Raw genomic sequence first — 57,671 nt, 5'->3', positions numbered from 1 at the left:
GAAAACATCAAGTAAAATTTCGGCTGCGCGGGCGGATGTGAGACGACCAGCTGCAACCTCCGTTTCCAGCTCTGGAAGCTTTTTCGCGATGCGTGGGTCCGCTCGGAAGTGATCCAGCAAGCCCTGCTCGATTGTCTCCTGCATCCAGTTGCGGACCTGCGTGCGACGGCGGATCTCGAAGTAGCCGTTCGCGCGAGTTGTGCGCTGATGCTCGAGGACCGTATCCCAAATTTCGGCTATACCTGATCCGCTCAGCGCCGAGCAGGTGACAACCTTTGGCGTCCAGCCGCTGGGTTGCGCTGCGAACAAGTGCAGCGCAGTTTCGTATTCACAGCGTGCGAGCCGGGCGCGTGCAGTGTTTTCGCCATCTGCCTTGTTGATGGCGATGAGATCGCTCATCTCCATGATGCCACGCTTGATTCCCTGTAGCTCGTCTCCTGCGCCGGCCAGCATGAGCAGGAGAAAGAAGTCAACCATGTCGTTGACCGCAGTCTCCGATTGACCTACGCCAACGGTCTCGATGAAGACGGTACGAAAACCAGCGGCTTCGCAGAGCAGCATGGTTTCGCGGGTTCGGCGCGCGACTCCACCGAGAGAACCGGCGGAGGGGGAAGGCCGTATGAATGCACTATCGCTGGAGGCAAGGCGCTCCATGCGCGTCTTGTCGCCCAAGATGCTGCCGCGAGAGAGTTGGCTGCTGGGATCAATGGCGAGCACGGCCACTCTTTCGCCTCGGCCGATCAACTCCATCCCAAGCGCTTCGATGAATGTGCTCTTGCCGGCGCCGGGGACACCGGTGATGCCGACGCGAATGGAGCGTCCGGTGTGTGGCAGGCAAAGTTGCAGGAGGTCTTGCGCGAGTTGGTGATCTTGCGGGCGACTGCTTTCAACGAGCGTGATGGCGCGGCCGAGCACAGCGCGGTCGCCTCGCAGGATACCCTCGAGGTATTCCGGGGCGCTGAGCCTGCGTGCGCGCTTGATGTTCTTCACGCTGAGCGACGAGGGCTGTTCAACGCCAGGTTGCACGATGAGAAAGTCGCCGTCGCCGCTCACGATGCGCTCCTTACGCGTGCTCCGCTGCGGCATGGTGCGCCAGCACAGAAATTATCTGCTGCGCCGCCAGCGGAATCACCGTGCCCGGACCGAAGACTCCGGCCGCGCCGCTCTCGTACAGGAAGTCATAATCCTGCGCCGGGATGACGCCACCAACGATGACAATGATGTCCTCCCGCCCAAGCTTCTTCAGTTCTTCCACGACTTGCGGGACAAGCGTTTTGTGTCCGCCGGCGAGAGTGGAAACGCCGAGCACGTGCACATCGTTCTCCGTGGCGTGGCGCGCGACTTCGGCAGGAGTCTGGAAGAGCGGGCCTATGTCAACGTCGAAGCCGAGATCGGCAAAGGCCGTCGAGATAACCTTGGCTCCGCGATCGTGCCCGTCCTGCCCCATTTTGGCGACGAGGATGCGGGGACGACGGCCTTCCGCCTCAGCGAACTCATCGGCCATTTTGCGAGCTTTCTGGAAGTTTTCGTCAGACATGCTTTCGGCTGCGTAGACGCCGCTGATTGAGCGTACTACGGCCTGGTAGCGTCCGTATACGGTTTCGAGCGCGGAGGAAATTTCGCCCAGGGTCGCACGCTTGCGTGCGGCATCGACGGCGAGGGCGAGTAGATTTCCCTCTCCGGTCTTCGCGGACTCGGTAAGTGCCTTCAGTGCGGCTTCGACTTCTGCGCTGCTGCGTCCGGCCTTCAAGTTCGCCAATCCGCTCAACTGCGCTTCGCGTACGGCGGCGTTATTGACTTCGAGCACGTCTAGCGGAGCTTCCTTTTCGAGTACGAACGCGTTTACGCCAACGATGACGTCCGAGCCGGAATCGATGCGCGCCTGCTTGCGCGCAGCCGCTTCTTCGATGCGCATCTTCGGCAAGCCGGCTTCGATAGCCTTAACCATGCCGCCCACTTGCTCGACTTCCTGAATGAGTCCCCACGCGCGGTGCATGAGTTCGTGCGTGAGGTGTTCGACGTAGTAGGAACCGGCCCAGGGATCGACGGCACGGGTGATGTCGGTTTCTTCCTGGAGGTATATCTGTGTGTTTCGCGCAATGCGCGCGGAGAAGTCCGTGGGCAGCGCGATTGCTTCATCAAGCGCGTTCGTGTGCAGCGACTGTGTGTGACCAAGCGCGGCAGCCAACGCCTCGGTGCAGGTCCGAATGATGTTGTTGAACGGATCCTGCGCGGTGAGGCTCCAGCCGGAAGTTTGCGAATGTGTGCGCAGGGCGAGCGATTTCGGGTTCTTGGGATTGAACTGCTTCACGAGCTTGGCCCAGAGCACGCGTGCGGCGCGCATCTTCGCGATCTCCATGAAGTGATTCATGCCGATGTCCCAGAAGAACGAAATGCGCGGCGCGAAGCTGTCAACATCCAGTCCGGCGCGAATGCCGGTCCGCAGATATTCAAGACCATCGGCAAGCGTGTAGGCCAACTCGATATCGGCTGTGGCCCCGGCTTCCTGCATGTGATAGCCGCTTACGCTGATGAAGTTGAACTTGGGCATGCGCTCGGAGCAGAAACGGAAGATGTCGCCGATGATGCGCATGGAAGGCGTGGGCGGATAGATGTACGTGTTGCGGACCATGAACTCTTTAAGAATGTCGTTCTGTATGGTTCCGCTGAGCTTCTCGGCCGGGACTCCCTGCTCTTCCGCTGCGACGATGTAGAACGCCATGATGGGCAACACCGCACCGTTCATGGTCATGGACACCGACATCTGGTCGAGTGGGATCTGGTCGAACAATACCTTCATGTCGAGCACCGAGTCGATCGCGACACCGGCCTTGCCTACGTCGCCCACAACGCGCTCGTGATCGGAATCGTATCCGCGATGCGTCGCGAGATCGAACGCCACGGAAAGACCTTTCTGACCCGCGGCAAGATTGCGCCGATAGAACGCGTTGGACTCTTCGGCCGTGGAGTAACCAGCGTACTGGCGGACAGTCCACGGCTGAAGCGCATACATCATGGAGTAAGGGCCGCGTAGAAACGGCGCGACTCCCGCGGCATAGTCGAGGTGCTCCATCTTCTCGAGCGCCTCTCGCGTGAAGTAGGCGGGTACGTCAATGTGTTCAGGCGTCGTCCATGGCTCGGAGGCGCGCCTTGATGCCGGGCTGCCGGTTTGCGATGGGCACTCGTAATCGATGTGACTGAAATCTGGCCGCATGACTTTACTCTCCAACTCCCAGCTTGCGCTGCCATGCGCTGAGAACCTCCAGCGCATTGCTGCGAACGTGTATGAAGTCGACCACGCCATCGGCGCGCAATTGCTCGATGGCCTCACTGGGATAACCGGCTATGAGAACCGGAACCGGCTTCTCTGCGTTCTTAACCTGTTCACAGATTGGTTTTGCGATCTGCAAGTATTCTGCGTCCGAGCTGCACAGGACGATCGTGTCCGCATGCGCGTCTATAGCGGCGCGCACGGAGGCGTCCAGCGTTTCGCCCGTGCCGGTCACAACGTTGAAGCCGCCGCAGCCGAAGAAGTTTGCGGCGAAGCCCGAGCGGGCCTTGCGCATCTTGAGATCGCCGAACTCGAGCAGATAAACGCATGGAACGCGTCCACCAGCGGCCGTGTAGCGCTCCATCCCCAGGCGCAACGATTCATATGGCTGGGCAGCGCGGTACGGTTGCAGGGCTTCGACTTCAACGACGAAGGGCGCTGCAGAGACAAAGTCGCCGACGACGAGCCCTTGCGCAAACTGCTTCATCGCTTTCGCGGATTCCGTGTCGACAGCGATTCCCGTGCGCTTCAACGGCGTTACGTTCTCGCCTGGCTTGTTGGCTGCGAGTGCGCTCTCTCCAGAATTCGGATAATGATTGGTCCCCAGAAGCGTGCGGCGACGCGACGCAACAGCGTCATTCTTGACCTTGCGTGATGCCCGCACCTGCTGCTGTATGAGACCGCCTTGAATTGCCTTGACCACTCCACCCGCGGCTTCGATCTTTTGGAACAGTGTCCAAGCTGCGCGAGCAATGGAGTCGGTCAGAGTTTCGATGTAGTAGGAGCCGGCTGCGGCGTCGACACAGCGCCCCAGAGATGCTTCGCGCTTGAGGATCGTTTGCGTGTTGCGCGAGAGGCGTCGCGACAGGTCTGTGCCAGGCCCGGAAGGCCGATCAAACGGCACAACCGTTACTGCTTCCGAACCGCCAACGGCGGCAGACATGGCTTCGGTGGTGGCGCGGAGCACATTGACGTGCGGATCGTAAATCGTGGCGCTCCACTCTGAAGTGCGGGTGTGCACGACCGGCTTGAGCGCTTCCTTCGTAGACGGCTTGAATTCAGCAATCGCGCGCGCCCACAGCAAACGGAATGCGCGCAGCTTGGCAATCTCGAAGAAGTAGCTCGTACCCGCAGTGAGCGAGAAGCCGAGAGATGAAGCCGCGTCATCCACAGAGAGACCGCGCGCGCTAAGCTCGGCGAGGTATTCCACCCCTGTCCCGAGAGCGAAGGCGACTTCCTGCACGACGGTGCCACCGCACTCGCGATAGTCGCCGGCTCGGACGGTCAACGGACGGAAGGCCTGCGCCCGGGTGCGGCACAGACGAACGACATCCGCTACTTCGTCGAACATGCGCTTGCGATCCTGTGACGATCCACCGGCTAAAACAAGATCCGTGATCGGATCGTAGTCAACGCTGCCCTGCAAGCGCGGTAAGTCTCCGCGCATTTCAACTGCTTCCAGTAGCAGCAGGAGCATGGGGAGCGCGAGCCGGCCGGAGCGGAAATGGAGCGGAACGCGTTCGAGAGAAATTTCGTCCAGCAACTGCTTCATATCTTGAAGCGTCTGGACAGAGACTCCGCGCAGTCCTCCGACGCATGGCTCTGCAGCAAAGCAGACCTCGTCGGCGCCACCGCGCAGGGCTTCACGCGCGTATTGATTGGCCTTGCGCACGTCAAGTTCATCGATCTCCTGCCGAACGGCCCAACCGGGGGTGGAGCGAGTGCCGCGTACGAATGGAAAATCACCGGGCGCTGCCGCCAGTTGACGGTCAAGTCCATCGAGATCTTGCCTGCGATAGTAGGGCTTTACAGCGATCTGCTCGTCGGAGCGCCACACAAGCTTCTTGTCATAGTCGGCGCCCTTCAAGTCCTTGCGGATTACTTCTTCCCATTGTTCGGTTGTGACTGGTGAAAATTGCTGCAACAACTCGAGCCCATCATCCTCTTTCATTCTTAGCCTCTGGGGTCTTCGACGACTTCGATAAGGAATCCGAAGGGAACATCTGCGCGCGATTTCGGGTGAACGAAGAATACAGTTGTGCCCCGGGATCCAGGACGCGGCGCTTTGTCGATGAGATTGAATCCCTCGCTCTTCATGTAATCGAACGCGGCCTGCGCGCTGCGCACGCGGAAGGCAATGTGCGCGAATCCGCCGCGGCCACCGTTCTTGTCGAGCAGCTTCTGTACGGGCGATTCGGGACTGAGCGGCTCAAGCAACTGAATGAGATTGGGGCCGTCGCCGACTTGCAGAAGCGCCTCGCGGACCTGATCGCCGCCGTAGACTTCCTCGCGATGAATTTCGCGAAAGCCCAGCGCTGCATAAGCCTTCACCTGGGGGTCAAGCTCGCCATGCTTCACGGCTATTGCCAGGTGGTCGAAGAACAAAATGCCTGGGACCTTCAATAGGTCTTCATTGAACGACGTAGCAGGTACATTCATCTGAAATCCTCTGTTGCCAGTAAGCCTATTCGAACTCGACCAGCACCTGGTTAACTTGAACGCCATCTCCGGGCTGCACGTTGATGGTCTTGATTTTTCCACCGACCGGAGCAGTCACATTGGTTTCCATCTTCATTGCTTCGAGTACCAACAGCAAATCGTTGGGCTGAAGTTGCTGGCCGATCTGCGCATTAAGGCGAATCACGATGCCCGCGATCGGACTGCGGCACACCTTGTCTTCATCAACGTTGGCGTCCGAGGGTGCTGCTTTGGGTGCTGCCGCGGCGGGTGCCGCTGACGGCACAAACGTTGGGGCCGGCGCATAGGATGGACGGTAACTGGCATACGAATGCCCCGCCGACTCCTCCTCGGGCATCTCGATGTCAACTTCGTAGGTCTTGCCTTCAATTCCGATTTGTAGCTTCAAGCAGAACTCCTCGTTGGAACTTGTGCATAGCCTGGCGAATCAGTGCGACAGGCTGAGATTGTGCGAAGCCTGCACGTAAACGCGTCCTTGCTGCGCCCACGCGCTAGTGCCTGCGGGCTGAATGAGCTTGGCCTGACGCACGCGAACACGCTTGCCCAGGAAAGCGGCAACAGCTGCGGCGATCACCACCAGCGTCTCTTCGGTAACTTCGTTCGTTCCGGCCGTGTTGTTTCCGGCCGGCTGCGATGACGCGGCCGGGGTTTCGGACTTCGCAACCGGCACGGTGGCAGCCGGAGGCTCCACCGCTATCGCCTGTTGCGGAGCGGCCACGGGCGCAGACTCCTGCGCCCGTGCGGATTGCGCTCCCAGCGCGCTCCTGCGCTCGAACTCGCGCAGCATCATGCTGCGGGTGCCGTAATATGTGACGATCCACCCGATGACAACGAGCAGCAGCAAGAACGGCTCGAAGCCGACGATCTGGGTTGTTACAGCTTCCATCAATAGCAATGTCATATGCGCCTCGCGGTCCCCTTCGGTTTAGAGCGGAATGAGACCGTGCTTCTTCGGCGGACGCAGTTCGCGTTTCGCGTGCAGGGCCTCAATCGCCAGGCAGAGATAGCGCCGGGTTGCAGAAGGCTCGATGATGTCGTCAACGAGACGGCGTCCAGCGGAGACGTATGGATTTGCGAAGGTGTCGCGATACAAATCGATCAGCTCCTTACGCTTCGCATTCTTGTCGTCGGCTGCTTCGATCTCGCGGCGGAAAACGATCCCTGCCGCACCTTCAGCACCCATGACCGCGATCTCCGCCGTCGGCCATCCAACCACTCTGTCCGCGCCGAGGTCCTTGCCACACATGGCGAGATAAGCCCCGCCGTAAGCTTTGCGTAGCACGACCGTGATTTTTGGAACCGTGGTGGCCGAGTAGGCGAAGAGCATCTTCGCGCCGTGGCGAATAATGCCACCGTATTCCTGCTGAACGCCGGGCAGGAAGCCGGGCACATCGACAAAGGTGATGAGCGGGATGTTGAACGCGTTGCAGAAGCGGATAAAGCGCGACGCTTTGTCGCTGGCGTTGATATCGAGCGCTCCGGCGAGATAGTTCGGCTGGTTGGCAACGATACCAACCGAGCGGCCCTGAATGCGTCCGAAACCGATAACGATGTTAGGCGCGAAGCCGGGCTGAATTTCCAGGAAGTCGTGGAAGTCGAGCACCCGGGCGACAACGTTGCGAACGTCGTAGCCGACCTTCGTTTCCGCGGGAACGAGGTGGTTCATCTCCGGATCGTCATCCGGCGTATTCTCGTACGGCAACCGCGGCGGATCTTCCAGGTTGTTCGAAGGCAGGAAGCTGAGAAGCCGCTTGCAGGTGTAGAGCGCTTCTTCATCGTTCTCGGCGATGAAGTGGACGACGCCGGAGTTGTTCATTTGCGCAACGGGTCCGCCGAGGTCTTCAGCCGTAACGACCTCGCCGGTCACCTGCTTGATGACCGAGGGGCCGGTAATGAACATCTGTGCCGCCTTGGTCTGAATGATGAAGTCGGTAAGCGCGGGACTGTATGCGGCACCGCCGGCGCAGGGTCCGCAAATCAGCGAGATCTGCGGCACGGTTCCGCTGAGCATAACGTTGTTGTAGAAGACGCGGCCGTAACCGGAGAGGCTGTCGATGCCCTCCTGCACGCGCGCTCCACCGGAGTCATTGACGAAGATGAACGGGGACCCGGTCTTGAGCGAGCAGTGCATCATCTCGCTGATCTTGTCGCTATGGACTTCACCTGCAGCTCCGCCAGCGACCGTGAAGTCCTGGCTGGCGAGGTGAACGAGACGGCCGTCGATGGTGGCGCAACCGGTGACCACACCTTCAGAAGGCATGGGCTTATCGGCCATTCCAAAAAGAGTGCAGCGATGCTCGGCGAAGAGGCCGATTTCCTGGAAACTTCCAGGATCGGTTAGCTTCTCTACGCGCTCACGCGCTGTGAGTTTTCCACCCTTGTGCTGTTTCTCGATTTTGTCGAGACCGCCTCCGAGCTGGACTTCGGCGCGCTTGGCGCGCAGTTGCTCGATCTTTTCATCGATGGTTTTTGCGATCTTCGGTTGTTCTAGCGTTGGTGTTGCCATTACGAAACTCCTGTCGTGCAGCGAATCAGGCAAGCTGACTCAGCGTTTGTGCGCCGCTCGGATAGCTCTTCGGCGCCTTGGACTACTTTGCCGGAGCCACGGACACCTTGTGCGACTTGCCATTGAGCGTGACGACGTAGTTAGCTGCGTTTTCCTGTTGCGCCGGTGAGGGCGTTGTGCCGCCGGCGGCGGGCTTGGCAGCCGCGGGTGCCGGAGTAGCCGCCTTCGGCGGTAGCTTCGACAGGTTCTTCGGACCCTCGTGACGCGAGGCAAAGAACTTGGGCGCGACTTGAGGAAACATCGCAGCGGTAAGAACGTCTTCATCACTGCCGTTGCAGCCCTTCAGCGCAAGCGCGTCGGAGCGCAGATGCTCCCACTCCGGCTTAAGCAGGTCAGCGGGACGGCAGGTGATCGCTTCCTTTTTGGCATGTTCGCAGGCGCGCTTGAGAACATCGGGATCCTTCTCGCCGAGGGTGCTGCCGTAATAGCCCAGCATGAGATCGGCAAATTCTCCGGTCAGTACTTTGTAGTCGCCCATGATCACGTTGAACACAGCCTGCGTGCCGACGATCTGGCTGGAGGGCGTAACCAGCGGAGGGTAGCCACTGGCCTTGCGAACGTTAGGGACTTCGGCAAGTACCTGTCCGAGCTTGTCACCTGCGCCCTGCCCCTTTAGCTGGCTCTCCATGTTGGAGATCATGCCACCGGGAATCTGGCTCTTGAATATTTCCGTGTCAACGCCGGTGATGTCGCTGAGGAATTCCTTGTAGCGCGGTCGCACCTTGGCGAAGTACCTGTTCACGTTAAGGATGCGAGCTTTGTCGAGACGCGTCTCCATCCCCGTGCCCTCTAGCATTTCAATGAAGCTCTCGGTGGGATTGTGGCCCGGCCCAAGGCTCATGGAGCTGATGGAGGTATCGACGATATCGCATCCGGCTTCGACGGCCTTCATCAGGCTGACGAGCGTAACACCGGAAGTTGCGTGACAGTGCAGGTGGACGAGCGTCTTCGCGCCGCATCTCTGCTTGATTCCCTTCACGATGTCGTAGGCAGGCTGAGGCTTCAGCAACCCCGCCATGTCCTTGATGCAGATGGAATCGCAGCCCATGTCTACTAACTGCTGTGCCATTTCGACAAAAGCATTGATGGTATGCACGGGGCTGACGGTGTACGAGATCGTGCCCTGGGCGTGCTTCCCGGCCTTCTTTACGGCGCGTATGGATGTCTGGAGATTGCGGATATCGTTGAGTGCGTCAAAGACACGAAATACGTCCATGCCGTTTTCGGCGGCTTTGGCAACGAACCGCTCCACAACTCCGTCTTCGTAATGGCGATAGCCGAGCAGGTTCTGGCCCCGCAGCAGCATCTGCAGGCGCGTCTTCGGCAACAACTTGCGGAACATGCGGAGACGTTCCCAGGGATCTTCATTGAGGAATCGAATACAGGCGTCAAAAGTTGCGCCGCCCCAGCACTCCAGTGACCAGAACCCGGCATTGTCAAGATCCTCGCAGGCGGGGATCATGTCCTCGATCGCCATGCGCGTGGCCATTAGGCTCTGGTGGGCATCCCGGAGGATGAGATCGGTCACTTCGATTGTGCGTGCCATTGCAACCTTCCCTTCACAACTGCGAACCTTCTTACATCTCCTAAGATGCGCGAAGAGAGGACACTCGGTCTGTGAGACGAGTCACGTTCGGGGGTGATCGAAGTGCGTTTTGGCCTGTGTTTACGCTGTCACGAGCGAATGTGTCGTGAATGCGAAGCTGGGTGACGCGCCGCACAATGTCAGGTGAGCAGGACGTTCGTCACAGGAATTTGTGATGCCTCAAAAGGGGGGAGCGCGGCGTGCAGTGCGACGGCGATTCTCCGAGACGCACCCATCGTCAACGCGTGTGGTTCCTGCGAGCTAGCTCACCTGGTGCGCGCAGGCGCCGGCGAGCACGCAGCCGGGGTTCGTGCATTGGGAAAGCCTGGTACGGGCGTTGTTCGCCTCTGAGAGTTCCTGGCTCATCATCTGCACGACAACCAGGCAGAGGTCGGGACGTGTGCGCAGGAAGTCAAGCAGCCTGGGTTGCTCGATAAAACCGAAGAGCGACTGCTGAATCGCTTTTGCCGAGAAAATATACGGCTTGGAACAAAGCGTTGCGGGCAGTCCGAGCAGGGCTCCGGGACCGACGACACGGTTCGATATCTCGCGACCTCCATCGCTGAGCATCGAAAGCTGGGCAGCGCCCTCCATCAGCAGGTAGACGCCTTTTGCAGACCCGCCCTGCGCGAAGATGGTCTCTCCCTGTAATGCGATCTGCGGTGAAACAAGCGCCCGCAGGGCCGTTTCCAGCTCCGGGGTGGTGCGGAACAACGATTCGTTTACAGGTAGCTCGGTCGGGCTCTGCGGCTCATGAGTCATACAGCGCTCCAGCAAGAATTCTTTTCTAAACCTCGCTACGCACGTCATGATGTGATTGCCATCACCGTGGCAAGTGATATACCGGGAACCGCACACCTGTGTGCTCGATGAGCACAACCGGATGCATTCGGCGCACTTTGCCGCCCGTTGTATGCGCGTATTTAAACCCGCACAGCGGCCGCTTCCCTTCTGCGTAGAAGAGAAACGGTCACGCTGCGATAGTTTTTGTGGGGAGTCAGTTTACTGGAGATTGCCGGAAGCAGACTTCTTTGCTGCCGTTTTCTTCGGTGCTGCCGTGGCTGTAGCTGACCCCTCGGCATTCATTGACTTGAGATATGCGACTACGGCAGCAGCGTCGCGCTCAGAGAGGCGGAACGGCGGCATCGGCGGCGCGGCAATTCGACCGTTAAGGCTCGTGCCTGTGGAAAGGAACTTGATCGCGTCAGCTTCATTCCAGCCCGGAAGGCCAGCGATGCCGGGAGCGACCTCCACCCAACCCGGCACGGGCACGGTGGGCTTAAACATCAGCGGCGCCCCGGTGAGTTCTCGACCCTTGATGAACTCGCCGCGTTTGTTTCGCGGAGAGTGGCAATCGGCACATACTCCGACGCGTTCGACGAGATAGCGTCCGCGTTCGAGTTGACCGGAAGGTTGTGCTTTTGTTTCGTTGAGAGTTTTCTGTGCCGCCGCGCCGGTTACGCCGAGCGTAACAACCAGCACTGCCAGACTTACTTTGCGGATAACTTTCATTCGCAACCACCCCACGTGGAATTTGGGTATATTCTGCCACAAACGTCGGCGAACGTGAGTTGCTCGTAGCTGAATCTTCTCAAAAGCGCGCCTGCACACGCATACGCCATACTGACCAGCAGACCTTGGCTGCCTGCGCTCAGGATGACCCTGATCATTGCAAGCGGGCGACTTCGACTTCTTCAGCATCCCTGCTACGGCTTTAGGTATTTTGCGAGGAAAGCGTAGATCTCCTGGCGCGATTGTCGTGCGAACGACGTGTCGATACGGTTGAACTGGTGGGCGCCGGGCACGTTCTCATAAATCTTGTACTCGAACTTCTTCCCTGCTGCCTTGAGTGCCGCGATCATGTGCTCGACTTCCATGACGTTGACGTCTTCGTCATTCGTATTGGAATGGATGAGCAGAGGAGTTTGTATCTCCGCCGCGTGAAAAACAGGCGAGCGGCGGCGATACTCCATAGGGTCATTGACGGCGAGCTTGCCGATAAATTTCGCAAACTCGCGGTTGTAGTCATCCCCCTTGTATCCCATTCGCATGACGAGATCGCTAACGGGCACGCCGGCGTAGGCAACCTGGTAATCCTTTGGCCAGCGCGCGATATTGAGGAGCGCGTGATAGCCGCCGTGGCTCCAGCCGATGATGCCCACGCGCGTTGCGTCAACCTGTGGCAGATTCTCCACAGCCCAGTCGCGCACCGAATGAGTGTCGTCGATCTCCGCGCCGCCGTAGTCAATCTGCTCGAAGAACGATTGGCCAAAGCCGGTGCTGCCGCGATATTCGGGCGCGATAACAATGTAGCCCTGATTGAGCAGTTCGCGGATGATATGCGTGTAGTTGCTGTCGAAATTCGCGTGCACCCCGCCGTGGACGAGAACGATAAGTGGAGCCTTATTCTTTACTTCCAGCTTTTTGGGAATGAACGTCTTGGCGTAGATGATGAGCGGATTACCTGCGCCCTGACCGGTCGGATTGCTCATCCGGATCGGCTTGGTGCTCGTAAGCCTTATCTTGTCGATCTCGGCGACGTCGCCCAGGCGCTGATACCAGAGCAGATCATCGACGGCCTTCTGCGTGGCAAGGAGCTCGTGAATAAACTCCGAGTCATCGCTTTCAGCCGGGCGCGCCGACTGCGACGTAACCGGAGCGTTCTGGGTGAATACGGGCGTGCTCAGAACAGCCGCCAGCAGAATGGAAAGCAGCAGCTTGCTATGTAAACCAGTGCGGTGTGCCATTGCACCTTCCTTGTAGTTCATCTCGCCGACCGGCTAGGTTGGCAATTAAATCTCGTGAACAAGATCGTTCAGGGATCGGCGCGTTGTCCGCTCCGGAGTTTCCGCCGAATACCCAACGGGTAATATCGCGACCGGCGTCAGGCCCTGCGGCAGGGACATTGTCTTGGCAATGTTTTCCGGACTGAATGCGCCGATCCAGCAAGTCGCCAGGCCTGCGGCCTGGATGGCCAACATCGCGAACGTGCAGGCTATGGTTGTGTCCTGCAGGGCAAACAAGGCGGGGCCGTCATACGTGCAGCGTGCGGGGTTCATGCAAAAGAGCAGTAGGACGGGTGCCTCGGCGATGAAGTTCTGCCCGAAGGTTGCACGGGTGAGAATGTCCCGTTGTTCTTGCCGCCGTACTACGAAAATCTCATAGGCCTGAAAGTTCCCCGCCGAAGGTGCGCTGTTAGCCGCCTGCAGAATTGTTTGCAGCTTCACTTCTTCTACTGCTCGCGCCTGGAACACTCGGATAGATTGCCGGTTTTCTATAAGTTCGAAAAATTCCATGTTTCCCTCTTGCTGAGCTTCGGGTACTCAGCTCAAGAGTATAGGCCTAGGGTCTGGCTGCATCGAAGCAAGTTCTGCTTGCGAAGTTCGCAACCGCATGGGCGTAGAATTCCCTGGACGGACGTTGAGAAGCTCGCGTCGGATGTTAAATGAAAGCAACTTGGAGCGTTAGACAATGCAATATCGAAGGCTTGGCCGAACCGGCCTGAACGTAAGTGAGATTGGTTATGGTGCGTGGGGGATTGGCAAAGCGATGTGGGTCGGCGCGGAGGATGAGGAGTCGATTCGCTCGCTCAAAGCGGCTCGTGATGCAGGCGTCAACTTCTTTGATACAGCGTTGGCGTACGGTGCGGGGCACAGCGAAAAACTGATTGCGCGCGCTTTCGGAAAGCCTCCAGACGTGCTGATCGCGAGCAAGGTGCCGCCGAAAAACCAGGTCTGGCCCGTCCCGCCGGGTACGCCTTTGCGCGAAGCATTCCCTAAGGACTATGTGCTTGCATGTCTCGACCAGACGTTGACGAATCTTGGCCGCGACTATGTCGATCTGTACCAGTTCCACGTTTGGACGGACGAATGGGCTACGCAAGATGAGTGGCTGGATACTGCCCGGCAGATACGCGCCTCCGGTAAGGCGAGGGCGATCGGCATCTCGATCAACGACCACCAACCGGCGAATTCGCTGAAGGTCCTCGACACTGGCCTGGTGGAAGTCGTACAGGTTATTTACAACATCTTCGATCAGTCACCCGAAGACGAACTCTTCCCTTATTGCCGTAAACATGACATCGGCGTGATCGCTCGCGTGCCGTTTGATGAGGGCGGCCTCACGGGCAAGATTGGGCCTGAAACGACGTTTCCTGACGGCGACTTTCGAGAGCGGTACTTCGCAGGCAGAAAACAGGAAGTCTGGGATCGTGTGCAGCGCATTGCGAAGGACACGTCTATGCCAATGGCGAACCTGCCGGAGCTCGCATTGAGGTTCTGCCTTTCCGACCCAGCGGTCTCGACGGTGATCCCTGGCATGCGGAACCCCGCACACGTGGCCGCAAACACGGCGGCGTCCGACGCCGGCCCGCTGCCATCCGAGGTACTCCAGAAACTTCGCACACACCGCTGGGTCCACAACTTCTAACCTATTGAAGCAGTATTAAGGTGCCATGCAGAAAGTGGGCCTGATGCAGTCGCATCTGGCCCACTTTCTTTAGTTGGTTCCACCAACTCTCGTTCAAAACAGCTAATCGGTGCCGTATTGTGCGGCATCTCGGAGAGTTCAACGCCGCATCAGTGAACCTGTAGTCGCGAGCTTAGACTCGCCAGAAAAGAAGCTCGGGGACACCCGCGCTTCTGCCGCAGTTTCTGGGTCACTGCTTGTCCTCCGTTCGCCGGTTTACGGAACGGCAGAACGGATCGGAATCATCGAGACTGGCAATGCAAACGGTACTGAGCTCCTGGAAAGAGATTGCCTCCTACCTCGGAAAAGGCGTGCGCACGGTCCAGCGTTGGGAGCGCGAACTTGGACTTCCGGTGCGACGCCCTGAAAATGGCGACCGCCGAATCGTGTTCGCGATGCCTGCGGAAGTTGACAAGTGGCTGCAGAAACAATCTACGCGTCGAAATAGTGAGTCGCAGTTTGCGAACGAGTTCCAGCGCATGCGCAAACTGGTGCACGCCATGGTTGAAAATACCCAACGCGTTCACGCCGTCGCTGAACGGCTGACACGTCACTATAACGATGCCCAGGAACTCCGCACCAGGCGGCAGCGCCGGCTGGTGTAGTTCCTGCTATCGCCTTCTGCCCTGCGCTCCGGCAATGGGTGCCGCCCAGTCGATGAGCGACGGGGGATTGTGGTCATCAACATGGGTAACGATCTTTCGTTGCAGCAACTTGTGAATTCGCTCTCCGAAAATCGCGGCCTGAACCTTCGCGGGTATAAGCAGAGCACGCTCGAGCGCCGCCTGCGGAAGCGCATGTTCGCGGTCAACATCAATACCTACTCGGAGTATCTTGAGCGGCTTCGCGAAGACCCTCGCGAAGTGAATGAATTACTCGATACTGTCCTCATCAACGTCACAGAGTTTTTTCGCGATCCGCAAGCATGGAGTTGCCTGCGCTCGGACGTGCTTCCGCTGGTGCTGAAGGGGATCAGGCCGGGAGATTCGTTCAGGGTCTGGAGTGCCGGGACCGCATCCGGCGAAGAAGCGTATTCGCTGGCAATTCTTATGGCGGAGTTCCTGGGCCCAAGCTTCAGCGACTTCGATGTCAAGATTTACGCCACTGACATTGATGAGCACGCACTGAGTGTCGCGCGACGTGGTGAATACAGCGCCGACCGCCTGCGCCGCCTCCACCCGGAGTTGCGCGACAAATATTTCCAGGGAGACTCTGTGCTGAAGATCAGCCGGGACATTCGACGCATGGTCATCTTTGGCCGCAGCAACCTCGTCAGCGACGCACCCATTTCACATTGCAACCTGGCGATATGCAGGAACGTTCTCATTTATTTTGATAGTGGTGCTCAGAACCAAATCATCGGGCGTCTGCACTATGCGCTTGAACCTGGCGGCATACTATTCCTGGGAAAAGCAGAGTCGAGACTGTCGCATTCACATCTCTTCCAGACGCTCAGCCGGCGGTGGAGGATCTTCCAGAAAATTCCGAAGAACCAGAAGACATATCCCAGCACTCGATTTAATGGCGAGGTAGCCGTGAACGACTCCACGAGAGAAACAAATGTGAACGAACTCGATACGCTTAGGAGTCAACAGCGCCAAACGCTTGATGCGCCGAGGACCGGCGTCGTGCTCAATGAAGAATTGGAGACGGCGAACGAGGAATTGCAATCCACGAATGAAGAGTTGGAAACCACGAACGAGGAGTTGCAGTCTCTGAATGAAGAACTCGAGAAAATGAATGAGGAACTTGAGGAGCGTACGCGCGAGTTAAATGCGATTACCACACGTTATGCGGAGGTGCTGCAACAAATGCCGTGGCCGGTCATCCTGGTGGATGGCGATGAGAAGATACAGTTATGGAATGCGGCTTCGCAACGCCTGTTTGGAGCCGGGGCCACGTCCGTCGTTGGAGTGGATATAGATCAGCTACCGCTGCATGAATCAGTGCAACGCGCCATTGTGAGACGCTATCGCTGGGTACTTGAGAAACGCAAGCCAAGTATCTTGCGCGACCAGAACTTTCGAGTGGATGGAATCCATGGTGTCATGGAGGTCCACTTTACGCCGATCTTGCACACGGGCAGCGAGATAGAGGGCGTATTGATCATGTTCTCTGAATTCGCCTCGGAGGACGGGGCGCGCCATCATGGTTCGCGCGGACTGGAGAAGCCGACAGTCACGGCCAGCGCGAGAGCAAAGAAGTCCGTTTCGCCACGCGATGGAGACTTGAAGGCGAGGTAGCACAAGGTGCCACGGCTTGCGGTCATCCTGCTCGAAGCATAAACTTTGGGTTATCGCTCAGGAAGCGTGCTCACAGGGCCCTTCCCTCCCCAAGGATGACCATGCAGCCGCCCACGCCGAAGGTGCTCGTTGTAGATGACCATCGCATCATCACAGACACTCTTGTCACAATTCTCCAGATGAACGGATTCGATCCGTCGGGCACGTACTCGGGACGCGAGGCGATCAGGACCATCGACCGTTTGGAACCGGATATTGCGCTCTGCGATATCAATCTTGCCGACATGAGTGGAGTGGATGTGGCAATCCAGATTCAGGAGCGCTTTCCGAAATGCCGCATCCTGCTCCTTTCCGGCGATTCCTCCTCCGCGAGCGCGCTGCAGCGCGCTGGAGAAGAAGGCCTTGCGTTCGAAACTGTCGCCAAGCCTATCGCGCCGCTGGCATTGCTGAACCTCCTCCGGCGTACTTCGAATTAGTTGGGAGAGGCGCTCCGCCACAGGCGCCGCGACGGTTTCATGCCGCGAGCCGCCTGTCCGCTTGCTCATGCTCTTCGAGCGGGGGCTGCGCTGCGAGCAGTTTCCGCAGCCGCAATCGCGCCTTGTGCAACTGCGACTTGGTGTTGCCCATCGTGCAGCCGAGCATGATGGCGATTTCGTCGTGCTGATATCCCTGAACATCGTGCAGGAGAAATACGATTCGGTAGCCGGAAGGCAACTGTTCGATGACGCGTTGCAGCGAAACTCGATCTGCTGCACCGGTGAGCGCCGTATCCGGCTGTCCAAGAACCTCCTTGGGAATTTCATCTTCGCCACTGGTTACAACCTCTAGCGGCGTCTGCACCGGTTGCACACGCTCTTTGCGCAGGTGCATGAGAGCCACATTTACGGCGATTCGATGGAGCCATGTAGAGAAAAGCGATTCACCGCGAAACGTATTCAGGCGCCGGTAAGCGCTCAGGAACGTCTCCTGCATCAAGTCTTCTGCAAGCGAACTGTCGCGCACCATGCGCAGGCAGACGCAATAAATGCGACGTGAATATTTTCTATACAAGTGTTCAAAGCAGCCCGCGTTTCCATTGCGAGCGCCTTCGAGCGCTTCGGCATCCGTAAACATTGCCATCATCTCGCCCACGCGCCAAACCTCCTTCTGCATCGAATGTGCATGTTTTGAACCTCATCGTTACGCGGAGCGATGGACGCCAATAGACGCCTGAAATGCTGGATGGGAATGGCGCATTTCTCGATGCGATGCAGACATTAAAGAAGTTGTTATGTGGAGTTCGAGGTTTACACCTGGGGCGAGGGAGTTCTTCAGTCGCCCATCAGCTCTGCTGACGAGTGTGCCTGGAGGATGGACGCTCCGGTCACCAACGCGCAAATTAACATAATCACGCGCACGTACTGTCCTGCATGAATCGCCTCGGTGCCGAAAACCACACGCAGCAAACCGAATGCAGCACTGGTGGAGCAGAAGGCAAAGTAAAGCTTCTCCCTGGCCGCCGTCGAAATTCGTACGAGTTGCAGCAGGATGGAAGTCACGATCACATAAACGGCCACCAACATACCAGCCCTTATGAGCCCAGGACCGTGGACATGAAAGATGGCTGGAGTGCCGGCGTGTGTCGTCATCGTCCTGAGCGCGAAAAGCAGAAACACTATGGAATGCACGAGCGCGATAATTGCCCGCTTGCGGTTTGTGATGATGGCGAAGGAATTCATTGATTCAGCCGTTTCGTCCAGTTTAGCGGATTCCGCCCGCTGTGCCGAGAGTCACTTGTAACCAGCTTAAAAGTACGCTCACTTAAAAGTACGCTCAACAGTTGTCGGTGCCTTGCTACGTTCGAAAACCATTGAACCGAAAACAACCTCGTCGCAATCTAAATAGCGAAAGGTGAGCATGGCGGAGAAGATCAAGAAAACCGAGGACGAGTGGCGGCGCGAACTTACGCCGGAGCAATATCGCGTATTGCGCGAAAAGGGCACGGAGCGTCCCTTTACTGGAGAATACGACGCGACGACGACCGAAGGCATCTATCGCTGCGCTGCCTGTGGACAGGAGCTGTTCACCTCGGGCACCAAGTTTGACGCGGGCTGCGGTTGGCCGAGTTTCTTTGAGCCGGCTGGCTCGGAAGCAGTAGAGACACACGAGGACAACTCTCATGGCATGAGGCGCGTCGAAGTAACCTGTTCGCGATGCGACTCGCATCTCGGACACGTTTTCCCTGACGGTCCTCCCCCTACTGGCGTGAGATATTGCATCAACTCAGTGTCGTTGAAGCAGGAACCTAAATCGAAGTAAACGACGAGGCACATCCCCGGTGCTGCCTCTGGCATACCTCAGTTGAAAAGTCTGGTTGCAGAATCCACGATCCCCAAAAACTAAGGAGTCCTTGATGCCGAAGTTTGTAATCGAGCGGGAAATTGCAGGATTGGGCGAAATGAGTCCGGAGCAAATACAAGCGGTTGCTCAGAAATCCTGCGAGGTATTGAACTCGCTTGGACCACAGATTCAGTGGGTGCAAAGTTACGTAACCGCTGACAAGATGTTCTGCATTTACAACGCCCCGAACGCGGAGATAATCGCCGAGCACGCCAGGCGCGGAGGATTCCCGGCGAATCGTATCTTGCAGATAGACCAGATCATCGATCCCACGACCGCCGAACCAGGAAAGAAGGGTACGCCTGCTTAGGCGAAGCCTGTCAGTCGGCAACATGGTATTCGCTCTGCACTAAGCCGCTCGGATACTGCCGAGTCGCTACGTGACGGAGCCGAACGTCTCGCGGTAAGGTTCCGAAAAGTGCAATTCCGTCGCCAATAAGCACAGGCACGCGCGTGATGATGAGACGTTGGATGAGGCCCGCGCGCAGGAACCGTTGAATCGTGATTCCACCGTCGACATAGAGATGGTGGGCACCACTAGCAGCGAGTTGCGAAACGATCTCACCCGGAGGCCCAGCCATCTGTTCAACAATGCCTCCTCTGGCCGCGGACAAGTCGACCGGGCGACTGCTTAGGACCACCACGCGCTTGTCGCCATAAGGCCAACTCCCAAACGTCAAAACCTTCTCGAAGGTGTTGCGACCGATCACAATCGCATCGACGCTTGCAATGAACTCGTTATAGCCGTGGGGTTCGCCGCCGCCCTCCGGTAGAAAGTCGAGATCGCCGTTGCGTCGCGCGATGAAGCCATCGACGCTTGCGCCGACGAAGACAGATACTGTCATCGTAGTTTCCTCACCCGTGGCCGCCTGACTCAGATAAGGCCGGCTTACAAAACGTCTCTGGACAGCCTAAACGAAACTGCGTTACCTGACGCGGGCAAGTTGCGAAGCGATTTCCCTAATCAGCTAGTAGAGAGTTCGTCCAGCAATTCACCTTGCGGGCTGATGAGCGATATACGCATCGCGATCTGGCCTTGTGCGTGCGTTGAACAACTCAGGCACGGATCGTAGGCCCGGATCACGGCGGACACGCGGTTTACCATGCCTTCTTCGATCTGCTCTCCCTTGATGAAATGCTTACTGACCTGCTCAATGCTCTTCGAGATCGCGAGATTATTGTGGCCAGTGGCAACGATGAGGTTTACCCAGGTGATCGCGCCTTCTTCGTTCACCTTGTAATGGTGGATCAACGTACCTCTCGGGGCTTCGATCGCGCCTATACCTTCCAGCGCGTTCACCGCAGCGGTTGCTCGGACGTGAGTGTCCATGATCGCTGGGTCGTTCACAAGGGTCTCTATCCGTTCCAGTGCGTACAGGATTTCGATGAGGCGAGCGTAATGGAAGAGGAATGCGCTGTGTGCCGGCAACCCGAATCGTTTGCGGAACTCCTGTAATTCAATATCGGCCTTCGGCGTACCGCAACGCTCAATCACATTAAGCCGTGCGAGCGCTCCAACCCGATAAACTCCTTCCGGGTAGCCCTTGGGAGTGAAGTACGGCGCCTTCAGATAAGAATCCCGTAGACTCGCCTCTCCGATCCAGGACTGGTACTCGTCAACCGGAATCTGGTCCTGCACGATCTCGCCAGACTCATTACGGAAGCGCAGCGCCCCATCGTAAATTTGTAAACCTCCTTTAGCATCTACTGTGCCCGCGTACATTGTTGGAGCAGATCCGAAAAACGCGATCTCTTCCTGATAGTCCTCCAGTACAGACTGGAAGAAGTTAAGCGTACGCTCGGCGATGGACTTCGCGATTGGCAACTCCGCCAGGATGTGGTCTCCCAGTTGCTGCGACATCGCACTCATGACGCCCCCGGGGACAATCCACGAAGGATGTACGCGTTCTTGGGAGAGGCCTTCGATGATCTGTAGACCGAACTTCCGAAGCTCAACGCCCTCCCGCGCCAGTTCGGGATGGCGCGCCACCACTCCGAAAATATTGCGTGCCGCGGGGTCGGAATCCATGCCAAGCAGAAAGTCGGGCGCAGACAGGTAGAAGAAGCTCAGCGCGTGCGACTGCACGAATTGTGCGCAGTGCACGAGTTCCCTCAAGCGTCGAGCAGCTGGCGGAATGCGAACCGCCATGATCGCTTCACATGCCTTAGAGGACGCGAGCGCATGGCTGACCGGGCAGATGCCGCAGATGCGCGAAGTGATACCGGGCATCTCGTAGAAAGGCCTTCCCTCGGTGAACTTCTCGAAGCCGCGCACTTGCGTGACGCTGAATTCCGTTCGCGTTACACTCCCGCTGTCATCCAACTGGATCGTGACCTTCGCGTGACCTTCGACCCTGGTAACGGGATCGATCGTGATGCGCTTCATCGGGCGCTCCTTTTATCCGAACTTGACTGAGAGAGTGCTGGGTTTCTTGCCATCCAGAAGATCGGTTAGCAACGTCAGGATCGTCTTCGCCGGCGGCGGACAACCAGGAAGACAGAGCTCGACTTTTACAAATTCGCGAAGTGGTCTGGCCTGCTTGAGTAGTGCGGGGACTCGTTCGCCCGGCACGCCCGGATTTTTCTGGACACCCTCGACATACACGCTTTGCAGTAGTTTGCTCACAGGCAGGGAGTTGCGCATGGCAGGCACATTGCCGGTCACGGCACAATCGCCAAGCGCGATGAGGGTACGCGTACGCTGCCGAATCTTCTGTATCTTGTTGAGATCTTCCTGCGAACTTATAGCGCCCTCTACGAGCGTGACATCCACGTTATCGGGAAATTCCTGCGCATCCACCAACGGTCCGTAAACGAGTTCGATCCGTCGCGCCAGGGGAATAATGGCGGTGTCCATGTCGAGAAGCGACATATGGCATCCCGAGCATCCATCCAACCAAACGGTAGCGACCTTGACCTTCTTCATGCGTGGATACCTCTCTTCCGGACAAGCGAGCTCAGGTCGTCGGTTCGCTTCACCATTTCTTCGACAGCACGGCCCTTCTCGGCGAGCGCGCCTGTCGGACAGGCTTGCACGCACTTACCGCAATTCGTACAAGTCCTCGACTCACCCCACTTTGCATTCAGCTCGCTGCCGATCCTGGTGTGAATCCCGCGAGACGTGAGCTCCCAGACGTTAGCGCCTTCCAGTTCTCGGCACACGCGAACACAACGAGTACAGAGAATGCAGCGGTTATGGTCGAGAACGTAACGCGGGTGGGACATGTCAACGTTCAACTTCGGATAGTTATACGCAAAGCGAACAGTATCGATCCCCATGGCGCTCGCCATGTCCTGGAGTTCACAGTGCCGGTTGGATACGCAGACCGAACAAACGTGATTGCGCTCCACGAAAAGCAACTCCAGCGCAATGCGGCGATAGCGCGCCAGCTTTGGCGAACTCGTAGTTACCGACATGCCGTCCTGGATTGGCGTCGTACACGCCGGTAGCAACCGGTCGGTTCCCGCCACTTCCACAATGCAAACGCGGCATGCTCCCACCGGCGTTATGCCTTCCAGATCGCAGAGGGTCGGAATGTATTTTCCGCTTGCCCTGGACGCCTGCAAGATCGTCTGACCATCGAGGGCGCTGACCAATTCGCCGTCGATTCGGATTGAAAGTTTCTTCTTCGGCAAGGCTTTGCTCCTTCTCAGCTCACGTTCGCGACATCAACGTCGCATCGCAGGCACCGGCACGCTTCATCCAAAGTTTCCTCTTGGCTCAAAGGCAACACGACTTCCTGCTCCGAAACGGCACGCACGCCAGCGGGAAGGACGTCTCCCGAATGGCGATGATTCGGGCTGGGCTCTTCCGGTGCCTTCATCTCGTACTCGAACTGCGGGAATACATCGTTCCAGCGTGCCGCTTCCATGAGAAGCAGGTCGATGTTTTTGGCTGCCCTCTTTCCGTAAGCCATGGCGTTGGACACATTCGATGCGCCGGTGATGACATCGCCTCCGGCATAGAAGCGCGGACGACTGGTCTCGAGCGTGAAGCGGTTGGCCGAGATGGTCCCGTTCTCTTTCAAGCTCAGGCCGCTCGCACGGGCGAAGTCGAGATCGACGGTTTCGCCTACCGCGTAAATTACCGAGTCACATTCGTAACGCTGGATTTCATTTGTCGGCACAGGCTTGCGACGCCCCGACTTGTCGTATTCGCCAAGCCGGGTCTTCATGATGTCGAGGGACTTGATATTGCCCTTCTGATCTCCGATAATGCGATGCGGCGCGGCAAGGAATACGAACTTCACGCCTTCTTCCTTCGCGGCGTGCGTCTCCTCTTCGATCGCCGGCATGTCCTTTCGCTCACGCCGGTAGAACACGGTGACGTCAGCGCCTTTCCGCAACGCGGTGCGCGCCGAGTCGATGGCGGCATTGCCGCCGCCGATGACGGCAACCTTGCGTCCCAGAGCCACCCCCTCTCCGCGCGAAACGGCTTCAAGGAAACTGAGCGCCGGATATACACCCTTCAACTCCGTTCCCGGCTGGTAAACCCACGACTCTTTCCATGTGCCAATGGAAATGAAGACGGCATCGAAGCGGTCGTCCAGTTCATTGAGCGAGATGTCGGTTCCAACCCGCGTGTTGAAACAGAACTTCACGCCGAGACGCTCGATGAGTTGGATTTCGCGACGTAGAATCTCCTTAGGCAGGCGATACTCCGGCAGGGCGAAACGCAACATGCCTCCGGCTTCCGCCATGCTGTCGAATACCACCACGTCGTGTCCGAGCAGGGCCAGGTAGAAGGCCGCTGTGAGACCCGCGGGCCCGGCGCCGGCGATTGCGATCTTTCGCCCAGTCGACGGCAGCTTCCGCGACGCGATCCGGCTCGCTACCTCCTCATACTTGTCTGACGCCAGAATGGAATCGGAAACGAAGCGGTGTACTTCGCGCATGTTTACCGCTTCGTCCAGCATCTGACGACGGCACCGGCTGTCGCACGGATGCTGGCAGACGCGCCCCGTCGAAGATGGCAGCGGATTGTCCAGAACGATGGCTTCGAACGCCTCCTCAAGACGGTTCTCTTTGAACAACTGCAAGAAGCGCGGGATGTTCATGTGCAGCGGGCAACTGTTCTCGCACGGTGACAGCGCGAGTTCCTCGCAGACTCCGGCCTGGCAGCGATGCGCAACAATGTGGTCCTCAAATTCGTTGCGGAAGTGCCGAAGAGTTGTCAGCACAGGGTTGGGTGCCGACTGTCCAAGTCCGCACAGCGAACATTCGCGGATGTAGCGGCTCAACTCGTCCAGCAGTTCGAGATGATGCGTATTGCCTGCGCCTTCCGTGATCCTGTTGAGGATTCGCAGCGACTTGTTCAGTCCGACCCTGCAGGGAATACATTTTCCGCACGATTCCGCGTGGGTGAATTCGATGAAGAACCGCGCGACATCCACCATGCAGTTGTCTTCATCCATCACGACCATGCCGCCCGAGCCCATGATCGACCCAAGCTGCGTGAGACTCTCGTAATCCACCGGGGTGTCGAACATCTCAAGTGGAATGCAGCCTCCGGACGGCCCGCCGGTTTGCACGGCCTTGATCTGGCGTCCGGCTACACCGCCTTCGCCGATGTCGTAGATGAAGGTTCGCAGCGGTGTACCGAGGGGCATCTCCACCAGTCCCGTGTTCCGCACCTTGCCGACCAGCGAGAACACCTTCGTGCCCGAACTCTTCGGGCTTCCTGTCTCGGTGAACCACGCGGGCCCCTTCATGACGATCGGCGCCACGTTGTACCAGGTCTCGACGTTGTTGATGTTCGTTGGTTTGCCCCAAAGTCCCTTCTGCGCGGGATAGGGCGGTCTCGGGCGGGGCCGTCCGGCCTCGCCTTCCAGCGATGCGATCAGCGCCGTCTCTTCGCCGCAAACAAAAGCGCCCGCTCCTTCCACCAATGAAACGTCGAACTTGAAGCCTCGTCCCAGGATGTTGTCGCCGAGCATCCCGTATTCGCGCGCCTGCTCGATCGCACGATTCAGCCGATGCACCGCCAGCGGATACTCCGCACGCACATAGATGATGCCCTCGGTGGCGCCCATCACGTATCCACCGATGATCATTCCTTCGAGAAGAGCGTGCGGGTCGCTCTCGATCTCGTTGCGGTTCATGTATGCGCCGGGATCGCCCTCGTCGGCGTTACAGATTACGTACTTCTGACTGGCAACCGTTTTCGAGAGGAACTCCCACTTATTGCCCGTGAGATAGCCTGCACCGCCACGCCCGCGTAACTTTGCCGCCTTCATCTGCTCGATCACGATTTCAGGACGTCCATCAATCAACACCTTGTAGAGCGCCTGATATCCGCCGATAGCTATGTACTCCTCAATGTCATCGGGGTTGATCAATCCGCAGTTGCGCAGCACGATCTTCTTCTGTCCCTTGAAGAATGGAACGTCAGCCCAGGAGGGAACGTCCGGATATCCCTGTCCGTACTTTATGTTTGCCGTGATGTGGTCCCACTCTTCGATCTTGCAAAAAACGAATTCAGATGTCAGCTTTCCAGTGGTCACGTCATGCAGCACCCTGGCGGCGTCGTTCAACTGCACGCGACGCAGAATCACCAGCGGGCAACCCGGCATTCTTACGCTGATGAGTGGCTCCTCGAAACACGAACCAAAACATCCGACCCCGGCCAGCACGACCTGCGCCCCGGTACGATCAATCGCGTCGGCGAAGGCGTGATATACGCCTTCCGCGCCATTCCCTCTTCCGCAAGTTCCCATCCCCACGGTGATTCGCGGCACTGATGGAACCAATTTCGCGAGCCCAAGTTCACGAACTGCATTAAAAGCGCCGATGTCCTGTATGCGCTCCATCATTCACTCTCCCGCTCGACGGTCCGGATCTCTCGTTGCAGCGTTCGTTCATTCACGTGACCGCAAATCCTGTGATTCACTTCAACCACGGGAGCCTGCGCACACTGCCCGAAGCAGGCCACGGTTCGCACAGTGAATTTACGGTCTTCGGTCGTTAGCTGAATTTTGTCGCTCTCGTTTGAATCGCTTGAATCCTGCAAACCCAGGCCCAGTTCAAGCCGCGCACTTTGCAGCAGATTGCGTGAGCCCCGCGTATGGCAGGCCGTGCCTCGGCAGATACATACGGTGTTCTCGCCTTGTGGCTGCAGGTTGAAGAGCGTGTAGAAAGTAGCCACGCTGTAGATACGCGCCAGTGGCATTTCCGTTCTTTCCGCGATGTACCGCAATGTCTCAAGCGGCAGGTACTTATGCGGATTGTGATCCTGCACCGCTTCCAGGATGCTCAGCAGCGCTCCCGGACGGTCTGCGCGCTTGCTTATGACTTCATCGATGAATGCTTTTTCGACGCCTTGAATCGACTCCTGATTCTGCGTAGCCATGGCAATCCTCTCGTGTGGACACGGAGGGCGCGCGTGAAATCAACACGTCCGGGCATCGGCATAATGCCGTTGTCCGGGCCCGGTCCACTTCTGCACGGGGTCGCATTCTCACCGCAACTTCGACTTCTTACGAAATCAAATAGCGACTTCTGGAGCGACTACATTTTGTTTGTGTTTGTCTCTGCGTACGTCGAACTACGCAAGCGCAGCCTAGAAATGAACTCCCAAGTCCACCACTGTAGACAGTCAAAAAGAGGGGCCTGAGTTGCGGGAGTTGCTGCGCAAAGCCATATGAAGCCGTATGCAGAATGACGAGAATCAAACACCTGCGCAGTGACGCGGGTCACGTCGTGACGTATCAAATGGTTCGGTCGAGAGTGCGTCCGATACGTCCAGAGATAGCCGGCGATTAGTCCGCTTTACATTCAATGACGTACTTTGGGCGGCGCAGTCCGATTCCTTGGATGCTAGATCCAGGTTCAACAATTGAAGAGAGGGGTTGCGGCGGTTTTCCGAAATATGGACCGATAACAGCACAGGCTCTTTCATGCCAGATGTAAACCTCGCCAGCCGACACTTCGGTCAGCTGGCGAGTTGCGTCTTCCTCGATCGCTACGGTGTCAGTTTGCTGATTCGCGTGGACCAGTTGCCAAGTGCCGCGCGCGGACCCGCTGCTCCGGGCGAGGCGGCACAGGTGCCGAGTTTGTTGTCTCCGGTTGTGGCTCCAAAGAATCGGCCACCCCACGCCGTGTACTGGCAGGTGTTGGCGATGTATTCGCTGGCGATCCAGATTGAGTTACCGTCGACGGCAGCGGCGCCGTAGTCTCCCCAGCGCGTCCGCGGCGGGTCGCCAACCTGCGACTTGTAGCTTGTGAAGCCATCATCCTGAGCGGCTCCGAGGCCGCCGGGTACGATATTCCACGGGCCGACTCCGATAAGCGCGTCGATCGAAGCGTAGGCGGCGCTCGGATTCGTGGTGTCGCCAGTGGCGGTGAACGCAATCACACCGCGGCCGCTTGGCGTGACCCCGATGGCCGGGTACGTAAAGTCATATCCGGCAGCCCCGAGGTATCCCTGCGATGCGACCTTCGCCGTGAGAGAACCCGTCGAGACATCCGGCTTGACGATGTACCAGGCGATGCCCGCCCGCTGTGCGCCGGCGTCTGGGTTCAGTGCTGTGTCGAGAGACCCCCACAGCTTACCGTTCGCGTACATGACCTGCTGCATGCGTGTGTCGTTCGAGTCCGGGCGCGAGATCAGTTCATTGTGAGCCGGTTCGCTGCCGAACAGCAGCTTCCAGCAACCCGTACCTGCAATGGTCGAAGTGATGGTGTCGTTGATGCAGAAACCCTGAGGCGCATTGATGGTTGCCAATGTACCCGAGCCGGGCTGCCTCTGCTTCGGCGGAACTCCGTACAGCCCGACCGACAATACTTTATTTGTCAAACTGAGCGCGGGCGACGCGCTGTTCAGTGAAGACGTATTCGTCAATGCCCAGACAACGAGGTTCGTCGAGGAGCCCGTGTAGGCGTCACCCGCAGCCTCTTCGCCAGCATTTGAACTCAGGAAGTACTCGGTGCCCCCTGCGTCCAAAGCGAACGAGCTAGTCCCAGGCGACTGCGCAGGCCAGACGGTGAAGCCCGGCTGCATCTGCGCGATGGGCGACGTAGCGTTAACCTTGTCGGTCGTGTCAATGTGCGCCATGGTCACGTTCGCCGCACCAGCGGCAAGTTGCGCCTTCGAGAATGCGTAAATCTGAGCGCCGTCGAAGTCGCCCGGTCCCCATGGATATGCGTTTGTCGTGATATAGAAGCCGTTAGCGTCCGCGCCGATGTGCGGGTAATCGCCGAGGCAGGGACAAGGGCCACCTGTGTTGCCCGGTGAGCCGTCGTTCGTGACATCCACCCGGTAGATATTCCAGAGGCCCGTCGGGTTCGGAGTCTTGCTGACAGCGATGTCGAGGTGATTGACAGTAGTGAAGGCCCCGTTGGGCAGCGTGTCCAGCGTCAGCACGACAACGAACCAGCGTTGCGTGGCCGCATCGTACAGACAGCTTGGATCGGTAACGAACGGACCACGAACGCCTGTGGCTCGGTTGATTGCCGGCGCATAGCCGAAGAACGAGTTCAGGTCGACAGCGTGATTGACATTCGTCGGAAACCCGCTGACGATGTTCGTAGCCGTGTTATCGGGGAGCACGGACTGGCCTGACGCGTTGAAGATGTTGAGAACATCGTTAACGGCCTCGAGCACATAGCCGTTGCCGGCGCACAGCGCCTGGTCGGGCGGCTCGACGGAGAACTGGTTCCCGCCGCGCGCATAACGTTGCTGAAAGAAGTTCAGTCCCTCGAAGCCGGTCTTGAACTGCGGATTCGACTTGGCTTTCTTGCCGCTGTTCACCGACGCGCCATGTCCGGTGCCTGTTGAAAGACTTCGATTAACGATGCTACCCGGATAGGCACCCGGGCCAGATTCACTTTCGAGTTGTCCCGGAAACTCCGATTTGGTTACGTCGTTCTCGCCGGACGGTGTGTAGTCGCCGGTTTTCGGAGCTGTGGTTCCGGCGAGTGGAATCTGTTGAGCGCTGGCGGCAAGGGCCGACAGGCAGAACACCATCACTCCAAGGCACGCTGCGATCATCGATCGCCTGATCAACGAGACTGGGCTCATTTAGGTTTCTCCTGCGGATTCTTCGGTGGCTGCGACAGGTAAGTTTTCGCGGCCTACGTAGCGAGACATGCGGGCCGCACAACGAACTTACAAGTGGGTTGTTTGTCGATAAGAAGAGGTTGTACTACTTCGGACAATAATCCTGGGCAGCTCTCATTTCGCGTCAGGGGATTTACAAGAAACTCCATACTTCGTACACATGGCACATTAAGAAGTACGGGGGATTGAAACGTAGCGGCCTGTAGCCGCCAAGACAGCGGTCATGTCGAAGGCAATGTTAAAGTTCGCGCAGCGCGACGGCGATTCGTGCGCGTGCCGCGCGAATGGCAGGCGGCACTCCACCGGCAACACCCATCAATAACGCGAACAGCAGCCCCGCCGCCATCAAGGACGGCGTCACCCGGAATGCAAATGCAAGGTGTGAAAAGGTTTGCCAGTTCATGGTTCCCGTGGTCATGCCGTTGAGTGGCAGGACGGCGAAACACCCGAGCACTCCGCCGATGATCGAGATGCACAAGGCTTCAAAGAGGAACGATGTCACCACGCTGCCAGCGCCAAAACCCAAGGCGCGCATGGTGGCGATTTCGCGTGAGCGCTCTGCCACCGCAGAGTACATGGTGTTCAGCGCGCCGAGCACCGCGCCAATACCCATCACAATGGCGACCATGGTGCCGAGCACCTGAATGAGCGTGGTGATAGCACGCGATTGCTTGTCGTAGTAATCGAGTTCGCGGCTGGCCTGCAGAGTTACACGAGGGTCGGATGAAAGTGCATCCTTAAAACGGGTGAAGTCCTCAGGAGAATTCAACCGCGCGGTAACCGATTGGAATACGTTCGGAGGCCGCTTGTATACAGCTTTTATTACGCTGGAGTCGGCCCATACCTCCGAATCAAATGCGCTGCCGCCAGCGTCGAAAACTCCCACCACTGTCCACGTGCCACCACCAAAGTTAACCGTATTGCCAAGATCAAAGCCGCCATAAGTGCGGGCGACGTTGCGGCCAACCACCAACTCGTTGAGTCCCGGTTGGAAGAAACGGCCAGAAACTACCTTAACGGAGTCTCGCACCTCGAGTGCCTTGGGCGAGACGCCACGTACCTGCGCATTCGCGTCCGTGCCTGTCGCCTTAAGCGGGAAGGCCGCAATCACAACGACTTCGGCGCTTACCAGCGGCCCGGAAGCGCTGCGCGCAACACCCGGCGCATCTTCGATCACCCGTTCCTGCTCAAGCCTGATGCCACTTTCCATTTCCGCCGTGGCGCCACCACGGAGAACGATGGCGTTGCGCGGCGATCCGGAGGAGACCAGTGTTGTCTTGAAGCCTTTTGCCATCGACAACATGGCTACGAAGACACCAACCGTGCCGGCAATTCCGAGCACCGCGACCACCGTCGAAGTCCAACGAACTCGTAAGCTGTTCAAGTTGTAAGACAGCGGGATTGCCATGCTCACACCCTCCGCAACGCAGAAACCACATTGAGTCTCATCGCCGAGAGAGCGGGCAGTATGCCAGCGGCAACGCCCACGGCAAGCACCGTCGCCATCCCACTGATGACGCTCTCCAGCGACAGATGGAAGTACGGCAACATCCCATGCGTGGGATCACCATTCAGCGTAAGTAGCTTGGCGAGTCCGAGACCGAGTACCCCACCGATGGTCGCAACCAGCAGCGACTCGGCCAACACCAGGAACAGAACAAAGACGTCTGAAAATCCAACTGCCTTGAGCACGGCCAGTTCGCGCACGCGTTCACGGACGGCGATAGCCATGGTGTTGCCGGTGACCAACAGCAAGGTAAAGAACACGACCGCGCCTATGCTCATGATGAGCAACTGAATATTGCCTGCCTGCTTTGCAAACGAGGCGGCGAACGCTTTCTCGGTGTCGGTCTTGCTCTCCCATGGTGAGTTCGCGAATGTTTCGTCAATCTGCTTCGCTACTCTCGGCGAGTCATCGGGATTATCGACCTTAACGGTGTACCAGCCGACAAGGCCCTTCCAGTAAGGGTTCTCGCGCTCTTCGAGATACTTGTAATGGAACCAGAACTGGGTGGTATCGTCCTGCACGCGCTTGCCCCGATAGATCGCGCGGATGTTGAAGTCCCACGTTCCAGCGAAAATCGTGCCTTTGAGCGGGATACGATCGCCGAGCTTCCACTTAAACCGCTTTGCCAGTTCCGCTCCGACAATTGCACCTTCGCGATCCGCCATGTAGGCCTGCCACTGGTCATCGGAAATCACGTACTCCGGGAACATGGGACGGAAAGTCTCGTCATTGATTGCCATTTGGGCGAAGAAATTCCGCTCGTCCTGGTAGACGCCACCGAACCAGTTCTGGTGAGTAACCGCTTTCACGCCAGGGATGCGAAGCAGGCGCTCCTTATACGAAATCGGCAGCGGTTGAATGATGGAGACCTTGTTCACGACGACAAGACGGTCGGCGCCTGCTACCTCCACTCCCTGGTTAAAGGCGCCGCGAACGACTGCGAGCAATCCAAACAGGAAGAGCGCCACGGCGAACGATCCGATAGTGAGCAGCGTCCGGATCTTTTTGCGGAACAGGTTTGCAACGATCAGACGGCGATACTTCATGGCCGCGCTCCAGCACTATCCGCTACTTTCTGCCCCTCGACGAGCACGCCCTTGTTGAGGTGCAGCAGGACGTGGGCGCGCTCGGCGGCCATGGGATCATGCGTCACCAGGAGTACGGTCTTACCGTGCTCACGGACGAGGCGGTCGATCAGGTCCATGATCTCGTCGGCGCTCTTGCGGTCGAGGTCGCCTGTAGGCTCGTCGCATAACAGGAAGGTAGGGTCCGCTACGATAGCGCGCGCGATTCCGACGCGCTGCTCCTGTCCACCGGAAAGCTGGCGCGGAAAGTGGTGCATACGATCCCTAAGTCCGACCACTTCCAGTGCGGTCTCAACGTGGCTGCGGCGCTCCGCTTTCGAGAGTTTGGTCAGCAGCAGCGGCAATTCAACATTCTGAAAAGCAGTAAGAACCGGGATCAGATTGTACATCTGGAAAATGAAGCCGACGTGGCGCGCGCGCCATGTTGTCAGCTTGCTCGCTGATAAGCGCGTGATCTCGTCTCCTGCGACGGTGATCGTACCGTTCGTCGGGAGATCGATGCCGCCCAAAAGATTCAGCAGAGTAGTTTTCCCTGAACCGCTGGGCCCCATGAAAGCCACGAAGTCACCGGCATCCACGTCGAGGTTTAAACCTTGCAAGACGTGAATCTCTTCGCTTCCGCGCGTGTACTTCTTGTCTAATCCGCGCACGCGGACAAGGCTTGAGCTGTCACCTCGGCCATCGACTCTGACCATAATCTTCTCCTCGAGAACGGAGCTACTTTCCGAATTGTGATGCATCGGCGCTGGTCAATTTCAAGAGTTTGCTAGCGCTTGATGTCTACCTGTTTGCCGTCGCGAAGTCCATCGAATCCACTGACCACGACCTGGTCACCGCCAACTAAACCCGCGATGATCTCCTGATCGCTTCCGCGGGTTGCGCCGACGCGGACTGATCGCCGCTCGACCTTTCCCTCGTGATACACGTAAACGATCTGGCTGCCGTTATCGTTCCGCACGGCTGCCTGCGGGACTAGGACATTCGCGCCCGATTGCGCCTTTTTTGGCCCATCTCCCAGAAACGTCACTTTGACGCCCATGTCCGGCAGGATGCGGGGATCAAGCTGGTCGAAAGAGATGCGCACTTTCACGGTTGCCTTCTGCCGGTCTGCCGTGGGAATGACGGTGCGTACCTTGGCAGGAATCTGCCAATCGGGATACGCGTCGAGAACCGCTGTCACCGGCATGCCGGGTCTGACGCGCGCAATGTAGGATTCGTTCACATCCACTTCAATCTCAATCGACTTCATGTCGACGATAGTTGCAATTCCTGTACGGGTGAATCCGCCACCGGCCGAGAGTGGTGAAACAATCTCGCCGATTTGCGCGTCTTTGGAAACAATGATGCCGGCAAACGGCGAGCGCACCGTGCAATTGTCCAGGTCTTGTTGCGCGACTCGGATGCGCTCGTCCGCAGCGCGAGTCTGCTCATTGGTGAGCGCAATTTTCGCTTTAAGACTGTCGACGGTGGTGCGTGCCAGGTCGAGGGCTTGCGTGCTGGTGACACCTTGATTTTGCAGAGTCAGCGTACGGCGAAGTTCCCGCTCCGCGTTCGCAAGTTGCACTTGCAGGTCGCTCAACCCCGCGGCCGTTGCGTCCCGCTCGGCCTTGGCAGAGTTCAACCGGACGCGTGCATCGGAATCGTCAAGTACGGCGAGCACCTGGCCATCGCCCACTCGCATTCCTTCCTCGGCGTTCAATTGGACCACGCGTCCAGTAATCTTGGCGGCCACCGTGGCACGGCGACGCGGCGTTACGTATCCGCTGGCATTCAAGAGAACTTCCCTGGCCTCGGCGGGTGCGTGCGCGGAGACCACTTCGACCACCGGAGCCTTGCTTCTGAAGGCAAAAACACCCGCAGCGATGAGCAGTACTGCTCCAAAGGTCGCGGCAAACCACCGCAGCCACTTGGACGTAGCGCCCTTGCGCGCACTATCGTCGATCCGTAGATTCGACAGATCAGGCCTTGTGGGAGTTTGTAGCGGATTCATCCCCAATCGCCTCCAGTCACAAGCTTTCAACTCTCATTAGCGAAGCCCGTTGCAAGTAAACCACATCGCTTGAGCGCACGCTACTCAGCTTGATGAGAGTAGCCAAACATCGATTTGTCCTTCACTCCTCTGAATTGATGCTCGATTATTTCGTTTGCTCCCCTTGTTTGACCTCTGGATCAGAGCTATGGTGTGCCAACTTGGCAAGACCTGCGGGCTTGTAGCTCTCCGATGTTACATGTGGCATAAGCCAAGAATCCGGTTACTGAAGTGGCTTTGGAAAGGTGCCACTTTGAAAGTAGCCTTAGCCTAGCCGCTCCGTTCGATCATGCAAGCTACTTCCCCGTGGCTCGCGTCCAAGGTAACGGCTCGCAATGAGGTTGTGTTGTGATTGCTCCCGTGGGTCCTCTCTCTTTTAGAAGCTCCAACTCCGCCACTCACTTGAGCCCCGATGTTTCCTTTCTGAAGCAACTTGCAAGCTCGATCTTCTTGCTGATTGCGCTGACGTTGTTGAACTCCCCACTTGCAGTAGCACAGACACCGGTTACGAATGGTTACAAAGATTTTTCATTCGGCACCTCCGGCATCACCGCAACCACTGGCGAGAAACCGGAAAGCAAGCTGTGGTATACACCCGACGGAATCTGGTGGGGTAATTTTTACAACGATCCCGCGCGGCAATATCACATTTATCGTTTCGTTCCATCCACGCAGTCATGGGTGGACACCGGAACTGCCGTGGATAATCGCACCAGCAGCAAGTCCGATGCGCTTTGGGACGGACAGAAGCTGTACATCGTCTCCCACATCTTCACGACGAACGCGGTCGCGACGAGTTCCAACTGGGGACGGCTCTACCGCTATTCCTATAACTCAACCAACAGAACGTACACTCTCGACTCCGGATTTCCCGTCACCAACGTGACACGAGGCAAGTCTGAAACTCTGACCATCGCTAAAGACTCCACCGGCAAGCTCTGGGTGACCTATGTTGAGGGCGGCAAACCCATGGTGAACCGCACAACCGGCAGCGACGCCCAGTGGGGCACCCCGTTCGTAATGCCCGGCGATACCACTACAACGACGGTCACAACCGACGACATTTCCTCCATCATTGCGTTTGGCGGGGACAAGGTCGGAATAATGTGGTCGAACCAGAACACGTCACGGTTCTATTTCTCCGTGCACGCGGACGGCGGTTCCGACACGGCCTGGACACAGGAAATCCCAATCACCGGTCCAACAGGTCTGTCGGACGATCACATCAATTTGAAAACGACATCGGACGGCCGCGTATTCGCTGCCGTGAAAACGTCGTTCACCGCGTCTGCGGATCCGTTAATCAAGCTGCTGGTCCGCGGAGCAGGCGGGGGCTGGACAGACTATAACTTTGGCCGCAAAACCGATCACCACACGCGGCCCATCGTGGTTCTCGACCCGCCGAGCAGCACCCTATACGTATTCGCAACGTCTCCTGAAAGCGGCGGCGCCATTTATTACAAGAGTTCGAACATCAACAACATTTCCTTCCCTGTAGGACTCGGAACGCCTTTCATCCGCAACACAAGCGAAAACAACATCAACGATGCAACCTCCAGCAAGCAGAACGTAACCAGCAGTTCAGGTCTGCTGGTTGCAGCCACGAACAATACTGTCCGGGCGTACTACCACAATAGCTTCGGCCTTGGCAGTTCCAGTGGCGCGCCCACCATTACGTCCTTTACTCCCACCAGCGGCTCAGCCGGCGATCAGGTCACCATCACCGGGACAAATTTCACTGGGACAACGGCCGTCTCATTCAACGGAACGAACACGGCAACGTTCAACATCGCTTCCGATACTCAATTGACTGCGAGCGTTCCGCTCGGAGCTACATCCGGAAAGATTGCCGTAACCAATGCCGCAGGAACCGGCACGAGCAGCAGCGACTTCAGCATCGCGTCTGCGCCGCCGACAATTACGTCCTTTACTCCGGCAAGTGGCCCCGTCGGCACAGCCGTGACAATCACCGGCACAAACTTCACCAACTCATCTGCAGTCAAGTTCAACGGGACGACCGCAACATTCACGGTCACCAACGCGACGACGATCCAAACAACTGTCCCTGGCGGAGCCCAGACCGGAAAGATTTCGGTCACAGCTCCAGGTGGAACCGCCAGCAGCGCCAACGATTTCACGGTCACCACGACGCCTCCCGGCACGCAGACATTTACCCTGAATCCCACGGCGGACACGTACGTACGTGGCGGAACCTACTCAAGCACGAATTTCGGTGCTTCGACGCTCCTCAACGCACGTACATCCACCGTACCGGACAACTATCGTGACGCTTACCTCAAGTATGATTTGGGCACGATCAGCAGCGTCACGTCTGCGAAGATTCAATTCCTTTCGCGTCTTGGAACGACCGCGTCAGTGCTCACCGAGGTTCGCTCTGTGGCCGACACGAGTTGGGCCGAGGCAGGCATGACGTATGACACCCGCCCCGCACTGGGCACCGTGTTGGGCACCGTCACCGTGAGTGGCTCGACGTACGTATGGTACGAAGTGGACGTCACCAGTTACGTGCAGTCGGAAAAGGCGGCAGGCAGAAACACCGTCAGCGTCGCTCTACATGACTCCGTAGATTCCGGAACCTATCGCATCATCTACGCCAAGGAATGGTCTGCGGCGAACGCCGCAAAGCTTGTCGTCGTCGGTAACTGATGGACCTGCAGTGCGGAGGCTTCCCTCCTCAGCCGTTCGCCGCGCGCTCCATCGCTGCGATGTCCAACTTGACCATCTTCATCACGGCCGCCATCACCCGCTTCGCCTTCTCCGGATCGCGCATCAGGCTTCCTATGACTTTGGGAACCACTTGCCACGAAAGCCCATATTTGTCCTTCAGCCATCCGCACTGCGCCTCTTTTCCGCCGGCCGAAAGCTTCTCCCAGTAATAATCGATTTCTTCCTGGGTATCGCAGTTGACCACCAGCGAAATCGCCTCGGTGAACTTGAAGTGTGGACCGCCATTGAGCGCCAGGAATTCGCGCCCATCCAGATCAAAGCTCACCACCATCACGCTTCCCGCCGGCCCCGGACTTCCCTCCGGATATCGGCTCACTTGCTTGATCTTCGAATTCTTGAACACCGAAACGTAGAAGTTGACGGCCTCTTCGGCTTGATTGTCGAACCACAAAAATGTGCTGATCTTGTCCATGAGGCTTCTCCTTTCAATTGAGGCTGGCATCCCGCCCCACCATCGCAGGTATATCGAACGGCAACAGTCGAAATCGACACCCTCAGGATTATTCCAACACGTGTCACCCGCATAGAAGAACGTCATTTACCATGTCTTCCAGCAGTGTCGATCTGCAACAAACCGGCTGGCAATTTACGAAGGGACTCAAAACTTCTTGAAGACATCAGATTGTTACCGAACAGCTGAAACTCTCACTCCAGATAAGATGCACGAACGCCTATCCCTGGAGTTGTACAGTCCAGCGTGTCGGAAGCGCATATGAGCGTTGCTTCCAAGACAAAGATAGGAAAGCGCGTCGCGCTGGTCAGCATCGCGGTTAGCGCTACGCTGGCTCTTACCAAGATCATCGTCGGACTGCTGGCCAACTCGACCGCGGTCGTGGCAGACGGCGTCGAGTCGGCGGGCGACGTGGTTGCCTCTGGCTTTGTTCTATTCGGGTTTGTGATCGCAGAGAGGCCAGCGGATGATAACCATCCATACGGGCACGGTCGTTATGAGACTCTCACCGGCTTGGTGGTGGGAATCATCCTTGTGCTCGGCGGCATTGGCATCGCATATAGATCGCTTCAGCACGTTGGCGAAACGCATGCTGCGCCGGCGCTCTACGGCATATGGCCGCTGCTACTCTCAATGGTTTCGAAAGCAGCCCTTTCGGCAGTAAAGTTTCGTTACGGCCGAAAGATAGGCAGTTCTGCCCTCATCGCGGATGCATGGAACGACTTCGTAGACATTCTTTCCGCAGTCACCGCTATGACCGCCCTTGGTTTAACTTTGTATGATCCTTCCCGTTTCCTCGCCGCGGATCACTACGGCGGCTTTGCCGTCGGCCTGATCGTGATTATCACCGGCTTCCGTGTCGCAAAAGACACTTCTGACCGCTTGACCGACACCATGCCGCCGCCGGAACTGCTGGAGGAGATCCGATCTGTGGCGAAAAAGGTGGATGGGGTTTACGACGTTGAAAAATGCTATGCGCGGAGTGGTGGGCTTCAGTACTACGTCGATCTACATCTTGAAGTTGATCCTGAGATGACGGTTAGCAGATCTCACGACATCGCCACTGAAGTACGATTCGCAATTCGCAACCAGCTTGACTGGGTCGCTGACGTGCTCGTACACGTAGAGCCGGCGCCAGCAAAGCCGCATCAGAACAGCACCGGTCTCGCGCCAGCCACCTGAGGAATGCGGCTCAATGACATGACCGTGTGATGCTCTCGGGCTTCCCGTGTTGTTGGCACTTGCAGGCGGCGGTCGAAGCCGCCTGCAAGTGTGGGCGCAAGCATCTTTTTGTGGTGAGAAGTTAGAACGAGATGCTGATAGCGATTCCGGGACGGGTGGGATACCTGCGGTTGTGAAGGTAGTACCCGTCATCCACGTACTCGACATAAACATCGTCGGTTTCGTACCAGTTGGGTTCCCAGTATTCTGGATACGGATCAACGGGAGTGAACCAGTAGCCCGCGAATTGGAATCGCGGATTCCCGCCTACGATCATGAATGGGAGACTGTGTACGCGGAACCAGTGATCGCGGCCATAGTGGCGATGGAAATAGCTGGCAGGAATGCGATGGCCGTGATAGCCGCCTCGTTGCCGCCATGTGCGGTGCTCAGACTCCCAGCTCCGTGCTCGATAATGATGCCAACTATCTCGTTGTTGGTTTTCATGTGCACGCCGCTGTTCATGCGTGCGCTCCATTTGCCGATATTGCGCGCGGTCTGACCGTTCTTGCCGGGTGCGCTGCTGCTTGTAGTCCCGCTTGCCATGCCACTTTCCGTTCTCCTGGTGGGCGGCATGCTTTTCGGACTTTCCGTGTTTTTTTTCTTGGCCGTGCTGTGCGAAGCCAAAGGTTGTGGCGCCGACCAGCATCAACAAAAATGCTACGAATAAAACTCCAACTCGTTTCATGGTGTTGCCTCACTTCACTCACAGATTAAATGAAGGTTGTTCCCGCTTCAATGAAAGGAAAAGAGGAGCCCAGCGTTGGGATTTGCTCACCCGGAAAAGGATGACCTTAGCCACGTCCACGCCTCAATGCCACTCTAGAAGCTGGCGCCTGCATCATCGGCGGTTCGGCATCTAGCCACACCTCTGCCATTTGCGCATCGAACACGAGCCATCCCAGTCAGCCATTGTCCGGGGCGGCCATGACCTCATCAGCACTTTGGCCACGTCATCCAGCCGATAGTCGACTATGCCAGCCGCGGACCCAAACCTCCAATCACGGAGGGTCAGTGAACTTGAGTGCTAAACGTGGGACAGAGCCAGCGCCTGAGCAGTGACACAAACGTGCAGTCTTTACGACCCTCACGAAAGGCGCAGGAACAAACTACTTGTAGCTTATTAAAGTCTTGGAGGCGCGGGGCGGAATCGAACCGCCGAATAAAGATTTTGCAGAGCGCACCCTGTACCTGTGGCAGGGTGTTGTGGAGTGTTGCACAGTAGCAAAATCAACGACTTACAAAATCTCGTACCAACCCACAACACCCCACAACATCAGGAACTGTCTACAGAATCGTCTACAGTTGACGTGGGAGCCGGGACGTCCAATCCTGATGGCCTATCTGCCTTGTTGTTCACCAAAACCTACACGCGTACGAGAATACCCACGCTATGGCTGGTGTACTTCATAACTCGCTCAATTTCCTTTACATTGCCGTCCGAAACGCAGACGTGATTTCGACTTCGTCTTCGTTGGAACCAAACCATGAAGAAGCGCTAATAACTATCGTGTTCGCTGCTTCGGCTTTAGAAGCCTTCATCAATGAGCGGATTGAAATGGCATCCATGCTCTGCGAAATCTCCCAGCAGCCTTCTACCGTTCACGACTTTTCCAGAATCATGACTGACCCGTTTCAGAAAGGTTCAGCAGGGCGGCACTGCAACCAGCAGACCGGAAGGTCGAATTCCTAGGCCGCTGCCTCCCCCATCTCCTGTTCCGTGAAGCTGCTGATTGTCTGCTTTAGTTGCGAGTCAACTTCATCGGCTATGGTCATTACGTCGATAAGCAAGAGGCTAAAATCGACGGTGCTCAGGTTGTTCTGTAAGGTTTGGAATATGCTGACCTGAAGAATGCGAGATTCCTCTACTATCATCGGAATTGAATAGCCTTGTTCATGGCGGGTTCTTCCGTGCTCGACGGCAGCGTGCGAGACCTGTTTCGTCCCAAGACTTCGCGGAACCCGCAATCGATGAACAAGTTCCTGAAGCAATTTGGGAAGGTGCCCTGTGCGCTGCTCCTTGCCGAGTGGCACGCGGGTCAGTTCCCCCTCACGCTCAACTCGCACCAGCCAATCATCGATAGTCACCAACGCATCACGTTCCAATATGGCGGCTACTCGTTCGGGGTTGGTCAGCTTCCGCGCCCCCCGTTTCTGTAACTTCTCACGAATGAGTGTGAGAAGCGTCGGAAGAGCCATCGGTTTCACAAGGATTTCGTCCGCTTGCAACAGGATGGCATCCATGGCCTCTTGCAACGCGGGGTATCCAGTAAACACCAGTGTGACCGCGTCTGGGTTCGTATGGCGCATCGCACTCACCACTGTGAAGCCGTCACCCGCTCCGGGCATATGCAAGTCACAGAGCAGCACGTCGAACTGCTCCGTATCGATTAGATGCAGAGCCTCACCCACGTTTGCTGCTGTGGTAACCCGAAATTGGCTGATTGCTAATGCGGCCTCTAACGATGAACGCACCTGTTCGTTATCGTCTACTACCAAAACTCTCGGATATCCCGTTTCGTTGTTTGTTGCTGCATCGCGCATGATGCCCTCTTTGAGTGCTTTCAATTGAGATGCTGCAAGGTTCAACTCGGATCACAAAAAAACGGGACACAAGCCTGATTCGGAACGCCGCGCCGTCATCTCGCCTAAAACGGTGTAGCGGTCGGTCAACTGAGGTCTGGTGTTCGGGAGTTCACCGTCATTCCCGTCAGGACGAAAACGGCAGGTGGAAGCACGAACTGTCTACAATTTCGTCTACAGTGCTGAACTGGTCAACAGGTGGGGAATTTGTAAGTACTTGAAAATCTTGGAGGCGCGGGGCGGAATCGAACCGCCGAATAAAGGTTTTGCAGACCTCTGCCTTACCGCTTGGCTACCGCGCCTAATTCTTAAGGAGGGAGGCTTTCGCCTTCTAGAAGTAATTGTACCTTCTTGGGTGCGCGACTCGCTAGAGGAACAAACTTGATCCAGAAAAAACTGCACCCAGAAACACCAAACCCTCGCATTCAGCGAGGGCCACCAAGTTTTATCTGGAGCGGGAGACGGGATTTGAACCCGCGACTTCGACCTTGGCAAGGTCGCACTCTACCACTGAGTTACTCCCGCTCTACGAAAGGGATTATAGCCAAGCACCAGAGGGTCGGTCAAATCTGCTGCGCGCACATCGCGTGGAAAACAGCGCGTAGCGCGAATGAATGAAGAGCGTTCTCAACTCTGTCGGCCGCCATTCGTACAACCACTTGCGAAAACCGCAGAAGCGGACACGTGGGGCATTGCTTACTGCTTCAGCACCCATTGCGGATCGTCGTCGGAGCGCACGACGAGTCCGTCGCGCATGTGGATAATGCGGTCTCCGAAACTTGCGGCCTCGGGATTGTGCGTGATCATCAGCACGGTTTGCCCGAGTTCCTTGTTTGACTGGCGCAACATGGAGAGCACAACGTCCGAGTTCTTCGAGTCGAGATTTCCCGTAGGCTCATCGGCCAGAACGATCGCAGGCTTGTTGATGAGCGCGCGCGCCAGCGCAACACGCTGCTGCTCGCCGCCGCTCAGTTCCGACGGACGATGGTCGAGTCGTTTATCGATGCCGAGTAGCCCTGCGATGCGCTGGAAGTGAGCCTTGTCCCGATCGGCATCAGCGCCGGCGATGTCACGGGCGATTTCTATATTGGCGCGCGCGTCCAGTGTCGGAAGCAGATTGAATTTCTGGAATACGAAACCGATTTTGCGCTTGCGCATGCGCGTGCGCTCGGCGTCGGAAAGGACGGCGAAGTCGTCGCCATCGACTACGACTCGGCCGGAGTCTGCGCGCGTCAGTCCGCCGAGCATATAGAACAGCGTGGATTTGCCGCTGCCCGAGGGACCAACAATGCTGATGAACTCGCCGGCTTCGACGGTGAACGAAACTCCCCGCACTGCCGGCACATCGACCTTACCAATGCGGTAGGTCTTCTGGACGTTTTCTACTTGAATGATTGCTGACATGCGAACTGATTGATATTACACGAACAACTCGGCCAAGCGCCCTGCTAAAGACACAGCACGCATCGTGTCGCGTGATGGTGGTGATGATGATTGCCCTCGCCGGAATATAAAGCGGGAGACGTTGCGCGTCTCCCGGTTAGCGGCGTTCTGTTGCTGTGGAGGTCTTTTTTTACCAAGACGGTGATTACCAAACGGTAAGTTTCACTTGATCGAGCCACACCGAGTAGTCGGTCATGTCCTTGTTGCCGTCCATCTGGAACGCGACGTTCAGCTCGTAAGAGCCAGAGCTGTGCGCTGCGTATGAACGATTGATATAGTTCTTTTTACCGTTGAGAGTGACGGAAACAAACTTCGCTCTGTTGTCAGAGGTCCGCTGGAACTCGAAAACCACATGATTCCAAGTGTAAGCTTGCGGAGCCGAGCATGGAATCCCAGTCGAAATCCACTTGCGCGCTACACCGTCGAACACATCCCAGGTCTTGTGGTCCTTGTAGTCGCACTGAGTACCGAAGATGAAACGCTTGCCGTTCTGGGCCTGGTTGACGTCGAACTCAAGCGCCTGCGCTGCTCCGGGATTCTTTATGTAGAAGTACATGTCATAAACAAAATTCTTCACACTGGCATTGCCGCCGAGCTGCTTCCACCACAACGCCGCCGCATAAGGATTCGTGCCGCCAAGGAAAAACTGGGTTGACGATCCGTCCATGGAAGGACTTGAAATGCCCCGCTTCATCCAGTAGCTGGCGGTGGTACCGTTGCCACCCGGGCCAGCGCAGCGATCGCACCACTGCCAGCCGCTCATTTGTTCGATCTTGCTGAACACCTTGGCACCCGAACCCGGCTCCGGTGAGCCGCCTGTGTAATTGGAGGTGGACGACCTCACGCTGATAGTTCTTGAAGACTTCTGGACTCTGCCCGCTTTATCCCACGCCTGAACAGTGACCGAATGAGTGCCATTGCTCAAGGCGATCTTGGTGTCGATCCTGGCGGAGTTGGTGAGGTAAACGCTGTTGTTGTCCACGTAAATACGCATTGCAGTCACAGTGCTTGTTGATGTTGCACTGGCGACGAAGTGGACTGGCGAGCTGACAGTCGAGCCACTCGCGGGAGAAGATACTATCACCGACGCAAAAGACGCAGTGACTAAGATCAGCAGAGCCGACGCAATTCTAAGTGCGTTCTTCAAAAGATCAAGACCTCCAGGATAATTGCGAACTCGCGCAACTTTAAAATCCCGAGGTCGAATGGAACAGCAGCCATACTGCCTAGCTGGAGCTAGGTTTTGGCCCTAGTATGCGTCGGGTGGAACCCCTAAGAGGTACGAGCCAGAACTTATTACCTAGGCATTCAAACTGATGAAAAATGGCCACTTATTTGCAAGTTCCCGGTCTGACTGAGAGTTCCAGGAGCTACTTGGGTTCTGGAGTAGAGGGTGTGAGAAGCAGTTCGAGGCACTCAGGTTTTCGGCTGACGATTCGGACTAAGGCTTTAGAACCAACTCAGGACGCTACAGGGCGCGACGCGCCTGTCCCCGGCGCGGTCACGCGCTTTGGGCCGCGCTTTCGCACGAGTAACAGGCGTATACGTTCCAGCAGTTCGACCGGCGCGTACGTACCTTTGGGAAGGAAGAGATCCGCCAGCGTTTCTCTCTCGTAAGCTTTGACTTTGCCCGAGAACAGGATGGCAGGAATATGCGGCGCAATGGCCTTGATACGGGCAATCAACTCCGTACCGTCCATTCCTGGCATCACCAGATCGGTCAGTACCAGGTCGATTCCGCCCTTCTGGAAAACTTCCAGAGCCTCCTCTGCGCCCGAACAGATCACCACTCGATAGCCGCGCGTTTCCAGCATAACCTTGCGAATAGATAGAGATTGTTCGTTGTCATCGACGCAGAGAATCGTACGTTTTGGCTTCATTCGTAATCCCTATGATACTTGCACGGCAATCGGGAGACGCAGCCTACTCGGTCCGCGGAGGCGCTGTTTCGATTTCCAGAGCGAAGCGCATCCTACGGTGAAAGCGTCGCCGTGTAAAGTGTCGCGAAAGCCAATACAGTTTTGATCTACTGGTTTGCTCAGGTTACGCGGCGCGAACCGTCGTCCGCGCTGCTTCTGCGAAATTTGCGCTTACGGTTCGAGCAACACCTCACCGGCCATGACCTTGACGGCATTGCCCGAAACTCTGACGTTAACGACTCCGTCACCGGCCCTGGTGGCGCGGAAGTAGATACGGCTGGCGCGCTTAATCTCCAGTCCTTGCTCGATGAGCGCTCGCTGGTCGCTTGCGACAACGCCATGCCTGACAGCCCAGGCGGCGCAACATCCCGCCGCGGAGCCGGTTGCCGGATCTTCGCCGTTATAGAAGATCATTCGCGCATGAAGTTGCGCCTCGGGGCTGACCGTCTCGCGGCTAACGAAATAGAAGAACTTTGCGTCCGTCCTGGCGAGATAGTCCGAACAGCGCTCCCAGTTGGTTCGCAACTGTGCGAGCGTGCTTAACGAACGGAACGGAACGATTGCGAAAGCCATGCCGGTCGAGGTTGTCTGGATTGGCAGATCGGCGGCGATCTCCTCAACGTTGACGCCTACGGCGCGAGCAACCTCCTCGCGCGAGTGCACGGAGCCGAACTCGGGATCGCGCTGCCGCATCTCGCCCGTCACACTCCCGCTTGGGTCGCTGGAGAAGGTGACTGGAATCTTCCCAACGTTAAGATCCAACTCGATGCGATCCTTGCCGTCGCGTTCGCGCAAGAACATGGCAGTGCCAAGCGTTGGGTGTCCGGCAAACGGAAGTTCTTCTCCGGTCGTAAAGATACGCACGCGCACGCCACGGTCGAGCTCGGTTTGCGAGTCGCGCGGGATCACGAACGTAGTCTCTGACAGATTCGTCTCTCGCGCGAGCGCCTGCATCTCGGCGTCGCTGAGGCCCCGCGCATCAGTGAAGACGGCGAGCTGGTTCCCTTCCAGCCGTCGAGAAGTGAAGACGTCATATTGCACATAGGGGAAAGTGCGATGTTCTTTCATGGCATTTCTTCCGGAGAGAATTGTACGCGAACAGAAACAGTCAGCAGCGCTGGGTGGCTGTTTTGTTTTGTGAGTGAGAATACTTGGCGGAAGCGTGTGCGAGTCGAACACACCTTCGACAGGACGAACCTGCCGAACGCCGGTTTTGAAGACCGGGAGGATCACCGGACCCCGTTCGCTTCCGTTCCCATTCCGATTACAACCGACTCCAGCACCGGCGTCAATGGCGGCGGGAGTTCGTCACCCCCGCAACGCGTTTGAATTGGTGTGGGATGATGGAGAGATGACGAACCGGAAAGCCATCGCGCTCGCCTTCGGCACTGCCCTGACCTGGGGATTGGCGGGCGTGTGGGTGCGCCTGCTTGGCGGGCTGAGTGGGGTTTTCATCACCGGACTGCGACTGGCTATCGCGCTGGTGGCGCTGGCGCCTGTTCTGTGGCTGAGACGGCGCAAGCTGAATCGCGCAGATCTGCGCAGGAAGTCAACCTACGTTCTTGCCGCACTGCTGGTGTCGTATTACCTCATTGCGGTTATAGCCTTTCTGTTCACCTCGATTGCAGAGGTTGCGCTGCTCATCGCGGTTTCACCGCTGCTGGTACTCGGCGTTAACCTGCTACGCGGAATCCGCGTTACGGGTCGAGAGAAGTTCGGGGCGCTGTGTGCGCTGATAGGAGTGGCGCTGGTGCTCGGCCCTAAGCTCGCGCCCGGCAGCTTTGACCAGCGCAGATTGATCGGCGATCTGCTCGCATTGGCATCGGCCGGTTGTAGCGCGGCGTTCGCAAGCGCATACGCGCGCGTCCATAAACCGGGAGAAACTTCCAGCGATCCCTTCATGGTGACTGTTGTTGCGCTGGCACTCGGCAGCGCAACGCTCTTGAGCGCCTCCGCCCTGCTCGCGCCTCAGGACTTTGTGCACCTTCGCTCTCCCGGATACCTGATTCCGGCGCTTGGGCTTGGCATCATCACCACGGCCTTCCCTTCCATCGCGTACGCGACGGCTGCGAAACGCCTGCCCGCCGTGCTGACAACCACGATCCAGTTACTGATTCCAATTGTTTCGACCGTTGCTGCGGCGATCGTGCTGCGGGAGATGCCCTCCGGCTGGCTGCTACCCGGAGGCGTGCTGGTGCTGTTCGGCATCTTCACGCTGGTGCGCTCAACGCGTTCGCCCGAGGTAGCCACCGAAGAAGAGCTGACCAACGTCTAACGCTTGGTGCCTACCAATACTTTCAGGAACATTTCGCCGTCGCGCCGCATAGCCGTGCTGGTTGTCGGCTATGCGCTGCTGGAGTGCGCGCTGTGGACTTCGCGCCCCGCACAGTTCGCCTGGTCCGCGCTGTTCGCGGCTTGGGTAGTCGGCACAGTGGTTGCGTCTCGGCCGACACTGGCGGAACTTGGGTTGGGGGTAACAGGGCTACGCGCGTCAGCCTGGGTGGTTGCTGCGGCATCTGCCCTGGCGCTGCTCATGCTGGCGGCTGCGGCAACCGCAGGGACTCTGCATCCGCTCTTTGGACTGATACCGCAAATTCCACATTCTCTGCTGTACGTGTTCTGGGCGTTTCAGCAGCAGTTCATCCTTCAGTGTTTCTTCTTCCTGAACCTGCAATCGATTGTGGGAACGAAGCGCGCCGTCGTGCTGGCATCCGTCCTGTTCGCGTTCGCACACTTGCCGAACCCTGTATTGACGGTTGGCACGCTTGTGACTGGGGTAGCCTTCTGTGCCGCTTTTGCGCGTTATCGAAACCTGTATGCGCTGGCAGCAGCGCACGCGGTCCTCGGGCTTGCAGTGGCGCTCTCACTGCCGGACGACGTGCACCGGCACATGCGCGTCGGTCTAGGATGGTTACGCTACGTGCCGTCTCAAACTACGCTGCGGTAGGCGCAAACTCATTCCTCCGTAAGCAACTTGGAGAGCGTCGCCTTGTGCTTGTGCTGCTTGCGCATTGATTTGGTTTTCTCGTCGGGCGCGGCACGGGTTGGCGGCGGCGTTCCGACCTGCTCGCGAGCAGCGGCCTTGACGGCCTTCACGGCGCTGAACTTCTTCTGCTTCTTCTTGGTCGCCATCTCTCCTCCGCAGGGAGAATGCCAGAAAAAGGTACCAGAGGGAAAAAGAAAAGCGGCGGGCACTTGGCCCGCCGCTCGTTTAATAAACTATCTACTGATTGTTAGTAAGAGAAGCCATCTGGCCCGCTTACGGCGCCGACTTGGACTTTGCTGTGCACATACATGCGGCCAGCTTCCAGAGCCTTCATGTCGAGCGCAAGCATCTTCTCGTTGCGTACCGTGTCCTTGAGCACCTGCACGACTGTCTCAGGCGGCAAACACTCGGTTTCCTCCAGCAAGGCGCCAAGCATTACGACGTTTGCTACCTTGGCGGACCCCAAGCCGTCGGCGATTTCGCTGGCCGGAACGCAAACAATGCGAGCGTTTTCGGCCGTGAATCCCTCGGGCAGCTTGTCGCGGTTGTAGATGATGAGACCGCCCGGCGCAAGCGTGGATGCGAACTTGCGCAGGGAGATTTCGTTCATTGCCATGATGACCTGCGGACGAGTAATCAGCGGCGAGCCGATGCGCTCGTGCGAGAGATTGACGTGGCAATGCGCGCTGCCGCTGCGCATCTCAGGACCGTACGAAGGCAGCCAACTCACTTCCATGTGCTCGCGCAGGCCCATCTCGGCAATCAGTTGTCCGAGAAGCAGAACGCCTTGTCCGCCGAAGCCGGCGATCTTGATGCTCAGTTCGCGGGTGTGCGCGTGGCGGGCAGCACGCTCTTCCAGCGTAGCTGCAGGCTTTGCGCTGATGCCGACTACGGCTTCCACGCTCTTCTGTGGCGGCAGGACGACGGGAATCTCCGCCTTCTTATCGCGATAGACTCCCAGCGGGAAGGCGGCTGTCAAAGTCTCGTCGACCCAGTGGCGCGTCACGACCGGGTCCATCTTCAAGATGGTCGGGCAGGGCGACAGGATTTCGACGAGCGAAAAGCCATTGCCATTCTTCTGGTTCTCCAAGGCCTTGCGAATGGCCTTGCGAGCCTTCATGACGTTCTTCGCATTCGAGAGCGCGACACGCTCAATGTAGGCAGGAGCTTCCAGGGTGGCAAGCATCTCGCTGACGTGCAGCGGAAAGCCTTCATTGTTGGCGCGGCGTCCCCAAGGCGTCGTGGTGGACACCTGGCCGACGAGCGTCGTCGGTGCCATCTGTCCGCCGGTCATGCCGTAGATGGAGTTGTTGACGAAGAACACGCAGATGTTCTCACCGCGGTTTGCGGCGTGAACAATCTCGGCGGTGCCGATCGCGGCGAGGTCGCCGTCACCCTGGTAGCTGATGACGATGCTCTCGGGATTTGACCGCTTCAGTGCCGTTGCCGCAGCCGGAGCGCGTCCATGGGCGGCTTGAACGTTGCCAGTATCGAAATAGTAGTAGGCAAACACGGAGCAGCCGACCGGGCTGACAACAATAGCGCGGTCCTGCAACCCCAGTTCCGCCAGTGCTTCCGCGATGAGTTTGTGCGCGACGCCGTGCCCGCAACCGGGGCAGTAGTGAGTCTGGTGCTGCATCTCACTCTTGCGTTCGTACACGTCGTAGAAGACAGGCGATTTCTCGTGAAGAATTTGAAACTCGCTCACAATATCCCTCCGCCCGCTTAAACCATCGCCGCTACGCGGGAGCACAACTCGGCGTAAATTTCTTCAACCGACGGCACGTTGCCGCCGACACGTCCATAGAACTCGACCGGCACGGCGCCGTTCACGGCCAGGCGAACATCTTCCACCATTTGTCCGGTGCTCAGTTCGACGACCATGACCTTCTGGCACTTGCTTGCAGCCTCCGCCAGCGCCTTCGACGGATACGGCCAGAGCGTGATGGGACGGAAGAGCCCGACCTTGAGTCCCTGTGCGCGAGCCTGATCGATGGTCGAGCGCAGGATGCGCGACACGATGCCATAGCCGACCAGCAGGACATCAGCGTCTTCGGCCATGTACGTTTCATAGCGTATTTCTGCCGCTTCACACGCCTTGTACTTGGCTTCCAGCTTGCGGACGTGCGCTTCGAGAGCATCTGGCTCAAGCTGGATCGAACTGACGAAGTTTTGGCGCGTCTCGGCTGTGCCGCGGACGGCCCACGCCTTCTCGTATTCCTTTACGTCCTTCACCTCGAGTTCGAGCGGCTCCATCATCTGTCCGACGAAACCATCGGTCAGCAGGAATGCCGGATTGCGATACTTGTCCGCAAGCTCGAAAGCGAGCACCGTGAGGTCTGCCATCTCCTGCACGGAAGCTGGAGCCAGCACGATGTTGCGATAGCAGCCATGGCCGCCACCCTTCACGGCACAGAAGTAGTCGCTCTGCTCGGGTGCAATGTTTCCCAGTCCCGGGCCGCCGCGGACTACGTCAACGATCACACAGGGCAGTTCAGCCCCGGCGAGGTAGGAAATGCCTTCCTGCATCAGGCTGACGCCTGGGCCGGAAGAAGCTGTCATCACGCGCTTGCCGGCTGCAGCAGCGCCGTAAACCATGTTGATGGCGGAGACTTCACTCTCTGCCTGCAAGAAAGTGCCGCCGACCTGCGGAATCAGCAGTGCTGAGTATTCCGCGATTTCGCTGGCCGGGGTAATGGGATATCCGTAATAAGAGCGACATCCGGCCAGGATGGCAGCCTTCACTACGGCCACGTTGCCTTTACAGAGTTGCCGCATTCGCGATCTCCTTCTCGGCGGCGGCCGCGGCCTTCTGCCCCGGAACCGCACGGAATACGGTGATGGCGCCTGGCTCAGGGCAGCAGTAGAAACATATGCCGCAGCCTGTGCAATTCTCACCCTTGTACACGGCCGGGTGTACGCCATAGGCGTTCAGGTCCGGTGCTAGTTCGAGCACGTCAGGCGGGCACGATTCGACACAAAGGCCACACCCTTTGCACTCCTCAGTGTTAATTTCAACATTACCTCGCGCTTGATTAGCCATTTATTACCTCGCACCTGCACACGCGACCGCGTCACGCTTGGTCCAGCGCTGTCGATCGCAATGTTCTTGAAGCTCTGCCCTGAAATTGGGATGAGCGATTTCGATAAGTGCCTGGGCGCGCTCGCGCACGGTCTTTCCGTGCAGGTAGGCAACGCCGTATTCGGTCACTACATAGTGGACATCGGCACGCGTTGTTACTACGCCGGAGCCGAGCGTCAACATTGGACTGATACGCGAAATCAGGCCGCCTTTGGCCGTGGAAGGCAGCGCGATAATCGGCTTGCCACCCTTGGAACGGGCGGCGCCGCGAATGAAATCAACCTGCCCGCCGAAGCCGCTGTAGAATCTCTGCCCTATCGAATCCGAACAGACCTGGCCCGTGAGGTCGACCTGGAGCGCGGAATTGATGGCGACCATATTGTCGTTCCGGGCAATCTGCCACGGATCGTTGGTGTACGACGAGGGCTGGAACTCAAAGAGCGGGTTCTCGTGAAGGAAGTCGAAGAGTCTCTTGTTGCCAAGTACGAATGAGAGGATGACCTTGCGCGGCTTGAAGTTCTTGCGGCGTCCATTGATGATGTCGCGCTCGATCAGCGGAATTACGTTGTCAGAAACCATTTCGGTGTGGACACCGAGATCGCGACGATCCGTAAGGTTCTTCAGCACAGCGTTTGGAATGCCGCCGATTCCAAGCTGAAGACACGCGCCGTCATCGATTAAGTTCGCGATGTTGCGCCCGATCGCGTCTTCCACTTCGCCGCCCACTTCCTTCTTCAACTCAGGCAGTGGCTGCGTCACTTCCACGAACGCGTTGATTTTGCTGACGTGAATGAACGTGTCGCCGTAGGTGCGCGGCATTTCGGAGTTGACCTGTGCCACGATGTAGTGCGCATTTTTGACTGCGCTCATCGTGATCTCGACGCCGATGCCCAGCGAAACATAGCCGTGGCGGTCCGGCGGCGAAACCTGTATGAAGCAGACATCGATCGGCATGGCGCCGGTATCGAACAACGCCTCAACCTCATGCAAGAAGATGGGTGTGCAATCGGCGCGGCCTTCATTGACAGCCTGGCGGCAATTGCCGCCGATAAAAAGTGCGTTATGACGGAAATGACCTTCCATCTCGGGCGCGACATAGTCGGCGCGGCCCAAGGTGAGAATATGCACAATCTCCACATCGCGGACGTGGGGACCACGGTGCATGAGCGCTTCTACGAGCGCTTCCGGTTCGGCACAGCCTGGGTGAATGAAAAGCCGCATGCCGGATTCGACACAGTTGACTGCTTCTCGCGGTGTCGTCAGTTTGCTCCGGTATTCGTCCTGCCAGGACATCGAATTCTCTCTTCTACCCGCGCTCATTATGATTTGGGTGAGCAGCGCGGGCGCGCTCATACCCTATGGCCGCATAAAAAACGGCACGGTCAAAAAAACTCTCGAGTAGTTGCAGCATTTCCAGTTCGCCAAAAACCTCGGAAGGTCGCTCCACCAGCGATTCCTTCTTGAGGTACTCCCATAGATTTTCCTTCACTAGCGCGATGGTCCAGAGAACCTGGCTGAGCGGCACGTTCTGCTCCGCCCTGCGCGCACCGATCGCCGTGTAACGAACCTCTATGTCGGCTTCTGTCTTGCCTAACAGCCACTCGCCAAGATTGCGGTACATCTCGTATACGATATGCGTCAGTTCCTCCGGAGGCACGTTTCGATAGTCCGGACACCTGTCGCTAGTATCCAACTTCTGACGCAGTGTGCGGGCAAGGCCCTCGGAGTGTACTTCGATTAAGCGAACCAGACGGTAGGCGAGTATCATGTCCGCCTCCTCGCAAAATGACCGTGGCCACCGTTTCGGAAGACCGATTCCCAGCCAATTTGCATATGAGAGCTCATGATAAAAGGTGAGGCGTACAGGACTCTCTTACCGATACAGTGTCAGCTTTGAGCCTCTAGGCAAGCCGTGACTCGAATCACCCGTAATTGTGATTGAAGTCACGCACCTTCAACCGTTTCGCAGCCGCAAAATTCCGGTTCATCGACAATAAAAACACCGCATCCTCGGAACTCGAGCTGCCTGCCCGATTCCCTGGAATGCGGCCTTGAACGATGTGCATTTGAAGACCACTTCAAGAACGGAAGCCCCGGAGCGTTCGCCGCCCCGGGGCTCTTGGCGATAACTAGGTCAGGAAAAACTCGCGGGCAACAGCTGCCCACTCTTTTTCAGGAATTTCGTTCGCGAGCGCGTCAGTGGCAACGCCGCCGTCCTGCGCCAGTGCCAGGGAACCCATCACGGTCGGAACCTTCTTCTGAAGACGAACCGCGGCTTCCTCCGTCCACCAGCGAGCCAGCCCGCCGCCCATTAGGTTCTTGAAGTTCGTCTTGGCATCGGGCGATTGCACGGTGATAAGCCAGCCTTCTCCATAGGGATCCTTGCCCGCAGTTTCCGGATTGCGCAGCACATTCTCGTTCACATCAGCAACGCTGCCTTCGATCGGCGACACCATATCGACCGTCTCACCGTGGCGATTGAAACTCATCAGCTTCTGTCCCTGGCGAATCCATTGGCCGCGCTGTGGCAGAGCCACGCTCTCGACATTACCCAGTATCTTGGACGCAAAGTCGTCTACGCCCACGCGGACAAGATTCGGGCTCTCGCTCAGCGCCCAAGTGTGGCCCGGGTGATAGCGAAGATTCTCGGGAATCTGGAAACCGCCTACAAACTTAGGCGTCGGACGGGGCAAGGTGGCATCGTGGCGTACAACCTGTTCAGGCACGAACACGGCCTGCTTGTTGCGGCTAAAGAAGAAATCGATCAGTAAGAATGCTACGAACGTAAAGAGAACGAGAATGACTGTCATCGCACACCTCCAAGATATCTGCCCGTTTGTGCGGGTCTTTTGTTTTCGCTCGGCCACCCTGCCACTGGACTGGTTGCCGATCACGCCATTCGTAAAGGCAACTGGGTGGCCGAACCGTCGCCGCTTAGTCCTTGAGAGTCGAAGCGACTGCTAAGTGTCTGGGAGTGTTAGAGTTGGCGAGACAATCGAACGGAGATGCGCAGGCGACAACTCTTTATCGCTTCGCTGCGGTTGTTGCGGATCGCAACACAAAACTGGAGCCTGGGTCAACGCCATTCCACGAGAAGCCAATGGGATCATCTACTTACGCAACCAGAAAGGCGATGTTGCAAACTTCAACGGCCTGCTGAAAACAACAACAGTGTCTATGAAAAATCCACAGACGCTGCTCAATTCCTAGATTTTTTTCGCCGCAGATTCAATTACTTTTCTTACCGCAGGAATCGCGATGCAGGTTGCTGCGGCGTAATAGACCGTCTTACTAAGAGAGTCGCATCCGGCGTTGATTCGTAGTGATCTGTCTGCAAAAAGAAAACGGCGAACCTCTTCGGTTCGCCGTCCGGCTATCTGGAATCTAGTTCGGCGTTACTTCTTCAACGTACGAATATGCTTCACGAGATCGCTAACTTGAGCGTCCGTGAGCTTGCCTTTGTAGGCCGGCATCTTGCCTTTGCCAGTCTCAATGAGAGCGCTCAACTCCTTGTCGGATGCCTTCTGCACCTCGGGCGAGTTCAGGTCGCGGCCGCCCATCTTCTTCGCCATCGCGCCCGCGCCATCAGCACCGTGGCAAGCAGCACACTTTGCCTTGTAAATGTCCTCGCCCGCACTCGCCATCGTCATGGCGCTCATGAGGATCGTTGCTGTAAGACAACCGGCTGCTTTCATTGCGAACTTATTCATTCTTTCTCTCCTTCGGGTGCTAGGGTGCAGCCTGGGTGAATTGATCCCGGAGCCAACACTCTCGATCTCTAATCGCGGAAGTATAGGCAGGAATGCCACAGCGCGCAATAGCCCGAAGGTCTGGGGTGGAAAAAAACGCGGTGTAGGGGCATATGCCTCAATTCATGATATTCCGTGTGAAAAGTGGGCTACTGGCGAGAGCGCAAGTTACTGAAAGCACACAATATGCGTACTGAAGCCTCCACCCGAACTTTGGAAGCCAATGTGCCTTCCACATAGGAAGTGTTTCTCGCAGAGTTCTGTGGAGAAGGTTACTTGGAACCCAGTATTGTTGTAATAGGTTTGGACTTCCGGACCGCATCGATAGCCGTTCGCGAGCGCTTCTGGATCAGCGACTCTCGCCGGGTTGATGCCATGCGCCAGCTCGTTCGCTCCGAGGGGGTCGAGGAAGCCGTTGTGCTTGCGACATGCAACCGAACCGAATTCATAGTCTGGGCAAGTGATCCACCCGAAGCGGCAAACTCGGTTCTTCGATTCCTGACCCGCGATTACGATCTCAAGCTTTGTGAGTGGTCAAGCTTCTACCGGTTGATCGACGACGACGCTCTGCTGCACGTCTTCCGTATAGCTTCCGCTTTGGATGCCATGATGCTGGACGAACCGGAGAGCATGGCCGAGATGAAAAATGCCTGGCATCAGGGGCAGAAAGCTGGAACCACGGGCCGCTGCCTCGATGCCATCCTGCAGAAAGCCCTTTCCGTAGCAACGCGGGTGCGCAATGAGACAGCCATCGGCAGCTCAGCCGTCTCGCTTCCATACGCGGCGGTGCAGTTGAGCAAAGAGATCTTCGGTTCGCTCGACAACCGCAAGGTTGTGCTAGTGGGCGCCGGCAAGATGAATGAACTGGCAGCACACTATCTGACGAAGCACGGAGTACACAGGCTTTGCGTTACGAACCGCACCTTTGAACATGCTGCCAAACTGGTGAAGAAAGTGGGCGGCATTGCCGTGCCCTTCGAAGATCGCTGGCCGCACATGATGGACGCCGACATCATCGTCAGCTCAACTTCTTCGCCCCATTACATGGTTTCCAAGCAAGACGCCGAGACGATGATGCGTGATCGCGAGAATCGTCCGTTGGTCCTGATCGACACCGCGGTCCCCCGCAATATTGATCCCGCTGTACGCGAAGTTCACGGCGTGGTTCTGTACGACGTGGACGACATGGGCCGTGTTGCGCGGCAGAACACTACCGAGCGGCAGGCGGCAGCAACCGCCGCCGATGGCATTCTGCACGAAGAAGCCGATGGATTTCGCCGGAAGCTAATAGCCGAACCGGCTGTGCCTGCCGTCGTGGCACTGCGTTCGCGACTGGAAGAGATCTGTCAACAGGAACTACAGATGCTCGGCGAAGAATTCGGACCATTCACCGAGGATCAGAGTCAGGCGCTCTCGACATTGGCCGCGCACATCACCCAGCGAATTGCAGGTTCCCTAGCACGCGAGCTGAAAGAACTCCCGGACCGTGGCGAGCAGGAAGCGCTGTCAACGGCCGTACAGCGCTTGTTTCATCTCGAACTGCGCCAGGTAGCGCCGTCGATCGCGAAACACTGAATGAAATTTGCAGACAGATACTATTGAGTTGAGCGCCCGCTTCTGGAGAGCCTCCCCCGGGGCAGGTCAGCGCAGAACCTGCTTCGGGGTTTTTGCTTTCTGCAGACTTCGAACGTCAGGCTTCGGACGGTAGACATCTGACGCCGACATCTGCCGTCTGATGTCTACCGTCCGAAGCCCAAGGTCTGCCCTTCGCCGTCCGCCTCACGCCCTTGCCGCTTCTGCCGATTTGCGCTCTGGCACTATGCGTCCGCCGTTCGTGAACCGATAGCTTTCGCCGCGCCACACGAACCGGCTTCCGCCGATATAGCTGCCGGCCCAGAGGAAAAATCCCAGAAAATCTCGTAGCGGATACACCAACGATCCCAATCGAGCGCGTTTGTCGCCAATAACTCCCGACCCAACCGCCATTGCCTGAATCACACGATTCAAGTAACTCCACGCGCAGAGCCCGATCCCCAGCGGCCACCAGCCAAGCGCGCCAGCAACGATGAGACCGAGCACGCCGAAGGGCGTCGCGAACGTGAGTCCTGTCCCGAAGTGTCCCTTTGGACGCGAGTATCTCGTGCTCTGCATCCAGCGCAATTGGGTTGCGAAAGTTTGGCGCAGGCTTTGCGCCGTCAAAACATGTCCGACCTGGTGGTGCGACAGGACTACGTTGAACCCGGCGGCCTCGACGAGATTGCCAAGCACGAAATCGTCGGAGTAGTAGTCGGCCGTGTTCTTGATTCCACCTATCTTGTTCAGTGCGTCGCGACGCACGACCATAACTGCGCCGAGCGCGAACTTCATGCCCTCCATCATGTCGGCGATCATCACGCCCGAGGGCAGTTCCACGGACATTCCCAAGGCTTCCAGTCGCGACCAGAAGTCGGGTGCGGGGACGCCTTCATAAAGACAGGTAACCAGTCCGTTGCGCCGATCGAGTAGCGGAGTTACTACGCTCCGTAGGAATTCCGGCTTGACCAGGATGTCGCTGTCGCTAATCACGAAGTAGTCTTTGCGGCACTCCGAGATCATCCTGTCGAGCGAGAATACTTTTGCATTGGGCCACGTAGGATGGCCGGAGAAAACAATGCTGACGGGAATGTTCGGATACCGGCGGCGGAGTTTCTCGACGATCTTGAGCGCGGGATCTTCTGCGCTGCGTGTTCCGAAGATGATCTCGAAATCCGGGTAATTCTGAAGGAAAAAACTCTCCAGATTCTCTTCCATGCGTGGCTCAAGCCCGTGTACAGGCTTAAGGACGGCAACCCTGGGATACTCGGTTCTTGGAATTGCGTCCAACGCAGCTTGAGCAGCCGAGGCAATGCGTCTATAACGCAAGGCTGCTGCGATGACCATGAGCAGGTAGACCGTGGACGAGATGGTTCCCACAACGGCAACCGCCAGAAGCACACGCCAGAGATTGGCAACCGTCGCGATTTGAGCGAGTGTCATAGGTAAAGATTATAGTGAGCGCATTTCGCAGACCGCCCCCGGGGGCGACTGCGATCATCTTGCGGGACGAATAATGTCGCCGTCGTGATTACTCAAAATCAATTTTCCGCCAGCACTCGCAATCAGGAACTGCGACTGGCGCTTGATGAGCTCAGGAATCTTATCTTCTTCCGTCCACAGGAAAATGCGTCTATCGCTCTTCCATAGACGATCGAGCGATGCGTTGTCCTCGAAGATTGCAGGCGAGTCCGGAAACAGGGATCCATTGTAAAGATTCCCGTTCGTGCGAGTGTTGAGCACGTGCAACTGGAAGTTTCCGTAAAAATTCAGCGTTGAGCCATCTTCGTAAGCGCCATTAATTACGATAACGTCGCCGGGCGCGTAGACCTTTTCCAGCGAGCGCGAAAGCTGCTTGGACGAGAGCACAGGCTCAAAAATGACCAGGCCCTGGTGCGCGCATTGCAGGAAGACAAGCATCATGCAAACAACAGCAGCATTGCTGGCGCGAATATGTCCTTTACGGCGGAACCACCACATCTGCGCCGCGCCAATCAGCAGCGCAATCGCGGACGCCGCCAGCGGCAGGCGGAACATCCCCATTGCTTGCGGCGTGAGGTCAAAGATGTGTCCGAACGAAAGCGCGTACTTCTCGGGGTTCTTCGTCAGGATGTCCGAGAGATTCGCGCCAGGCGGTACGGCCTCCGAGTACCAGAGGAAAAGCATTGCAACCAGGAACAGGGGCACAGCAATGCCGAGCACCACGGACGAAACGCGCTGACCGCTCTTGCGCAGTTTGCTCCCGACGAT

Annotated in this window: 54 protein-coding genes and 3 tRNA genes (2 of these 57 cut by a window edge); 11 read left to right on the top strand and 46 right to left on the bottom strand. The window is 57.5% G+C overall.

The features are described from left to right. From meaB to VN622_05395, 12 genes are all read right to left on the bottom strand, one after another. Positions 1–1,086, bottom strand: partial view of a methylmalonyl Co-A mutase-associated GTPase MeaB gene (meaB, locus tag VN622_05450; protein ID HWR35298.1) — the 5' portion only. Its footprint begins 12 nt before the window's first position; 1,086 of the gene's 1,098 nt are visible here — the first part of the coding sequence; it begins with the start codon at positions 1,084–1,086; its stop codon lies off the left edge, out of view. Next, positions 1,064–3,214, bottom strand: coding sequence for a methylmalonyl-CoA mutase (gene scpA, locus VN622_05445; GenBank protein ID HWR35297.1), 2,151 nt, complete (start codon positions 3,212–3,214; stop codon positions 1,064–1,066). Before scpA ends, meaB begins: the two co-directional genes overlap by 23 nt. A gap of 4 nt (positions 3,215–3,218) precedes the next feature. Then, the gene (locus tag VN622_05440; GenBank protein HWR35296.1) at positions 3,219–5,222 is read right to left on the bottom strand and encodes a methylmalonyl-CoA mutase family protein; all 2,004 of its coding nucleotides are present in this window, start codon (positions 5,220–5,222) and stop codon (positions 3,219–3,221) included. A 2-nt stretch (positions 5,223–5,224) separates the two neighbouring features. Next, on the bottom strand, positions 5,225–5,710 hold the full coding sequence (locus VN622_05435) for a VOC family protein (protein ID HWR35295.1): 486 nt from the start codon (positions 5,708–5,710) through the stop codon (positions 5,225–5,227). Between the two features lie 25 nt (positions 5,711–5,735). Further along, positions 5,736–6,137 carry a biotin/lipoyl-containing protein gene (locus VN622_05430; GenBank protein HWR35294.1) on the bottom strand — a complete coding sequence of 134 codons (402 nt, stop codon included), beginning with the start codon at positions 6,135–6,137 and terminating at the stop codon, positions 5,736–5,738. A gap of 39 nt (positions 6,138–6,176) precedes the next feature. Then, a complete protein-coding gene (locus VN622_05425) occupies positions 6,177–6,650 on the bottom strand; it encodes a hypothetical protein (GenBank protein HWR35293.1) in 474 nt (157 codons plus the stop codon). A gap of 24 nt (positions 6,651–6,674) precedes the next feature. Beyond that, positions 6,675–8,255 (bottom strand): acyl-CoA carboxylase subunit beta, encoded by a 1,581-nt coding sequence (locus VN622_05420; GenBank protein ID HWR35292.1) that lies wholly within the window; start codon positions 8,253–8,255, stop codon positions 6,675–6,677. An 82-nt stretch (positions 8,256–8,337) separates the two neighbouring features. Further along, positions 8,338–9,861 carry a methylmalonyl-CoA carboxytransferase subunit 5S gene (locus VN622_05415; protein HWR35291.1) on the bottom strand — a complete coding sequence of 508 codons (1,524 nt, stop codon included), beginning with the start codon at positions 9,859–9,861 and terminating at the stop codon, positions 8,338–8,340. A gap of 300 nt (positions 9,862–10,161) precedes the next feature. Then, positions 10,162–10,662 carry a Crp/Fnr family transcriptional regulator gene (locus VN622_05410; GenBank protein ID HWR35290.1) on the bottom strand — a complete coding sequence of 167 codons (501 nt, stop codon included), beginning with the start codon at positions 10,660–10,662 and terminating at the stop codon, positions 10,162–10,164. Positions 10,663–10,902: 240 nt separating this feature from the next. After that, the gene (locus VN622_05405) at positions 10,903–11,412 is read right to left on the bottom strand and encodes a c-type cytochrome (GenBank protein HWR35289.1); all 510 of its coding nucleotides are present in this window, start codon (positions 11,410–11,412) and stop codon (positions 10,903–10,905) included. Positions 11,413–11,606: 194 nt separating this feature from the next. Further along, positions 11,607–12,647, bottom strand: coding sequence for an alpha/beta fold hydrolase (locus VN622_05400; protein ID HWR35288.1), 1,041 nt, complete (start codon positions 12,645–12,647; stop codon positions 11,607–11,609). A gap of 45 nt (positions 12,648–12,692) precedes the next feature. Further along, positions 12,693–13,196: a nitroreductase family protein gene (locus VN622_05395; protein ID HWR35287.1), complete on the bottom strand. Its 504-nt coding sequence runs from the start codon at positions 13,194–13,196 to the stop codon at positions 12,693–12,695. 175 nt (positions 13,197–13,371) lie between these two features. On the opposite strand from VN622_05395, the gene VN622_05390 reads away from it, so the two are divergent. The 4 genes from VN622_05390 (at position 13,372) to VN622_05375 (ending at position 17,086) form a co-directional block, all read left to right on the top strand. Further along, a complete protein-coding gene (locus tag VN622_05390; GenBank protein ID HWR35286.1) occupies positions 13,372–14,328 on the top strand; it encodes an aldo/keto reductase in 957 nt (318 codons plus the stop codon). A gap of 296 nt (positions 14,329–14,624) precedes the next feature. After that, positions 14,625–14,972 carry a hypothetical protein gene (locus VN622_05385; GenBank protein HWR35285.1) on the top strand — a complete coding sequence of 116 codons (348 nt, stop codon included), beginning with the start codon at positions 14,625–14,627 and terminating at the stop codon, positions 14,970–14,972. Positions 14,973–15,053: 81 nt separating this feature from the next. Then, complete coding sequence (locus VN622_05380) at positions 15,054–16,610, top strand: CheR family methyltransferase (protein ID HWR35284.1); 1,557 nt, start codon at positions 15,054–15,056, stop codon at positions 16,608–16,610. A 101-nt stretch (positions 16,611–16,711) separates the two neighbouring features. Then, on the top strand, positions 16,712–17,086 hold the full coding sequence (locus VN622_05375) for a response regulator (protein HWR35283.1): 375 nt from the start codon (positions 16,712–16,714) through the stop codon (positions 17,084–17,086). Between the two features lie 37 nt (positions 17,087–17,123). Here the strand turns inward: VN622_05375 and VN622_05370 are convergent, their stop codons facing one another. Then, positions 17,124–17,762 carry a sigma-70 family RNA polymerase sigma factor gene (locus VN622_05370; GenBank protein ID HWR35282.1) on the bottom strand — a complete coding sequence of 213 codons (639 nt, stop codon included), beginning with the start codon at positions 17,760–17,762 and terminating at the stop codon, positions 17,124–17,126. A 158-nt stretch (positions 17,763–17,920) separates the two neighbouring features. After that, positions 17,921–18,328: a hypothetical protein gene (locus VN622_05365; GenBank protein ID HWR35281.1), complete on the bottom strand. Its 408-nt coding sequence runs from the start codon at positions 18,326–18,328 to the stop codon at positions 17,921–17,923. Positions 18,329–18,506: 178 nt separating this feature from the next. On the opposite strand from VN622_05365, the gene msrB reads away from it, so the two are divergent. Both msrB and VN622_05355 read left to right on the top strand, forming a co-directional pair. Beyond that, on the top strand, positions 18,507–18,908 hold the full coding sequence (gene msrB / locus VN622_05360; protein ID HWR35280.1) for a peptide-methionine (R)-S-oxide reductase MsrB: 402 nt from the start codon (positions 18,507–18,509) through the stop codon (positions 18,906–18,908). Between the two features lie 94 nt (positions 18,909–19,002). Further along, positions 19,003–19,299: a DUF4242 domain-containing protein gene (locus VN622_05355; protein HWR35279.1), complete on the top strand. Its 297-nt coding sequence runs from the start codon at positions 19,003–19,005 to the stop codon at positions 19,297–19,299. 10 nt (positions 19,300–19,309) lie between these two features. Here the strand turns inward: VN622_05355 and VN622_05350 are convergent, their stop codons facing one another. The 11 genes from VN622_05350 to VN622_05300 all read right to left on the bottom strand — a co-directional run bounded on the left by VN622_05350 (position 19,310) and on the right by VN622_05300 (position 33,628). Continuing rightward, a complete protein-coding gene (locus tag VN622_05350; protein ID HWR35278.1) occupies positions 19,310–19,834 on the bottom strand; it encodes a dihydrofolate reductase family protein in 525 nt (174 codons plus the stop codon). A gap of 119 nt (positions 19,835–19,953) precedes the next feature. After that, positions 19,954–21,375 (bottom strand): Ni/Fe hydrogenase subunit alpha, encoded by a 1,422-nt coding sequence (locus VN622_05345; GenBank protein HWR35277.1) that lies wholly within the window; start codon positions 21,373–21,375, stop codon positions 19,954–19,956. A gap of 12 nt (positions 21,376–21,387) precedes the next feature. Then, entirely contained in the window at positions 21,388–21,915 is a 528-nt protein-coding gene (locus VN622_05340; protein HWR35276.1) for an NADP oxidoreductase, read from the bottom strand. After that, positions 21,912–22,625: a bidirectional hydrogenase complex protein HoxU gene (gene hoxU, locus VN622_05335; GenBank protein HWR35275.1), complete on the bottom strand. Its 714-nt coding sequence runs from the start codon at positions 22,623–22,625 to the stop codon at positions 21,912–21,914. The genes VN622_05340 and hoxU overlap by 4 nt, the downstream gene beginning before the upstream one ends. 14 nt (positions 22,626–22,639) lie before the next feature. Then, positions 22,640–25,801 (bottom strand): NADH-ubiquinone oxidoreductase-F iron-sulfur binding region domain-containing protein, encoded by a 3,162-nt coding sequence (locus VN622_05330; GenBank protein ID HWR35274.1) that lies wholly within the window; start codon positions 25,799–25,801, stop codon positions 22,640–22,642. Next, entirely contained in the window at positions 25,798–26,337 is a 540-nt protein-coding gene (locus VN622_05325; GenBank protein ID HWR35273.1) for an NAD(P)H-dependent oxidoreductase subunit E, read from the bottom strand. The genes VN622_05330 and VN622_05325 overlap by 4 nt, the downstream gene beginning before the upstream one ends. Positions 26,338–26,949: 612 nt before the next feature. Beyond that, positions 26,950–29,007 (bottom strand): hypothetical protein, encoded by a 2,058-nt coding sequence (locus tag VN622_05320; GenBank protein ID HWR35272.1) that lies wholly within the window; start codon positions 29,005–29,007, stop codon positions 26,950–26,952. Positions 29,008–29,284: 277 nt separating this feature from the next. Further along, a complete protein-coding gene (locus tag VN622_05315) occupies positions 29,285–30,454 on the bottom strand; it encodes an ABC transporter permease (protein ID HWR35271.1) in 1,170 nt (389 codons plus the stop codon). Between the two features lie 2 nt (positions 30,455–30,456). Continuing rightward, positions 30,457–31,599: an FtsX-like permease family protein gene (locus VN622_05310; GenBank protein HWR35270.1), complete on the bottom strand. Its 1,143-nt coding sequence runs from the start codon at positions 31,597–31,599 to the stop codon at positions 30,457–30,459. After that, entirely contained in the window at positions 31,596–32,333 is a 738-nt protein-coding gene (locus VN622_05305) for an ABC transporter ATP-binding protein (GenBank protein ID HWR35269.1), read from the bottom strand. Before VN622_05305 ends, VN622_05310 begins: the two co-directional genes overlap by 4 nt. Before the next feature lie 71 nt (positions 32,334–32,404). After that, positions 32,405–33,628 carry an efflux RND transporter periplasmic adaptor subunit gene (locus VN622_05300; GenBank protein ID HWR35268.1) on the bottom strand — a complete coding sequence of 408 codons (1,224 nt, stop codon included), beginning with the start codon at positions 33,626–33,628 and terminating at the stop codon, positions 32,405–32,407. Positions 33,629–34,015: 387 nt separating this feature from the next. Between VN622_05300 and VN622_05295 the strand changes: the two genes are divergently transcribed. Further along, the gene (locus VN622_05295; protein HWR35267.1) at positions 34,016–36,334 is read left to right on the top strand and encodes an IPT/TIG domain-containing protein; all 2,319 of its coding nucleotides are present in this window, start codon (positions 34,016–34,018) and stop codon (positions 36,332–36,334) included. Positions 36,335–36,362: 28 nt separating this feature from the next. Here the strand turns inward: VN622_05295 and VN622_05290 are convergent, their stop codons facing one another. Continuing rightward, positions 36,363–36,827: a VOC family protein gene (locus tag VN622_05290; protein ID HWR35266.1), complete on the bottom strand. Its 465-nt coding sequence runs from the start codon at positions 36,825–36,827 to the stop codon at positions 36,363–36,365. Positions 36,828–37,127: 300 nt separating this feature from the next. Between VN622_05290 and VN622_05285 the strand changes: the two genes are divergently transcribed. Beyond that, the gene (locus VN622_05285) at positions 37,128–38,048 is read left to right on the top strand and encodes a cation diffusion facilitator family transporter (protein ID HWR35265.1); all 921 of its coding nucleotides are present in this window, start codon (positions 37,128–37,130) and stop codon (positions 38,046–38,048) included. 121 nt (positions 38,049–38,169) lie between these two features. Here the strand turns inward: VN622_05285 and VN622_05280 are convergent, their stop codons facing one another. The 10 genes from VN622_05280 to VN622_05235 all read right to left on the bottom strand — a co-directional run bounded on the left by VN622_05280 (position 38,170) and on the right by VN622_05235 (position 45,283). After that, positions 38,170–38,364, bottom strand: a complete 195-nt coding sequence (locus tag VN622_05280; GenBank protein ID HWR35264.1) for a hypothetical protein — start codon at positions 38,362–38,364, stop codon at positions 38,170–38,172. Then, positions 38,361–38,633 carry a hypothetical protein gene (locus VN622_05275; GenBank protein HWR35263.1) on the bottom strand — a complete coding sequence of 91 codons (273 nt, stop codon included), beginning with the start codon at positions 38,631–38,633 and terminating at the stop codon, positions 38,361–38,363. Before VN622_05275 ends, VN622_05280 begins: the two co-directional genes overlap by 4 nt. 1,143 nt (positions 38,634–39,776) lie before the next feature. Next, complete coding sequence (locus tag VN622_05270) at positions 39,777–40,655, bottom strand: response regulator (GenBank protein HWR35262.1); 879 nt, start codon at positions 40,653–40,655, stop codon at positions 39,777–39,779. A gap of 242 nt (positions 40,656–40,897) precedes the next feature. Next, positions 40,898–40,972, bottom strand: a tRNA-Cys gene (locus tag VN622_05265). 148 nt (positions 40,973–41,120) lie between these two features. Further along, positions 41,121–41,195 (bottom strand) — tRNA-Gly (locus VN622_05260). Between the two features lie 171 nt (positions 41,196–41,366). After that, positions 41,367–42,074, bottom strand: a complete 708-nt coding sequence (locus VN622_05255; GenBank protein HWR35261.1) for an ABC transporter ATP-binding protein — start codon at positions 42,072–42,074, stop codon at positions 41,367–41,369. A 184-nt stretch (positions 42,075–42,258) separates the two neighbouring features. After that, positions 42,259–43,197: an Ig-like domain-containing protein gene (locus VN622_05250; GenBank protein ID HWR35260.1), complete on the bottom strand. Its 939-nt coding sequence runs from the start codon at positions 43,195–43,197 to the stop codon at positions 42,259–42,261. Between the two features lie 376 nt (positions 43,198–43,573). Beyond that, positions 43,574–43,993: a response regulator gene (locus VN622_05245; GenBank protein ID HWR35259.1), complete on the bottom strand. Its 420-nt coding sequence runs from the start codon at positions 43,991–43,993 to the stop codon at positions 43,574–43,576. 210 nt (positions 43,994–44,203) lie between these two features. Continuing rightward, positions 44,204–45,100 (bottom strand): PhzF family phenazine biosynthesis protein, encoded by an 897-nt coding sequence (locus VN622_05240; GenBank protein ID HWR35258.1) that lies wholly within the window; start codon positions 45,098–45,100, stop codon positions 44,204–44,206. Positions 45,101–45,184: 84 nt separating this feature from the next. Further along, positions 45,185–45,283: transfer RNA gene (locus VN622_05235), tRNA-Sec, on the bottom strand. 100 nt (positions 45,284–45,383) lie between these two features. On the opposite strand from VN622_05235, the gene VN622_05230 reads away from it, so the two are divergent. Continuing rightward, positions 45,384–46,307 (top strand): DMT family transporter, encoded by a 924-nt coding sequence (locus VN622_05230; protein ID HWR35257.1) that lies wholly within the window; start codon positions 45,384–45,386, stop codon positions 46,305–46,307. Between the two features lie 6 nt (positions 46,308–46,313). After that, complete coding sequence (locus VN622_05225) at positions 46,314–46,979, top strand: CPBP family intramembrane glutamic endopeptidase (GenBank protein ID HWR35256.1); 666 nt, start codon at positions 46,314–46,316, stop codon at positions 46,977–46,979. Positions 46,980–46,987: 8 nt separating this feature from the next. On the opposite strand, the gene VN622_05220 is transcribed toward VN622_05225, so the two are convergent. The 8 genes from VN622_05220 to VN622_05185 all read right to left on the bottom strand — a co-directional run bounded on the left by VN622_05220 (position 46,988) and on the right by VN622_05185 (position 53,810). Further along, positions 46,988–47,164 (bottom strand): hypothetical protein, encoded by a 177-nt coding sequence (locus tag VN622_05220; protein HWR35255.1) that lies wholly within the window; start codon positions 47,162–47,164, stop codon positions 46,988–46,990. A 101-nt stretch (positions 47,165–47,265) separates the two neighbouring features. Beyond that, entirely contained in the window at positions 47,266–48,726 is a 1,461-nt protein-coding gene (locus tag VN622_05215; GenBank protein HWR35254.1) for a 2-oxoacid:acceptor oxidoreductase family protein, read from the bottom strand. 17 nt (positions 48,727–48,743) lie between these two features. After that, positions 48,744–49,796 (bottom strand): 3-methyl-2-oxobutanoate dehydrogenase subunit VorB, encoded by a 1,053-nt coding sequence (locus tag VN622_05210; GenBank protein HWR35253.1) that lies wholly within the window; start codon positions 49,794–49,796, stop codon positions 48,744–48,746. Next, complete coding sequence (locus tag VN622_05205) at positions 49,780–50,061, bottom strand: ferredoxin family protein (GenBank protein ID HWR35252.1); 282 nt, start codon at positions 50,059–50,061, stop codon at positions 49,780–49,782. The genes VN622_05210 and VN622_05205 overlap by 17 nt, the downstream gene beginning before the upstream one ends. A 3-nt stretch (positions 50,062–50,064) precedes the next feature. Further along, positions 50,065–51,393 (bottom strand): acetyl-CoA hydrolase/transferase C-terminal domain-containing protein, encoded by a 1,329-nt coding sequence (locus VN622_05200; protein ID HWR35251.1) that lies wholly within the window; start codon positions 51,391–51,393, stop codon positions 50,065–50,067. A gap of 13 nt (positions 51,394–51,406) precedes the next feature. After that, complete coding sequence (locus VN622_05195) at positions 51,407–51,868, bottom strand: hypothetical protein (GenBank protein HWR35250.1); 462 nt, start codon at positions 51,866–51,868, stop codon at positions 51,407–51,409. 361 nt (positions 51,869–52,229) lie between these two features. Continuing rightward, on the bottom strand, positions 52,230–52,910 hold the full coding sequence (locus tag VN622_05190) for a glycine cleavage system protein H (GenBank protein HWR35249.1): 681 nt from the start codon (positions 52,908–52,910) through the stop codon (positions 52,230–52,232). A gap of 585 nt (positions 52,911–53,495) precedes the next feature. Further along, positions 53,496–53,810, bottom strand: a complete 315-nt coding sequence (locus VN622_05185; GenBank protein ID HWR35248.1) for a cytochrome c — start codon at positions 53,808–53,810, stop codon at positions 53,496–53,498. A gap of 315 nt (positions 53,811–54,125) precedes the next feature. Here VN622_05185 and hemA point away from each other — a divergent pair, with 315 nt between their 5' ends. Then, entirely contained in the window at positions 54,126–55,424 is a 1,299-nt protein-coding gene (gene hemA, locus VN622_05180; GenBank protein ID HWR35247.1) for a glutamyl-tRNA reductase, read from the top strand. Positions 55,425–55,628: 204 nt separating this feature from the next. Here the strand turns inward: hemA and hpnI are convergent, their stop codons facing one another. Further along, entirely contained in the window at positions 55,629–56,864 is a 1,236-nt protein-coding gene (gene hpnI / locus VN622_05175) for a bacteriohopanetetrol glucosamine biosynthesis glycosyltransferase HpnI (protein ID HWR35246.1), read from the bottom strand. Positions 56,865–56,918: 54 nt separating this feature from the next. Then, positions 56,919–57,671: the 3' end of a glycosyltransferase family 39 protein gene (locus VN622_05170; GenBank protein HWR35245.1), read on the bottom strand. It continues 1,134 nt past the right edge of the window; 753 of the gene's 1,887 nt are visible here — the last part of the coding sequence; the start codon falls outside the window, past its right edge; the stop codon is at positions 56,919–56,921.

The sequence above is a fragment of the Clostridia bacterium genome, assembly GCA_035561135.1.
Classification (GTDB): Bacteria; Acidobacteriota; Terriglobia; order Terriglobales; family Acidobacteriaceae; genus DATMYA01.
The sequence above is the reverse complement of the archived record's forward strand: the minus strand, read 5'-3'. Positions and strand labels throughout refer to the sequence as shown.

Coding starts and splice junctions, on each gene's coding strand:
- scpA (HWR35297.1), bottom strand. CDS start 3,214: ATGCGGCCAGATTTCAGTCACATCGATTACGAGTGCCCATCGCAAACC.
- VN622_05440 (HWR35296.1), bottom strand. CDS start 5,222: ATGAAAGAGGATGATGGGCTCGAGTTGTTGCAGCAATTTTCACCAGTC.
- VN622_05435 (HWR35295.1), bottom strand. CDS start 5,710: ATGAATGTACCTGCTACGTCGTTCAATGAAGACCTATTGAAGGTCCCA.
- VN622_05425 (HWR35293.1), bottom strand. CDS start 6,650: ATGACATTGCTATTGATGGAAGCTGTAACAACCCAGATCGTCGGCTTC.
- VN622_05420 (HWR35292.1), bottom strand. CDS start 8,255: ATGGCAACACCAACGCTAGAACAACCGAAGATCGCAAAAACCATCGAT.
- VN622_05415 (HWR35291.1), bottom strand. CDS start 9,861: ATGGCACGCACAATCGAAGTGACCGATCTCATCCTCCGGGATGCCCAC.
- VN622_05410 (HWR35290.1), bottom strand. CDS start 10,662: ATGACTCATGAGCCGCAGAGCCCGACCGAGCTACCTGTAAACGAATCG.
- VN622_05405 (HWR35289.1), bottom strand. CDS start 11,412: ATGAAAGTTATCCGCAAAGTAAGTCTGGCAGTGCTGGTTGTTACGCTC.
- VN622_05400 (HWR35288.1), bottom strand. CDS start 12,647: ATGGCACACCGCACTGGTTTACATAGCAAGCTGCTGCTTTCCATTCTG.
- VN622_05395 (HWR35287.1), bottom strand. CDS start 13,196: ATGGAATTTTTCGAACTTATAGAAAACCGGCAATCTATCCGAGTGTTC.
- VN622_05390 (HWR35286.1), top strand. CDS start 13,372: ATGCAATATCGAAGGCTTGGCCGAACCGGCCTGAACGTAAGTGAGATT.
- VN622_05385 (HWR35285.1), top strand. CDS start 14,625: ATGCAAACGGTACTGAGCTCCTGGAAAGAGATTGCCTCCTACCTCGGA.
- VN622_05380 (HWR35284.1), top strand. CDS start 15,054: ATGGGTAACGATCTTTCGTTGCAGCAACTTGTGAATTCGCTCTCCGAA.
- VN622_05375 (HWR35283.1), top strand. CDS start 16,712: ATGCAGCCGCCCACGCCGAAGGTGCTCGTTGTAGATGACCATCGCATC.
- VN622_05370 (HWR35282.1), bottom strand. CDS start 17,762: ATGCAGAAGGAGGTTTGGCGCGTGGGCGAGATGATGGCAATGTTTACG.
- VN622_05365 (HWR35281.1), bottom strand. CDS start 18,328: ATGAATTCCTTCGCCATCATCACAAACCGCAAGCGGGCAATTATCGCG.
- msrB (HWR35280.1), top strand. CDS start 18,507: ATGGCGGAGAAGATCAAGAAAACCGAGGACGAGTGGCGGCGCGAACTT.
- VN622_05355 (HWR35279.1), top strand. CDS start 19,003: ATGCCGAAGTTTGTAATCGAGCGGGAAATTGCAGGATTGGGCGAAATG.
- VN622_05350 (HWR35278.1), bottom strand. CDS start 19,834: ATGACAGTATCTGTCTTCGTCGGCGCAAGCGTCGATGGCTTCATCGCG.
- VN622_05345 (HWR35277.1), bottom strand. CDS start 21,375: ATGAAGCGCATCACGATCGATCCCGTTACCAGGGTCGAAGGTCACGCG.
- VN622_05340 (HWR35276.1), bottom strand. CDS start 21,915: ATGAAGAAGGTCAAGGTCGCTACCGTTTGGTTGGATGGATGCTCGGGA.
- VN622_05330 (HWR35274.1), bottom strand. CDS start 25,801: ATGATGGAGCGCATACAGGACATCGGCGCTTTTAATGCAGTTCGTGAA.
- VN622_05325 (HWR35273.1), bottom strand. CDS start 26,337: ATGGCTACGCAGAATCAGGAGTCGATTCAAGGCGTCGAAAAAGCATTC.
- VN622_05320 (HWR35272.1), bottom strand. CDS start 29,007: ATGAGCCCAGTCTCGTTGATCAGGCGATCGATGATCGCAGCGTGCCTT.
- VN622_05315 (HWR35271.1), bottom strand. CDS start 30,454: ATGGCAATCCCGCTGTCTTACAACTTGAACAGCTTACGAGTTCGTTGG.
- VN622_05310 (HWR35270.1), bottom strand. CDS start 31,599: ATGAAGTATCGCCGTCTGATCGTTGCAAACCTGTTCCGCAAAAAGATC.
- VN622_05305 (HWR35269.1), bottom strand. CDS start 32,333: ATGGTCAGAGTCGATGGCCGAGGTGACAGCTCAAGCCTTGTCCGCGTG.
- VN622_05300 (HWR35268.1), bottom strand. CDS start 33,628: ATGAATCCGCTACAAACTCCCACAAGGCCTGATCTGTCGAATCTACGG.
- VN622_05290 (HWR35266.1), bottom strand. CDS start 36,827: ATGGACAAGATCAGCACATTTTTGTGGTTCGACAATCAAGCCGAAGAG.
- VN622_05285 (HWR35265.1), top strand. CDS start 37,128: ATGAGCGTTGCTTCCAAGACAAAGATAGGAAAGCGCGTCGCGCTGGTC.
- VN622_05280 (HWR35264.1), bottom strand. CDS start 38,364: ATGATCGTAGGCGGGAATCCGCGATTCCAATTCGCGGGCTACTGGTTC.
- VN622_05275 (HWR35263.1), bottom strand. CDS start 38,633: ATGGCAAGCGGGACTACAAGCAGCAGCGCACCCGGCAAGAACGGTCAG.
- VN622_05255 (HWR35261.1), bottom strand. CDS start 42,074: ATGTCAGCAATCATTCAAGTAGAAAACGTCCAGAAGACCTACCGCATT.
- VN622_05245 (HWR35259.1), bottom strand. CDS start 43,993: ATGAAGCCAAAACGTACGATTCTCTGCGTCGATGACAACGAACAATCT.
- VN622_05240 (HWR35258.1), bottom strand. CDS start 45,100: ATGAAAGAACATCGCACTTTCCCCTATGTGCAATATGACGTCTTCACT.
- VN622_05230 (HWR35257.1), top strand. CDS start 45,384: ATGACGAACCGGAAAGCCATCGCGCTCGCCTTCGGCACTGCCCTGACC.
- VN622_05220 (HWR35255.1), bottom strand. CDS start 47,164: ATGGCGACCAAGAAGAAGCAGAAGAAGTTCAGCGCCGTGAAGGCCGTC.
- VN622_05210 (HWR35253.1), bottom strand. CDS start 49,796: ATGCGGCAACTCTGTAAAGGCAACGTGGCCGTAGTGAAGGCTGCCATC.
- VN622_05205 (HWR35252.1), bottom strand. CDS start 50,061: ATGGCTAATCAAGCGCGAGGTAATGTTGAAATTAACACTGAGGAGTGC.
- VN622_05200 (HWR35251.1), bottom strand. CDS start 51,393: ATGTCCTGGCAGGACGAATACCGGAGCAAACTGACGACACCGCGAGAA.
- VN622_05195 (HWR35250.1), bottom strand. CDS start 51,868: ATGATACTCGCCTACCGTCTGGTTCGCTTAATCGAAGTACACTCCGAG.
- VN622_05190 (HWR35249.1), bottom strand. CDS start 52,910: ATGACAGTCATTCTCGTTCTCTTTACGTTCGTAGCATTCTTACTGATC.
- VN622_05185 (HWR35248.1), bottom strand. CDS start 53,810: ATGAATAAGTTCGCAATGAAAGCAGCCGGTTGTCTTACAGCAACGATC.
- hpnI (HWR35246.1), bottom strand. CDS start 56,864: ATGACACTCGCTCAAATCGCGACGGTTGCCAATCTCTGGCGTGTGCTT.